The sequence below is a fragment of the Streptomyces sp. NPDC001568 genome, assembly GCF_042893755.1.
Lineage (GTDB): Bacteria > Actinomycetota > Actinomycetes > Streptomycetales > Streptomycetaceae > Streptomyces.
Genome location: NZ_JBIAVF010000009.1, coordinates 288,358 through 343,018 on the forward strand (window position 1 = coordinate 288,358; position 54,661 = coordinate 343,018).

The following is a 54,661-nucleotide window of genomic DNA, read 5'->3' on the forward strand; positions in this document are numbered from 1 at the left end:
CGCGGTGCGCGAAGGGGCGCGGAACCGAACCGGTTCCGCGCCCCTTCGGCGTGTACGCCGGGGTCGTGCGCGGGGGTCGTGCGCCGGGATGCCGGCGGCGGCCTCAGGACCAGGTGGCGACGAAGTAGCCGACCCCGTACGGGGCGTCCTCGTAGAGCAGTCGGCCGTCCAGGTCGGCGGATTCGGCGGCGCCCGCGAGGACCTGCCAGGGCGCGCGCCCGGCGGCCTGGAGCTCGTGGGCGAGTTCCGCGTCGAGGGCGGCCAGGGCGGGGGCGTCGGCCGCGCCGAGGGCCTGCGCCGCGGCCGCGTCGAAGGCGGCGGCGCGGTCGTCGAGGTAGCCGGGGGCCTTCAGCGTCCGGCAGGCGCTGCCGTCGCCCATGACCAGCAGGGCGACGCGTACGTCCCGCGCGGCGAGGGCCCGTCCGGCCTCCAGGCAGAGTTCCGGTTCCAGCCGTCCGGCCACCCCGAGGCCCTCGACGGGGGCGGCGCCCCAGCGGGCCCGTTCCAGCAGCCAGGCGCCCACGGCCAGCGAGGGGGGCAGCAGGCGCGGCCCCTCGTCGCCCTCGCCGAGTTGGACGTCGCCCGGGACGCCGAAGCCGCGGAAGGTGCCGCGGGATCCCTGCGGATAGGGCCCGAGGTGGTCCTGGTCGGCGGAGCCGACGACGATCAGCAGGTCGGGCCGGGAGGCGGCGAGCACGGCCAACGCGTCCGAGCAGGCGGTACGGGCGGCGTCCAGTTCGGCGGCGGCCCCCGCGGCGACCTCCGGCACGAGGAGCGGCGGGGCGGGGCAGACGGCGGCGGCTACGAGCATGATCCGCAGCCTAGCCGCCCTCGGCGTCCGGTGGTCAGTCGATCGCGCAGCCCGACGTGGTGACGGGCAGCGGGGCCGGGACGCCCAGGGTGGGGATCCCGAGCATCACGCCCGCCGGCTGGGCCGGGGCCGCGTTCCGCTTCTCCCAGGCGTCGCCGGCGCGGGTGCGGCGCACGGTGCCGGTCGGGCCCTCGGCCAACAGGTGGTGCGGGGCCGCGTAGGTGATGTCGACCGTGACCACGTCACCCGGGCGGACCTCCTCGGCCGGCTTGGTGAAGTGGACGAGGCGGTTGTCGGGGGCGCGTCCGGACAGGCGGTGCGTGGCGCCGTCCTTGCGGCCCTCGCCCTCGGCGACCATGACCTCCAGGGTGCGGCCGACCTGCTTCTTGTTCTCCTCCCAGGAGATCTCCTCCTGGAGGGCGACCAGGCGCATGTAGCGCTCCTGGACGACTTCCTTGGGGATCTGGCCGTCCATGTCGGCCGCGGGGGTGCCGGGGCGCTTGGAGTACTGGAAGGTGAAGGCGTTCGCGAAGCGGGCCTCGCGGACGGTGTGCATCGTCTGCTGGAAGTCCTCCTCCGTCTCACCGGGGAAGCCCACGATGATGTCGGTGGAGATCGCGGCGTGCGGGATCGAGGCGCGGACCTTCTCGATGATGCCGAGGAAGCGCTCCTGGCGGTACGAGCGGCGCATCGCCTTGAGGATCGGGTCGGATCCGGACTGCAGGGGCATGTGCAGCTGCGGCATCACGTTCGGGGTCTCGGCCATGGCCGCGATCACGTCGTCGGTGAAGTCGCGCGGGTGCGGGGAGGTGAAGCGGACCCGCTCCAGGCCCTCGATCGCTCCGCAGGCGCGCAGCAGCTTGCTGAAGGCCTCGCGGTCGCCCAGGTCGGATCCGTAGGCGTTGACGTTCTGGCCGAGCAGGGTGATCTCGGAGACGCCCTCGGCGACCAGGGCCTCGACCTCGGCGAGGATGTCGCCGGGACGGCGGTCCTCCTCCTTGCCGCGCAGCGCCGGGACGATGCAGAAGGTGCAGGTGTTGTTGCAACCGACGGAGATCGAGACCCAGGCGGCGTACGCGGACTCGCGGCGGGTCGGGAGCGTGGACGGGAAGGCCTCCAGCGACTCGGCGATCTCGATCTGCGCCTCCTCCTGGATGCGGGCGCGCTCCAGGAGGACGGGCAGCTTGCCGATGTTGTGCGTGCCGAAGACGACGTCGACCCAAGGGGCCCGCTTGACGATCGTGTCGCGGTCCTTCTGCGCGAGGCAGCCGCCGACGGCGATCTGCATGCCGGGGCGCTTGGTCTTCATCGGGGCGAGCCGACCGAGGTTGCCGTACAGCTTGTTGTCGGCGTTCTCACGGACGGCGCAGGTGTTGAAGACGACCACGTCGGCGTCGCCGTCGCAGCCCTCGGGGGCGCGCGTGTAGCCCGCGCCCTCCAGCAGACCGGACAGTCGCTCGGAGTCGTGCACGTTCATCTGGCACCCGTAGGTGCGCACCTCGTACGTTTTCAAAACTGCAGCCTCGCCCTCGACACTCACCCCACCAGGGTACGGGTTGGTCCCGGGCCGCCGGTGCGGCAGCGGTCGACGGGCCCGTGCTCCGCGCGGGCGTGCCCGGTGGGGAGGCGGCCCGCCGTGACAGGACGGCGGGTGAGTGGCAGGATCGCCGGCATGCCCCTCCTCCCGACCACCGCCGGCCGGCGCCGCGCCCTTCGGGGCCTGGTGGCGGTGCTGGCCGTGCTCGGAGCGCTGCTGTGGTGGCTGCGTCCCTTCGGCGAACCGGAGCTGAAGGGGGACCTCACCTTCAGCTCGGGCGTCCGTACCGGCGTCTACCACCGCTACGGGCAGCTACTGGAGCAGGCCCTCGCGCAGGACATGCCGGGGATGCGGGTGGCGCTGGAGACGAGCGAGGGCTCGCAGCAGAACCTTCAGCGGGTGGCCGCCGGGCAGGCCGACTTCACGGTGGCGACGGCCGACGCGGTGTCCAAGTACCGGCTCGACGGCAAGCCGGGCGCGGACGGGCTGCGCGGCTGCGCGCGGCTCTACGACGACTACGTGCAGCTGGTGGTGCCCGCCGCCTCGCCGGTCCAATCGGCCCGTGACCTGCGGGGCAAGCGGGTCGCGATCGGTCAGGACGGCTCCGGGGTGCGGCTGATCTCGGAGCGTCTGCTGACCGCGGCCAAGCTGAACCCGAAGCGGGACATCACGCCGGTGGCCATAGGGATCGACACCATGCCGGCGGAGCTGGAGGCGGGCCGGATCGACGCCTTCTTCTGGTCGGGTGGACTCCCCACCAGCGCGGTGCGGGAGCTGTCGGAACGCTTCGAGATCCGGCTGGTGCAGCTCGGAGACCTGGTGGAGCAGCTTCAGGCGGGCGGCAGCCCGGCGCGCTACTACCGGGCGGCGGTGATGCCGCAGGACGCGTACGAGTTCGCCCGCAACACCTCCGCGGTGGCGACGGTGGCCGTCCCGAACCTGCTGGTGACCCGGGAGGACACCAGTCCGGAGCTGACGGAGCAGTTCACGCGGACGGTGATCAACAGCCGGGACCGGATCGGGCACGAGGTGCACGCGGCCCAGCTGGTCGACCTGCGCACGGCGATCTACACGGACCCGCTGGACCTGCACGAAGGGGCCCGCCGGTACTACCGGTCGGTCAAGCCGTAGTCCCGCGGCCGGCGTGGTCGATCCCGTCGACCGGGCCGTAGGGGGCCGCAGCCCTCCCGTAGGACCGGGCCGCAGCCCTCTGGTGGACCGGTCGATCCCGCGGGGCGGTCGTCAGGCGGCCGGCAGCAGCATCATCGCCGCGGCGGCCGCCCCGATCAGGCCCGCGTCGGTGCCCAGGCCGGCCGGGACGACCTCCAGGTCCTGAACGAAGCCGAGGGTCGCGTACGAGGCCAGGTGCCGGCGTACCGGCTCGAAGAGGGTGTCGCCCGCGGCGGCGACCCCGCCCCCGATGACAGCGATGTCGGTCTCGACGAGCGTGGCGGTGGCCGCGATGGCTGCGGCGAGCGCACGCCCGGCCCGGTCGAAGGCGGCCCGGGCGACGGCATCGCCGGACGCGGCGGAGGCGGCGACGCCGGCGGCCGTGGGGTCGGGTCCGGTCCAGCCCTGGGCGAGGGCCCAGCGCGCGATGGCGGTGCCCGAGGCCAGGGATTCGACGCAGCCGTGGCCGCCGCAGACGCACCGCTCCCCGTCGAAGGCGACGCTGATGTGGCCGATGTGGCCCGCGTTGCCGGTGGGGCCGGGGTGGAGCTGATTGTTCAGGATCAGGCCGCCCCCGACACCGGTCGAGACGACCATGCACAGGGCGTTCGCGTGCCCCCGGGCAGCGCCCAGCCAGTGTTCCGCCGCGGTCATGGCCACGCCGTCGCCCGCCAGGACGGTCGGGATCCGGGCGCCGCGGGCAGCGAGCTCGGCGCCGACCCGGGCCTGGACGGGGAAGTCGCGCCAAGCCCCGATGTTGACCGGGCTCACGGTGCCGCGCGTGGTGTCCACGGGGCCCGCGCTGCCGATGCCGCAGCGGACCACCTGCGGCCACAGCGGGGCGTCGGAGAGGTCGGCGATGACCTCGCCGACCGCCGCCATCACCGTGTCGGCGTCCGCACCGCGCGGGGTCGGGCGGCGGGTGGCCGCCGTCATCGTGCCGTCGGGGTGGACCAGCGCACCGGCGATCTTCGTTCCGCCGATGTCGATCGCCACGGTCGGACCGGCGGCCGCGGCGGCCGCGCGGGGCACGGGGAGGGCTGGGGTGGGAGTGGTCACGGTGGCGCTCCTGGAAGGGGTCGGATTTCAGTATGCGGCTGCCGGTGGGGCCGTACTCCCGCGGGGTTCCAGCCGGGGCAGCTCGCTCTCGCGGATGCGGGGGGCCGCTCCGGCGAGGAGGGCGAGGAGTTCCTCTGCGGCGAGTCGGCCGAATCCCGCGGTGTCGCGGACGAGCGCGGTCAGCCGGGGGTGGGTGACCCGGCACAGGGCGGAGTCGTCCCAGGCCACGATCGACAGCCCGCCGGGCACGGGGATGCCGAGCTCGGCGGCGACCGCGCTGCCCGCCACCGCCATGACGTCGTTGTCGTACACCAGCGCCGTCGGCGGCAGCGGGCGCGCGAGGAGTCGCCGGGTGGCGGCCGCGCCCTCGGTGTCGGAGTAGTCGGTGGTCACCGATTCCACCTGGTCCCCGGCGAGGCCGAGGCGCAGCGCCCCGGCACGCAGCGAGGCGATGCGGCGGGCGGTGTGGGCGAGCTCGGGCAGGCCCGCGACGTGGGCGATCCGACGGTGCCCGAGGGCGTGCAGGTGACCCAGTACGTCGGCCATGGCCCGGGCGTCGTCGGCCCGGACGGAGGAGAGGCAGGGCCTTGCGGTGTCGGGCTCGCCGGCGCCGCCGTCCTGATCGACGGGAACGGTCGCGGTTCCGCCGACGAGGACGGCGGGCAGGCCGAGGGAGGCGAGCAGCTCCGGGCGGGGGTCGCGCGCACGGGGGTCGACGACGAGGACGCCGTCCACGCGGCGCTCGGCCCACCAGCGGCGGTGGACGGCGCATTCGGCGTCGATGTCCTCGACGACCTGGAAGAGGAGGGCGGTGCGGCTCGCGGAGAGCACTTCCTGGATGCCGGAGACGAGTTGGAGGAAGAAGGACTCGACGCCGAGGGTGTGCGCGGGGCGGGCCAGCACCAGCCCGACGGCCCCGGAACGTTCGCCGGAGAGAGCGCGGGCCGCGCTGTTGGGCTGCCAACCGAGTTCTTCCGCGACCTGCCGGATCCGGGTGCGGGTGCCGTCGGACACCCCGGGCCGGTCGTTGAGCGCGAAGGAGACGGCGCTCTCGGACACCCCGGCCCGGCGGGCGATGTCCTTGATGGTGGGTCTGCGGGCCATGCCTGCCTCATCCCTCGGTGACGTGGACTGCGTGGGGCGGACCGTACGCGATCCGGCCCCGGGCGGGCCCCACCTCCCGCGGTCCCCCACGGCCGCGGACCGCTCGAAAATCGACCTGTTCGCCCCTCGCCCTTTCCTCCGTTCATCCGGATCCAGCCTCACGACTAAACCGCATTAGTCCCGCCCTCATCAACCGTGCACAGCCCTTACGGCAAAGGCGCTGAAGCGCATAAGTCGCGGCGCGGTGGCGGCCGAAAATCCGCGACTCGACACCCTGTTGACTTTCTCCGCCGGCGCACGGCAGGTTGGGGCGTCCGGTGAATTCCCCGAACTCCGGGACGCTTCATGCCGCATGCCCCGCGCACCCTGCGCTTCGGCGCGAATTACACCCCGACCCGGGGATGGTTCCACCATTGGCTGGACTTCGATCTCGACGAGGTCCGCGCCGATCTCGACTCGGTGGCCGCGCTCGGCCTGGACCACGTCCGGGTGTTCCCGCTGTGGCCGCTGTTCCAGCCGAACCGCACCCTGATCCGGCCGCGCGCCGTCGAGCAACTGGTCGCGCTCGCGGACGCCGCGGCGGCTCGCGGGCTCGACGTCGCCGTGGACGGGTTGCAGGGGCACCTGTCGAGCTTCGACTTCCTGCCCTCCTGGACGGCGACCTGGCACCGGCGCGGCATCTTCGACGACCCGGACGTGATCGCCGGGCAGGCGGAATACCTGCGCACGTTGGCCGCCGCCCTGGCCGACCGCCCCCACTTCCTCGGCATGACGGTCGGCAACGAGATCAACCAGTTCGCCGACGATCCGCACCCCGACCCCGACCGCATCACCCCCGACCAGGCGCGGCGCTGGCTGGAGCGCATGTTGGCCGCCTGCGAGGAGGGCGCTCCGGGCCGTTTCCACCTGCACGCCGAGTACGACGCCGTCTGGTACCGGGACGGGCACCCCTTCACCCCCGCGCAGGCGGCGCGGCTGGGCGCGGCCACCGCCGTGCACTCCTGGGTGTTCAACGGCACCGCGCAGCGCCACGGCCCCACCGGGGCGGCGACCGAGCACCACGCCGCCTACCTGATCGAGCTGTCCAAGGCCTGGGCCTCGGATCCGCACCGCCCGGTGTGGCTCCAGGAGGTCGGGGCGCCCGCACCGCTGATCGGGCCGAAGGACGCCGCCCGGTTCGCCGAGGCCACCGTGACGAACGCGTTGGACTGCCCGGACCTGTGGGGGGTGACCTGGTGGTGCTCGCACGACGTGTCCCGGGAGCTCGCGGACTTCCCCGAGTTGGAGTACGGCCTCGGCCTGCTCACCAACGACCGACGAACCAAGCCCGTGGGCGCCGCCGTCGCCCGCGTCGCCCGGGAGTGGCGGGGCCGTACGCACCACCCCGCGCCCCGGTCCACCGCCCTCGCCCTGGACGCGGACCCGGTGGCGCGGGCCCGGGCGTGCGCCCCGGGCGGCGCGTTCTTCGAGGCCTGGGCCTCGCTGACGGCTCACGGGGCGCGCCCCGCGGTGGTCCTGTCGGAGCACGCCGCGGATCCGGCGCACCTGTCCGCACGCGGCATCACCGAGGTGCTGCGGGTCGGCGAAGTGACCTGACCCCGCACCACCCTCCGCCGCCCCGCACCACCCCCGCCCGCCCCACCCGCTCCGCCCCGCGTGAGGAGATCCGCATGTCCGCGACCGACCCGGGCGCAGTCCCCCGCACGGCCCCGGCCGACGTCGACGGCCCGCCGGCGCCACCCGCCGACGCCGACCCGGGGCCGACCCGGCGTACGGTGCTGGCCGCCGGGGCCGCCGGAGTCGCCGGGGCCGTTCCGCTGGCGGTCGGGGCCCTCACCCCGGCGCGGGCGGCCGTTCCCGTTCCCGACCCCGAACCCGCCCTCGCCCCGTACGCCTCCTACTGGTTCCCCGACTCGCTCCCGCCGGGCGAGCCGGGGCCCGGGATCAGGTGGCGCTCCTTGAGGGCGTGGAGCCCGGAGGCGGACACCGACCTGGCCCACAACGCTGCGACCGTCCCGCTCGCCCCGCGCTTCACCCCCGTTCCCCCGCACCCGGGCGCCCGGGCGGGGCAGGCCCGGATCGCCTCGCTCGTCTCGTTCGGGCCGACCGCGGGGAACCCGTCCCAGGGCTCGGCGACGGCCGACTCGTACGCGCTCACGCACTGGGCGTACATCGACGAGCTGGTCTTCTGGGGCGGTTCCGCCGGCGAGGGCATCGTGCTCGCGCCGAACGCCCCGGTGACGGACGCCGCCCACCGCAACGGCGTCCGGGTCCTGGGCAACGTGTTCCTGCCGCCCGTCCCCTACGGCGGTGACCTGCGGTGGACGCGCGAGCTGGTGCGGCGCGACGCCCTCGGCCGCTTCCCCGTGGCGGAGCAACTCGTCCGGGTCGCCCGGGCCCACGGCTTCGACGGCTGGTTCGTCAACGCCGAGACCGACGGCGGGGACAGCGCGCTGGCGTCCCGGATGCGGGAGTTCCTGCGCGCGTTGCGGGCCGCGGGCGAACCGCACGGCCTGCGCATCACCTGGTACGACGCCATGAACACCACCGGCCGGGTCGGCTGGCAGGGCGCGCTGAACGCCCTCAACCAGGAGTTCTTCGAGGATCGGACCGGGAAGGTCGCGGACACCCTGTTCGTGGACTTCCGCTGGACCGAACCGACGCTCGCGTCCTCCGGCGCCCTCGCCGACCGGCTGGGCCGTTCCCGCCACGACCTGTGGGCGGCGGTGGACGTCGAGTCCAACGGTCGTCACTCCGCCGTGCGTTGGGACGCGATCGTGCCGCGCGATCGCGACCACGTCGTCAGCTACGGCTTCTACCGGCCCGAGTGGACCCGCAACCACCTCACCGACCGCTCCCCCGGCGCGTTCCACCTCTCCGACGACCTGTTCTGGACCGGCGAGTCCCTCGATCCGTCGAGGCCGGCACCCGAATCGCGCTGGCGGGCGCCGGCCACGGTCGTCGCCGACCGTTCCACCGTGACCGGGCTGCCCTTCGCCTGCTCGTTCAACACCGGCCACGGACTGCGCTGGTACGAGGACGGCGAGGTCGGCGGCGACGCGCCCTGGAACCACCTCGCCCTCCAGGACCGGCTTCCGGGCCGCCGCTGGGTGGTGGACACGACCGGCCGACGGCCTTCCGTCACGCTCGACTTCGCCGACGCCTGGCGCGGCGGTTCCAGCCTCCTCGTGTCGGGCCGACCCGGCGCCCCGGTCGCCGTCGGCCTGCACGCCACCCGGCTCCCGCTGACCCGCACCACCGTCGCGGAGCTGGTGCACCGTACGGAGGCCGGCCCGGTCGGCGTCGAGTTCGGGGTGGCCACCCGCGAGCCGGCCGCGCCCGGCGACCCGATCCCGTACACGTGGCTGCGCGCGGCGGGCCCGAGCGGCGGCCGGGGCTGGCGCACCACCCGCGTCCCCCTCGCGACGCGGGCCGGGGGGACCGCCTACGCCCTCGCGGTACGGATCACCGGACGCGGGAACGAGCCCGTGTCCTGGCGGCTCGGGGCCCTGTCGGTACGCGACACCGCCCTTCCCCGGCACCCGGCCCCACCCACCCACCTGGAGCCGGCCGCCACGGCCCGCCGGGGGGACACCGCCGAGCTCCGCCTCACCTGGCACCGGGCGGCCGGGCCCGTCCGGCACTACGAGCTCCACCGCCTGCTCCCCGACGGCACCCGCCACTTCCTCGGCGGCACCTGCGCCGCCGCCCTGTACGTCCCCTCCGTCCCCCGGGCGGGCCGGGAGCGGGCGGCGCTCTTCGAGCTGCGGTCGGTCGGGGAGACGTACGAGACGTCCACGCCGGCCCGCACGGAACTGCCCTGGTAGGCGGCCCCGGGCGTCAGGGGTTGTGCGGGTCGGTGCGCGGGACGGCGACCGTCACGCGCAGCCCGTGCGGCGGGTTCGTCTCGTAGGAGAGGGAGCCGCCGCCACCGGCGAGCAGGGCCCGGGAGATGGACAGGCCGAGGCCGGAGCCCTTGACGTTCTGGTGCCGGCCGCTGCGCCAGAAGCGGTCACCGACCCGCAGCAGTTCCTCCTCGGTGAGGCCGGGCCCCCGGTCGGCGACGACGACGAGCGCGCTGCGCCCGGCCGCGGACACGGACACCTCGACCTCCTCTCCCTCGGGGGTGAACTTCAGGGCGTTGTCGATCACGGCGTCGAGCGCGCTGGACAGGGCGATCGGGTCGGCCCAGCCGGTGACGGCGGAGCGGCCCGTCTCGGTGAGCCGTACGCCCTTCTCCTCGGCGTACGGCCGCCAGGAGGCGACCCGCTCCGCGGTCAGCGCCCCGATGTCGGTGAGACTGATCTCGGCGGAGGCGTGTTCGGCCAGCGCGAGGTCGAGGAGGTCGTCGAGGACCTGGGTGAGGCGTTTGCCCTCGGTCCGCACGGAGGCGATCTCCTCGTTGCCCTCGGGCAGTTCGAGGGCGAGCAGCTCGATGCGCAGGAGCAGCGCGGCGAGGGGGTTGCGCAGCTGGTGGGAGGCGTCGGCGACGAACGCCCGCTGCTGTTCCAGGACCTCTTCCACGTTGTCGGCCATCTCGTTGAACGAGCGGGCGAGGCGCTGGAGTTCCGGGGGGCCGCCGGAGGCCGCGACGCGGGAGTTCATGCGGCCGGTCGCGATGCCGTGGGCGGCCGCGTCCAGTGTCTGCACGGGCTTGAGGACCCAGCTGGTGAGCCGCAGGGCGGCGCCGAACGCCAGCAGCATGGCGGCGGCGAGTCCGGCCGTGATGTACAGCCAGCCCCGCAGGATCCGGGCGCGCATCCGGTCGGTGGGCGATTCGGTGACGACGACGGCGACCACGTCCCCGTCGAGGACGACCGGGGAGGCGACGAGCAGTTTGCCGTGGGTCTGCCAGGGCCACACCTGGCCCGGGTCGTGGCTGCGCCGCCCGGCGAGCGCCTCGTCGAAGGCCCGACGGCCTTCACCGACGTCCGGGAGCTGCCACCAACCGGGCGCCCTGACCAGGGCGTTGCCGTCGCGGTAGAAGATGCCGACGCGGATGCCGTACAGCTCCTGGTAGCGGGCGAGTTCCTGCTGGAGGGTCTCCTGGCGCTCGTCGGCCCCGGTGGAGCCGGAGCCCTCGGCGTCGATGACGAACTGGGCGAGCGCGGCGAAGCGGGCGCTGTCGTCGATCCGGTCGACGACGACGTCCTGCTGTTGCCGGGCCGCCAGGCTCACGGCGAGCGGGAACCCGAGGGCGATCAGGACGCCCGCCATGAGGACGACGAGGAGCGGCAGCAGCCGGGCGCGCACGGCAGGGGCCCGCTAGGGCGCGGCCGGGGTGACGAGCCGGTAGCCCACCCCGCGGACGGTCTCGATGAGCGCGGGCAGGCCCAGCTTGGAGCGCAGCGAGGCCACGTGCACCTCGAGGGTGCGCCCGGTGCCCTCCCAGCTGGTGCGCCAGACCTCGCTGATGATCTGCTCGCGCCGGAAGACGACCCCGGGCCGCTGCGCGAGCAGGGCCAGCAGGTCGAACTCCTTGCGGGTGAGCGGTACGTCGGAGCCGTTCACGCTGACCCGGCGGGTGGGCAGCTCGATGGAGACGGGGCCGAGCCGGACCGGGGCGGAGGAGCCCGTGCCGCCGATGGCGGTTTCCTCGGAGGCGCCGGTGCGCCGGGCGACGGCGTGGATGCGGGCGAGCAGCTCGCCGGTGTCGTACGGCTTGGTGACGTAGTCGTCGGCGCCCATGTTCAGGCCGTGGATGCGGGAGCGGACGTCGGCCCGCGCGGTCACCATGATCACGGGCGTGCTGGTGCGCTTGCGGATCTTGCCGCAGACCTCGTAGCCGTCCTGGTCGGGCAGGCCGAGGTCGAGCAGGATCACCCCGTAGGGAGAGGCGCCGGGCGGGGACCCGGCCGGCAGCAGCGCCTGGAGGGCCTCCTCGCCGCTGCGGGCGTGGGTCACCCGGAAACCGTGCCGGGCGAGGATCGCGGACAGGGCGGCGGCGACGTGGTCGTCGTCCTCTACGAGCAGCAGCCTCATGACATCCCCCTTTCCTGTTCACGGCGTCCGGACGAAGAATGGCCCAACACGGGCCACCATGCATCCACGCCCATGAAGAGTCCCACGTCAAGGGGGTTCCGGTCCGGCGAGTCTTCCGTTATGCACCCGGTACGCGCACGGAGCACCCGAAGCGGGGCCACGCACGGAGCGTATCCGGGCGAGGCCGTATCGTTATGCTCAATTCTCCCTCAGATGTGATGACGCTGTGCGCGCCTCGTCACTACTGTCCTCCCAACCGACGGAGGACGGAGCAAGAAGCCGATGAGCGGAGTATCAGTGACCAAGGACGTGCAGGACGCGGCCGGTGCCGCGGACGGCCTGGTCGTACTGAGCAACGTCAACAAGCACTTCGGCGCGCTGCACGTGCTTCAGGACGTTGATCTGAGCATTGCCCGCGGTGAAGTCGTCGTGGTGATCGGTCCTTCGGGATCGGGCAAGTCCACGCTGTGCCGGACCATCAACCGGCTGGAGACGATCGACTCGGGCACCATCACGCTCGACGGGAAGCCGCTGCCGGCCGAGGGCAAGGAACTCGCCCGACTGCGCGCCGACGTGGGCATGGTGTTCCAGTCGTTCAACCTGTTCGCGCACAAGACGGTGCTGCAGAACGTCATGCTGGGCCAGGTCAAGGTCCGCAGGACTGACCAGGCGGCCGCCCGCGAGAAGGCACAGTCGCTGCTGGACCGGGTGGGCGTCGGCTCGCAGGCCGACAAGTACCCGGCGCAGCTGTCCGGAGGCCAGCAGCAGCGCGTGGCGATCGCCAGGGCGCTCGCGATGGAACCGAAGGTCATGCTCTTCGACGAGCCGACCTCGGCCCTCGACCCGGAAATGATCAACGAGGTGCTGGAGGTCATGCAGCAGCTCGCCCGGGAGGGCATGACCATGGTCGTCGTCACGCACGAGATGGGCTTCGCCCGCTCGGCCGCCAACCGGGTCGTCTTCATGGCCGACGGAAAGATCGTCGAACAGGCCACGCCCGAGCAGTTCTTCAGCAACCCGCGCAGCGACCGCGCCAAGGACTTCCTGTCGAAGATCCTGCACCACTGACGTTTCTCGTCCGGTAGTGATCCGTTCGACGGAGCACACATCTCGCTCGTCGCTCAACCACGTCTCACCCGAGGGAAGTTCACCATGAAGATCTCCAAGGTCGGTGCGGCCGCGGCCGTCGCCGTCGCCCTTGCCCTGACGGCGACCGCCTGTGGCGGCAACAGCGACAAGGCGTCCGGCGACGCCGGTTCGTCCGGTGGCACCGGCAAGGACAAGGTCGTCATCGGCATCAAGTTCGACCAGCCCGGCGTGGGCCTCAAGACCCCCGACGGCAAGTACACGGGCTTCGACGTCGATGTCGCCACCTACGTGGCCAAGGAACTCGGCTACCAGCCGGACCAGATCGAGTTCAAGCAGGCCATCAGCGCCGAGCGCGAGAACCTCATCTCGAACGGTGACGTGAAGTTCATCGTCGCCAGCTACTCGATCAACGACAAGCGCAAGGAGAAGGTGGACTTCGCGGGTCCGTACCTCCTCGCCCACCAGGACCTGCTGGTTCGCGCCGACGACACCAGCATCACCAAGCCCGAGGACCTGAACAAGAAGAAGCTCTGCTCGGTCACCGGCTCCACCTCCGCGCAGAACGTCAAGACCAAGCTGGCCCCCGAGGCCGACCTGAAGGAATCCGCCGGCTACTCCGAGTGCCTCACCGGCCTGGAGAGCAAGACGATCGACGCGCTGACGACGGACAACTCGATCCTGGCCGGCTACGCCGCGCAGGAGAAGAACAAGGGCAAGTTCAAGCTCGTCGGGCTCAACATGAGCAACGAGAACTACGGCATCGGTCTGAAGAAGGGCGACAAGGACCTTCAGACCAAGATCAACACCGCGCTGAAGAAGATGGTCTCGGACGGCTCCTGGGAAGCGGCCGTGAAGAAGAACTTCGGTCCGGCCGATTACAAGAACGAGCCTGCCCCGCAGATCACCGAAGGCAGCTGATTCCCCGGTGAGGGGCGTCGCCGCCCGCCTGCCGCGGGCGGCGGCGCCCCTCACCGGCCACTCTGGGGAGAGCGCAGGGCAACGTGTTCGACTTTCTTGATTCCGGGCAGTACGACATGCTCGGAGCCTTCTGGGTGACGGTTCAGCTCACCCTCTATTCGGCGGTCGGCTCCCTCATATGGGGAACCGTCCTGGCCGGGATGCGGGTCAGCCCGGTCCCACTGATGCGCGGCTTCGGCACCACGTACGTCAACGTGGTGCGCAACACCCCGCTGACCCTGCTGATCATCGCCTGCTCACTGGGCCTCAGCGAGACGCTGGGCATTTCACTGGGCGGCGAGACGTTCAAGGAGACCGGCTTCCGGCTCGCGGTCCTCGGACTCTCGGCCTACACCGGCACCTTCGTCTGCGAGGCACTGCGCTCGGGCATCAACACCGTGCCCGTCGGGCAGGCGGAGGCCGCCCGCGCACTGGGCCTGAGCTTCTTCCAGGTGCTCACCCTGATCGTGCTCCCCCAGGCCTTCCGGGCGGTCATCGCGCCGCTCGCCAACGTACTGATCGCACTCACCAAGAACACCACGGTGGCTGCGGCCATCGGCGTGGCCGAAGCGGCCCTGCTGATGAAGGAAATGGTCGAGAACGAGGCCCAGGCACTCTTCGCCGTCTTCGGCGTCTTCGCCCTCGGTTTCGTCCTGCTGACCCTGCCCACCGGCCTGCTGCTGGGCTGGGTGGCCAAGCGAGTGGCGGTGAAGCGATGAACTCCGTGCTGTATGACGCCCCGGGCCCGAAGGCGAAGTCCCGGAACTGGATCTACACCGTCGTCTTCGTCGTCCTGCTCGGCCTCGCCCTGTGGTGGGCGCTGGGCCTCATGTCGGAGAAGGGCCAGCTCGACGGTGAGAAGTGGTCCCCCTTCGTCACCGACAGCCAGCTCTGGACCACCTTCCTGATCCCGGGCCTGCTGGAGACCCTCAAGGCGGGCGCGCTCGCGATGGTGATCGCGCTGCCCCTGGGTGCGCTGCTCGGCATCGGTCGGCTGTCCGACCACGCCTGGGTCCGGGTCCCCGTCGGTACGTTCGTCGAGTTCTTCCGCGCCATTCCGGTCCTGATGTTGATGATCTTCGGCTCGGCCTTCTTCGTGGAGTTCACGCCGGTCTCCTCCGACATCCGCCCGCTGTACGCGGTGGTCGCCGGCCTGGTGCTCTACAACGCTTCGGTCATCGCCGAGATCGTTCGGGCGGGCGTGCAGTCCCTGCCCAGCGGCCAGTCGGACGCGGCCAAGGCGATCGGCATGCGCAAGGGCCAGACCATGGTCCACGTGCTGATCCCGCAGGCCGTCACGGCGATGCTGCCGGCGCTGGTCAGCCAGCTCGTGGTGATCCTCAAGGACACCGCGCTCGGCGGCACCCTGCTCGGCCTCACCGAGCTCCTGTCGACGGCCCGGCAGATCTCCGCGAACTACAGCAACACCATCGCGACCTTCGTGGTGATCGCGCTGATCTACATCGCGGTCAACTTCGCCCTCACGAGCTTCGCGTCCTGGCTCGAGGGCCGGCAGCGCAAGTCCACGAAGGGCACCGGCGCGGTGGTCGGCGTCGCCGACGTCGGTGACATGGCCACCGGCCGGGCGATGTGACCCGATCACCCTCCGGTCTTCCGGCCCCCAGGGTCTGACATAGAGTCAGTCATAGTGCGTAGCCCGCGTGGTGCGGCGGAAGTCTTCCGCCGCACCACGCGGCGTTGTCGCGACGGGTGTCACTTGACGCGGGCACCTTCAGTGGGTTGCATACGTTCTGTGATCACATACCGGACATCGGGAGCCGCGCCATGGACCCGGTGATCGTCGTCGGCGCGGGACCCGTCGGGCTGTCCCTCGCCCTCACCCTGGCCGGCCACGGCGTGCCGTCCGTCCTGCTCGACGAGGGACCCGGCAAGGACGAGCCCCGGCCCGCCCGTTCCGTCGTGCTGCACGCCGACACGGCGGCCATGGCGCACCGGCTGGGCTGTACGACGCTGCGCGACGAGGGCGCGCGCTTCGCGGCCTGGCGCACCATGCGGCGCCGTCAGGAATCCTCGCGGATCACCTTCGACGACGGGCCCGCCCCCCTGCACCTGCCGCAGCACGCCCTGGCCCGCGGCCTGCGCGACTCGGCCACCACCCATCCGCTGATCCAGCTGGTCACCGACTGCAAGCTGGACTCCCTGGAGCAGGACGAGCGCGGGATCACCGCGCACACCCGGGGCTCCGAGACCACCTGGTGGCGCGGCAGCCACCTGGTCGGCTGCGACGGCGCCCGCTCCACCGTGCGCAAGCTCCTCGACATCCGCTTCCCCGGCCGGACCGCCGTCGAGCGGCAGGCCGTGGCCGCGCTGCGCGCCGAACTGCCTTGGCCCGGCGAGGCGTTGCTGCACCGCAACCCGCCGGCGGGCCCCGAGGAGGTCACCGCTCGACCGCTGCCCGACGGGGTCTGGCGCCTCGACTGGCTGCTCCCGGCCCGCGGGGACCTGGTCACCCCGGACGCGCTCGTCACCCTGATCCGCGACACCCTGGCGGGATGGTGCGGGGGTACGACTCCCCCGTACGAGCTGATCGACACCGGGGTGCACACCCTGCACCACCGACTCGCCCGGCGCTGGCGCGACGGCCGGGCCTTCCTCGCCGGGGACGCCGCGCACCTGCTGGGCGCGCTCGGCACCCAGGGGGTCGAGGAGGGGCTGCGCGACGCCGAGAACCTGGCCTGGAAGCTGGCCCAGGCCTGGCACCAGGGAGCCTCCGAAGCCCTGCTCGACAGCTACGAGGACGAACGGCGCACCGCCGTCGCCGCCCGGCTGCGCGCCGCCGACCAGGCCATGCCCGCCCTGCGCGGCGGGGGCGGCCTGCGCACCCTGCTCCCCGGATCGACGCGCTCCGCGCACACCCTGCTCACCGACGGCCACCTCGGCCGGGGCCCGCTGGGCGCGGAACCCGTGTACGCCCCGCCGGTCGCCGTGCGCGAGGTGCCGACGGCGACGGAACCCGGCGGTCCGGTGGCGAACGTCCCGGTCACCGCCCCCGACGGGACCACCGTCCCGCTGCGCGACCTGCTCGGTCGGGGCCGGCTGCTGGTGCTGCTCGTCGCCCCGGGCACCGGGGTCTGGGACCGGCGGCACTGGGTGGGCGCCGGCCTGATGCCCCGGCTGGCGGCGGCGGTGAGCGCGCTGCCGGTGCGGGCCGAGCTGCTGGTGGCGGACTCCTACCCGGGCGCCCCGGCGCACACCGTGCTCCTCGTACGGCCCGACGGGCACCTGGCGGCCACCTTCGCGGGGGTCCGACCGGCGGAACTGTACGAGGCGGCGGACGCCGTGCGCGGTGGTGCGCCGGAGGCCGCGCCGACCGCCTCCACCACGCCTACAGCCGTGATCGATTGACCGTTCTCGGCACCTCGTGGTTCACTCGCGGACATGACCGGCAACGACGTACGCCTGTGGCGGAGGGTTCACATGGACCTGCTCCGCTACGCGGGCTGCGTGTGTCGCCCTTCCTGCTGATTCGCCTTCCCTCCGCGCGCCCCGTGTCCTTCCGGGCCCGCGCGCACCTTCGCGAACTCCCAGGACGGTCATCACCCCATGTCTGCGCCGACGCACGCGCCCGCCCCCACCCACGTCCCCTCGCCCTCCGTCGCCCCCGCCTCCGGTCCGACGGCAGCTGAGCTCCTCGCCTTCGCCCTGCGCACCGCCGCCGATCCCGCGGTCGTCGATTCGCTGCCGCTGGACCCGGAGGGTCGTACCTGGATCCGTCTGGAGGGTCCGGGCGGCAGCGAGGCCTGGCTGATCGGCTGGCCTCCGGGCACCGGAACCGGCTGGCACGACCACGCCGAGTCGCGCGGCGCGTTCGCCACCGCCCGGGGCAGGCTCACCGAGCACTCCCTGTCCGTACGCCTCCCCTCCGAGGGCTGGCAGAGCCTGGAGCTGGCCGATGGGGTGGACCGCACCCGCGCGCTGGCCGCCGGGGCCGGACGCGGCTTCGGCGAGCACCACGTGCACGAGGTGCTCAACGAGTCGGGCACCGAGCACGCCGTCTCCGTCCACGCGTACTACCCGCCGCTGCCGCTGATCCGTCGGTACAGCCGCAGCGGCCCGGTCCTCACCCTGGAGCAGGTCGAGCGCCCGGCGGACTGGCAGTGAGCGCCCCCGTCGGCATCGACGAGTTCCTGGAGCGGGTCCGCGAGGGCTACACCCGCGTCGACGCGCGGGCCGCCCACGAAGCCTCCCTGGCCGGAGCCCTGTTGGTGGACATCCGCTACCAGGCGCTGCGCGAGCGGGACGGACTGATCCCGGGGGCGGTGGTCATCGAGCGCAACGAGCTGGAGTGGCGCCTCGATCCGCGGGGCTCGCACCGCATCGCGCAGGCCACGGACCACGACCTCGAAGTGATCGTGATCTGCAACGAGGGCTACGCCTCCACCCTCGCCGCGGCCTCCCTCCACACGCTGGGCCTGCACCGGGCGACGGACCTGACGGGCGGGTTCCAGGCCTGGAAGTCGGCCGGCCTGCCCGTCACCGGCCCCTGACGCGCGCGTGACGCCGGCCGGTGCCCCGCTCGTCCGGGGCGCCGGTCGGCGATGCGGCACCGGCCCGGCCGTCACATCGGCCACAACAGCCTCATCCGTCACACCCGCAATACCCGTCACTCCTTGGACGTCGCCACGTCCACCGGGGCCACCCGCAGGGCGAACCGCCCCGGCACCGCGGTGGCCACCAGCGCCAACAGCCCGGCCACCCCGACGACCAGCGCGTACACCGGCGCCAGGACGGCCGGCGCGACCGAGCCGGTCATGCCCAGGCTGAAAGCGGTGAGCACGGACAGTGCGATCCCGGAGCCGAGCACCACCCCGGTCAGCACCACGGCCAGGGTTTCCGTACGGATCATCCGCAGCACCTGGCGGCGCTTGGCGCCGGCCAGCCGCAGCATCGCGAACTCCCGGAACCGTTCGGCGGTCGACATCGCCAGGGTGTTGACCACCGAGACGGCCGTGAAGGCCAGGACGAGGCCCATGGCGAGGAGGTTGATCTCGGCCCCGGCCCGCTGCTGGTCGGCCCGCGCCGCGTCGGCGTCCGCGGCGGACAGCACCGCCACCTCGGGGTGGTCCTCCAGCGCGGCGGTCAGTCGCTCCCGCCCGGTGCCCGGCTGCGTCGCCACCAGTACGGCGGAGGCCAGCGGGTTGTCCATGTGCGCGGCCAGCAGGTCGTGCGGGAGCGTCAGGTCCCCGAAGCCGAGCCCCCGCGCGTACACGGCGCGGACCGTGAGGGTCACGGGCGTGCCGTCCCCGAGGGTCAGTTCCAGCGGGCTGCCCGGCCTGAGCCCCAGCTCGTCGGCGGCCAGTTCGCTCACGGCCGCGCCGTCCTCGCCGAACCCGTCCAGGCTCCCGCTGGTGACGGCCGGGTCCCAGGTCCGGGTCAGCCCGGCCGGGGTCAGGCCCTGCGCCCCGTACTTGGCCAGACCGACCCGCACCGACGTACGCACGACTTCGGTGGCCGCCGTGACCCCGGGCGTGTGACGGATCCGCTCGGCGGCGGCCGGCGTCACACCGGGTCCCCGCGCGGCGAGCACCCACGGGGCCCGGGTGCCTTCCCGTGCCTGGGCGCGGGCGGCGTCGCCGAGGGTGGGGGTGACGAAGAGCACGGTGCAGGTCATCCCGACGAGCAGCGCGAGGGGGGTGACGGCGGCGGCCATGCGGGTGGCGTTGCCGCGCAGGTTCGCGGTGGCCAGGTGGCCGCCGGCGCCGGTCAGCCGCAGCGGTCCGGCCAGCAGCGCCGCGGTCGCCCGCACCAGCCAGGGCCCGAGCAGCGAGACCGCTCCGGCCAGCACCACCACGGTCAGGAAGGTCACCGGCGTCGACGCGGGCTCCGTGCGCAGCGATCCGAGTACGACGACCAGGACCGCTCCGCCGGCGAGCAGCAGCAGCCCGGCCAGGGTGCGGATCCAGGCGGGGCGTCCGCGCTCGACGGCGGCTTCGGCCAGCGCCTCGGCGGGACGGATCCGGGCGATGCGCCGGCCGGTGATCCGAGCGGCGGCCCAGGCGCCGAGCAGGCTCGCCCCGAGCGCGACGCACATCGGGAGGATCCCCGCGGTGCGCTCCAGGGTCGCCGGAACGACCCCGGTTTCGACGAAGCGGCCGTACAGCCAGGCGGCGAGGGGCAGCCCGGCCACCGCGCCGACGACCCCGGCGGCCAGTCCGACGATCAGCGCCTCGCGGCCGATCATGCTCCGCAGTTGGCGCGGGGTGGCGGCGATGGCCCGCAGCAGGGCGAGCTCGCGGTGGCGTTGCTGGACGGAGAGGGCGAACGTGCCGACGACCACGAGGACCGCGACGAGCAGGGAGGTGCCGCCCATGGCACCGCCCATGGAGACCAGTTTGATCCTGGCGCCGGCGGCGTCCGGGAACTCCACCGGCCCCCGGGCGTCCCCGACGGCGACCTGTGCGGTGGCGGTCCGCGGGGTGGCCCTCAGGGCCTGCGCGACCCTGCCGGCGAGCTCCGTGGGCGTCACTCCGGGCGCCGGCACCACCGCGATGGCGGCGACCCGGCCGGCCCGGTCGGCGAGCCGCTCGGCCTCGGCGTCGCTGAAGAACAGGGCTTCCTGCCGGGTGAGGTCGCCGCCGGCCGGCCGCGCCACCCCGCTGACCGTGTACGTCTTCGGTTCCCCGGTGGCCTGCACGGTGAGTCGGGCTCCGGCCTTCAGTCCGGCCCGGGCGGCCAGTGCCCCGTCGATGACGACGTCGTCGCCGCTCTGCGGGGCGCTGCCCTCGGTGAGCGCGAAGGGGGTGAGGACGGCGGAGGTCCAGGCGTGTCCGTACGAGGGCGCGCCGCCGGACGCGGCCGAGCCGACGGGTACGGCCTGGAAGGTCAGCTCGGGTACGACGCGCAGGGCTCCGGGGACGGCACGGACGGTGTCGACGGCCCCGATCGGCAGCCAGGCCCGCTCGGCGACGGGCTTGGCCTTGTGCTTCGTCTTGGTCTTGCCCTTCTTCTCCGTGACCGTGGTCCGGTGGACGTTCCGGTCGGCGGAGACGACCACCGGCGCGGCCGCGTACCGCTCGGTGGCGATCCGGCCGCGGAGTCCGGTTTCCAGCAGCGTGCCGCAGGCGGTGATCAGGGCCGCGGCGCACACGAGGGCGACGAAGGCGCCGAGGAAGCCGGCCATGCGGTCCCGGACGGTCTGGAGGGCGTAACGCAGCATCATGCGGGCAACTCTGCCGCCGGGTCGGCGCCCTGGCATTGGAGCGTTCCGGCGTCCCCGCCCGGGGGCTACCCCCACCCCGGCCCGCCGTCGCGCCTCAGCCCGTCGAGAACCCGGCGTCGGTGTGGTCGTCCTCGTCGACCTCCGCCTCCAGTGCGCGGCGGACCACCCGCAGGGCCATGCCCTCCGGGTACCCCTTGCGGGCGAGCATGCCCGCGAGGCGCCGGATCCGCTTGTCCCGGTCCAGGCCGCGGGTCGCGCGGAGCTTGCGCTCCACGAGTTCCCGGGCCGTCCGTTCCTCCTGCTCGGAGTCCAGCTGTTCCAGTGCCTCCTGCACCAGGGTGGTGTGCACCCCCTTGGTGCGCAGTTCCTGGGCGAGGGCCCGGCGGGCCAGGCCCCGGCCGCGGTGGCGGGACTCGACCCAGGCCCCGGCGAAGGCGGCGTCGTCGATCAGGCCGACCTCCTCGTACCGCGAGAGGACCTCCTGCGACACCTCCTCGGGGATGCCCCGCTTCTCCAGGGCGTCCGCGAGCTGCCGCCGGGTGCGCGGCATCCCGGTGAGCAGGCGCAGACAGATCGCCCGCGCCTGCTCCTCGGGACTCTGGGGCGGCAGTTCCTGACCACGGCCTTCACGACCGCCTCCGGCGCCCCTTTCCTGCTCCCGCACGGGTCAGCTCTTGGCGACGGCGGCCTTGGCCGTCGTCTTGGCCTTCGACGCCGGGGCGGGCACGGCCGCTGCGGCATCCGCCGGTGCGGCACCGGCCTCCTCGGCGGCGGGGTCGACCTTGCGCACGCCCACGCCCAGCTTCTCCTTGATCTTCCGCTCGATCTCGTTGGCGAGGTCGGGGTTGTCCTTCAGGAAGTTGCGGGCGTTCTCCTTGCCCTGACCGAGCTGGTCGCCCTCGTACGTGTACCAGGCACCGGCCTTGCGGACGAAGCCGTGCTCCACGCCCATGTCGATCAGGCCGCCCTCGCGGCTGATGCCGTGGCCGTAGAGGATGTCGAACTCGGCCTGCTTGAAGGGCGGCGCGACCTTGTTCTTGACGACCTTGACGCGGGTGCGGTTGCCGACCGCGTCCGTACCGTCCTTGAGGGTCTCGATGCGGCGGATGTCCAGACGCACGGAGGCGTAGAACTTCAGCGCGCGGCCACCGGTGGTGGTTTCCGGCGAGCCGAACATCACACCGATCTTCTCGCGGAGCTGGTTGATGAAGATGGCGGTGGTCTTGGACTGGTTGAGCGCACCCGTGATCTTGCGCAGGGCCTGGCTCATCAGACGGGCCTGGAGACCCACGTGCGAGTCACCCATCTCGCCCTCGATCTCCGCACGGGGCACGAGCGCCGCCACGGAGTCGATGACGATGAGGTCGAGGGCGCCGGAGCGGACCAGCATGTCCACGATCTCCAGCGCCTGCTCGCCGGTGTCCGGCTGGGAGAGGATGAGGTTGTCGGTGTCGACGCCCAGGGCCTTCGCGTACTCGGGGTCGAGCGCGTGCTCGGCGTCCACGAAGGCGACGGTGCCGCCGGCCTTCTGCGCGTTGGCCACGGCGTGCAGGGTCAGTGTGGTCTTACCGGAGGACTCCGGCCCGTACACCTCGATCACGCGGCCGCGGGGCAGCCCGCCCACGCCGAGGGCGATGTCCAGCGCGGTCGACCCGGTGGGGATGACCTCGATGGGGTCGTTCGGCTTGTCGCCGAGGCGCATGACCGCACCCTTGCCGAATTGCCGTTCAATCTGTGCGAGCGCGGCGTCGAGAGCCTTCTCGCGGTCGGTGCCTGCCATGGGTTCCACCCGGTTTGCTTGAGTCGATCGCTTCACGCCATTGACGCTAACGCCTGCCACTGACAATGCGCTCCCACGCCAGGTTCAGCTGTGGATAACTCTCATCAGAATGGATGTTCGATTTCCCTGTCAAGCGCGCCACGCCCGCCCCACCCGCCACGGGCGGCAAGCCGTTCCGCCGCTCGCTCCGCCAGGACCGCGCCCCCGGGAGCCGCCTGCGTCCGGCGCCGTCGCGCGTAGGCGATCGCGACGACGGCGACCATCGGCACCGCGGCTGCCGACACCCCCGTGTCCGGCAGCCGCACCACCCACCCGGGACCGCGGCCGGGACCTACAGCGGAGCCGTACCGTCCGCCGGGAAGGCTCCGCCGTGGCCGGGGACGATCACGTCCGCGGCGCCCAGGACGCGGAGCCGGGAGGCGCGCAGGAGCCCGTGGTCCGGGGCCACCGGGTCCTCGACGGGTCCGTTGGGTCGCCACCAGAGGTCGCCCACGAAGGCGACGACGCCCTCGCCCGTGCCCGCCAGCAGCGTGATGTCCTCGCGGCTGTGGCCCGGGGTGCGGATCAGGCGCAGGGCGGGGGTGAGTTCGTACCCCTCGGCGTCCCGGTCCGTCCACTGGTCGTGCCGGTAGACGGCCTTGTGGTCGTGCACGCGGGCCTCGCCGAAGAGACCGACGTTCATGGTGTTGTCCGGGTGGTGGTGGCTGAGCACCACATCGGTGATGTCGTCGGGGCCGAGCCCCAGTGCGGCGAGCGGGCCGAGGATGCGGTCGCGACCGGCCACCATGCCCGGGTCGACGATCACGTGGCGGTCCCCGTCGTGGACGTAGGAGACGGTGGCGGCGACACCGGGCCCCGTCGAGAGGGTGTAACCGGTGGTCAGGATCGTGTACGTGGCGCTGCGGGCCAGCGGTGCGTCTGTCATGCACACCATGCTCCCGGCCGGGCCGGACGCCCACGAGTGGCAGCGTTGCCAGTGATCGCGGGAATCGTGCCAACCCCCTTTCCGGCTGCGATACTTCGGGCGTGCCGCCCTTCGAGACCGTCGCCGCCTACGTCCCCGCGGGGGCCGGCATGCTCGCCGTCGGCATCGTCACCGAGGTGTTCGGCCCGCACGGGCAGGGGCTGCCCGGCTTCGACTTCGCCCTGTGCGCCGACCGCCCGGGGCCGGTCCCCACCGATCTGGGCGTGCCGTTGACGGTGTCGCACGGCCTGGACCGGTTGGCCGCCGCCGACCTGGTGATCGCGCTGCCCGGAGCGGATTTCCGTACGCCGCCGGGCCCCGGCGTGCGCGACGCGCTGTCGGCGGCGCACGGGCGGGGGGCGCTGGTCGCGGCCCACTGCGTCGGTACGTTCGCGCTCGCCGCCGCCGGACTGCTCGACGGCTTGCGGGCCACCACGCACTGGAGGTTCGCCGCGCTGCTGGCGGAGCGCCACCCCGAGGTGTCCGTCGAACCGGACGCCCTGTACGTGGACGAGGGCCGGATCGTCACGGGCGCGGGCGCGGCGGCCGGCTTCGACCTGTGCCTGCACCTGCTGCGGCGGGAGCACGGCGCCGCGACGGCGAACGCCGTGGCGCGGGACATGGTGCTGCCCTCGCACCGCGACGGCGGACAGGCCCAGTACCTGGCGGCGCCCGCCCCGCAGGACTGCCAGGACGAGCGGCTCGCCGAGGTCCTGACCTGGGCCCGGGAGAACCTGCACGAGCCGTTGCCGGTGGCGGAACTCGCCCGGCGCGCCATGATGAGCAAACGTTCCTTCGCCCGCCGGTTCACCGCCGCGACGGGCACCACCCCGCACGCCTGGTTGCGGAGCCTGCGGCTGAGCGGGGCCGAGGAGCTGCTGGAGACCACGGACCTGCCGGTGGAGGAGATCGCCCGTCGGGTCGGGTACGGGAGCGCGGCCGTCCTGCGCGAGCAGTTCGTGCGCCGCCGGGGCGTGCCGCCGCGCTCGTACCGCCGCTCTTTCTCCCGTACGCCGTAAGCCCGATCCCGTACGCCGCGGGCGCGCCCGACTGACAACCGAAGGTTGACACCCCCAGGGTGTCAACCTAGGGTTGCGCTCATGACGAACCCTTCCGTGGAACCTGTTCGCATGACCAATCCGGTGCGCCTGGACGACCTCATCGAGGCCATCAAGAAGGTCCACACCGACACCCTGGAGCAGCTCAGCGGCGCCGTCGTCGCCGCCGAGGCCCTCGGTGACGTGGCCGACCACCTCATCGGCCACTTCGTCGACCAGGCCCGGCGCTCCGGCGCCTCCTGGACCGACATCGGCCGCAGCATGGGCGTCACCCGCCAGGCCGCCCAGAAGCGCTTCGTCCCCAAGCCCGACAAGGAGGGCGAGCCCGGTCTCGACCCCAACGAGGGCTTCGGCCGCTTCACCCCCCGCGCCCGCAACGTCGTCGTGACCGCGCAGAACGAGGCCCGCGCAGCCGGCAACACCGAGATCCGCACCGAGCACCTGCTCCTCGGCCTGCTGTCCGAGCCCGACGGCCTCGCGGTGCACGCCCTGACCGCCCAGGGCGTCACGGCCGACGCCGTACGCGCGGCGGCCGCCGCCGGCCTGCCCGCCGCCGCGGAGTCCGTCCCCGACCTCGTCCCCTTCGACGCCTCCGCGAAGAAGGCCCTGGAGCTCACCTTCCGCGAGGCCCTGCGCCTGGGCCACCACTACGTGGGCACCGAGCACGTCCTGCTCGCGCTCCTGGAACTGGAGCACGGCACGGGCCCGTTGAGCGGCCTCGGCGTCACCAAGGACGCCGTCGAGGGCTGGGTCAGCGACGCCTTGGCAGCCGTACTCGCCGCCCCGGAAGAGAACGGGCGGTAGAGACGTCCGCGTGTTCCGTCAGCGCGTACCGCTTCACGTACGCGCCGAGGAACGCCTGCGACGTGGCGACGGCCGGGATCGCGATGAGCGCCCCGACCGCGCCCAGCAGGGCGGTGCCCGCGATGACCGAGCCGAACGCCACCGCCGGGTGGATGTCGACGGTCTTCGAGGTCAGCTTCGGCTGCAGCACGTAGTTCTCGAACTGCTGGTAGACCACCACGAACCCGAGCACGTACAGCGCGTACCAGGGATTGACGGTGAAGGCGATCAGCATCGGCAGCGCGCCCGCCAGGTAAGTGCCGATGGTGGGGATGAACTGGGAGACCAGCCCCACCCAGACCGCGAGCGCGGGCGCGTACGGCACGTCCAGGAACGCGAACAGCACGTAGTGCGCGACGCCGGAGATCAGCGCCATCAGCCCGCGCGAGTAGAGGTAGCCGCCCGTCTTGGCGACGGCGATCTCCCAGGCCCGCAGCACCTCCGCCTGCTTGGCCGGCGGCAGTACGGAGCACAGCGCGCGCCGCAGCCTCGGCCCGTCGGCGGCGAAGTAGAAGGAGAACAGGCCGACCGTCAGCAGCCGGAAGAGTCCGCCGAGCACGGTCGTGGACACGTCCAGCACGCCGGTCGCGCTGTTCTGCACGTACTTCTGCAGCCAGTCGGAGTGGAGCAGGCTGTCCTGGATCTCCAGCCGGGACAGCTCGGTGTGGAAGGTGTCGTTGATCGACTTGATCACCGAGTCGAGGTAGCGGGGGAAGCCCTCCACCATGTCGACGATCTGCCCGGCGAGCATCGAGCCGAGCAGGGCGAGGAAGCCCGCCGCGAAGACGAACACCCCGAGGAAGACCAGGAAGGTGGCGAGCCCGCGGCGCACGCCGCGCGCCGCCATCCTGGCCACGGCCGGCTCGATCGCCAGCGCGAGGAAGAACGCGATCAGGACGTTGATCAGCAGGCCGATCAGCTGGTGGAAGGCCCAGCTGCCGAGCTGGAAGCAGGCGATGAGCGCCAGTACGAGGACCACCGCGCGCGGCAGCCACCGCGGCATCCGCGCGTCCGCCCCGGCGGGGGCGGCGTCGGTGGGCGGCCCGCCCGGCCGACCCGGGTCGGCCGGCAATCGCCGCTCGCCGGACGGACCGGCGGCCGTCGCACCCGTCGGGGGCGCCGTGCCGGGGGCGTCCGCGGGCGGGTCGGTCGTCTCATATGTCGCTGCCACGCGGCCCAGTCTCGCCCACCGGCCCGCCGTACCGCGAAGCGGTGCCCCGGCCCCCGGCCCTCAGCGCAGCGTGGCCGGCACGTCCATCGCCGAACACACCGCGCGCCACACGTCCTTGGCCTCCCAGCCCGCGTCCAACGCCTGGTGGACGGTGCGCCCGCCCAACTCCGTCATGACGTGGTCCCGTGCGAAGGAGTCGGCGTAGCCGGCGCCGAAGTGCTCGGCCATCCGTTCCCAAAAAGTCGTCAACCGCATGCCTCCAGTATCCCGCCCCGGAGAGTGCACCCGCCCCGTTCGGGCCGTGCGGGGCGGCCCCCGCGCCCTACGGTGTCACGCATGCCTGGAGACGAAGCTTCCACGCCGGCCCCATCGGGCCCACCCGCCCCACAGGCCGCGCTGGCCCCACAGGCCGCAGCGGCCCCGGCGGGTCCGGCGACCCCGCTGGTCCGCGCCGAGCAGTTCATCTGGCTCACGGCCCGCGTCCTTGAGCAGCGCCGGTTCGCGTTCCACTTCCTCGGCGGTGAGGCCGACCCGGTGGACGCCGCCCTCGGCGCCTACCTCGGCGCCGACGGCGGCTACGGGCACGCCCTCGACCCCGACCTGCGCGGCCCGCTGAGCCAGCCGCTGCACACCGCGCACGCCCTGCGCGTCCTCGACGGCCTCGGTCGCTGCGCCGGGCAGCGCATCGAGCGGCTCTGCCGCCACCTGACCGGCGTCTCCACCCCGGACGGGGCGCTCCCGCTGGTCTTCCCGCCGCCGCGCCACCACCCGACCGCCCCCTACCACCCCGTGTGCGACGACCCGCCGGGCGAGTTGGTGACCACGGGGCCGGTCGTCGGGCTGCTGCACCGCAACCGCATCTGGCACGCGTGGCTGTTCCGGGCGACCGACTTCTGCTGGGAGCGGGTGGAGAACCTGCGCCGGTCGCACCCGTACGAGGTCCGCGGCGCGGTGGCCTTCCTCGACGGCGTTCCCGACCGAGCCCGCGCGGCGGCGGCCGCGGACCGGCTCGGCCGGCTCGTGCGCGAGCAGCGGCTGGTGGTGCTCGACCCGGGCCGGCGCGGCCAGTACCCGCTGTCGGCCGGGTACGCGCCGGGCGAGGTGCTGTTCCCGTACGACTACGCGCAGCGCCCGGAGTCGCTGGCCCGGAGCTGGTTCACGGACGAGGAGATGCGGCGCTCGCTGGACTTCCTCGCGACGGAGCAGCGGCCGGACGGCGGCTGGCCGGTGCGGCGCCCGGACTGGGCGCCGGGCAGCTCGCTGGAGCGGCGGCCCATCGCCACCCTGGAGGCCCTGCTGACGCTCCGGGCGTACGGGCGTCCGCTGACGGGGGTCAGCCTGCCAGGGCCCGCACACCCGCGGTGACCACGACCGCCGCGCCGACCACGACGAGGAAGGGGGCCCGCAGCAGCAGCGCGGCTCCGGCGGCGGCGAGCCCGGCGGCCCGGGCGTCGAGGACGAGCTCGTGGCCGGTGCTGAAGGTCTGTTGCGCGGTGAGCGCGGCGAGCAGCGCGACCGGCAGCAGCGCGGCGAGCCGTTGGACCAGCGGCCGCTCCAGCGCCCCGGCGGGGACCAGCAGCCCGACGAGCTTGAGGGCGTAGCAGCCGACGACGGTGATCCCGATGGCGATCCAGATGTTCACGAGCGGCGTCCCTTCAGCCACAGGACGGCGGGGGCGGCCAGCGCGGCGATCAGTACGGGCACCCCGGCGGGAAGGAAGGGCAGGAAGCCCAGCCCCAGGACGACGGCGAGCGCGGCGACGGCGCGCTCGGTGGCCGTCCTGAGCATCGGCGCGAGAAGGGCGAGGAACACGGCGGGCCCGGCGGCGTCCAGCCCCCACGCGGCGGTGTCCCCGATGGCCTCGGCGCCCAGCGCCCCGAGGAGGGTGGTGAGGTTCCACAGGAGGTACAGGCTGAGGCCGGTGACGGTGAACCCGAGCCGGGCGGACTTGCGGTCGGGCTGCGCGAGCGCCACGGCGGTGGTCTCGTCGATCACCCAGTGCGCGGCGAGGGGCCGCAGGAACCGGGGCAGCGCGAGGAGCTGCGACAGCCGCAACCCGTAGAAGGCGTTCCGGGTCCCGAGGAAGAAGGCACCGGCGGCGGCGGTGAACGGGTTGCCGCCCGAGGCCAGGGCTCCGACCAGCGCGAACTGCGAGGCGCCGGTGAAGACGAGCAGGCTCAGCACGCAGGCCTGGAGCACGCTGATGCCGGCTCCCGCGGCGGTCACGCCGAACGCGAACCCGGACAGCCCGACGGCCACCCCCACCCCGAGCGCGTCCCGCACGACAGCGGCGCGGGGCCGCCCGTCGTCGACCCTCTCGGGGGTCTCCCGCATCACCATCCGATGTTCTCCCACGCCCCGAAGGTACGCAGGCCGGGCCGGCCCCGTCTTGTACGTTCTTGCACGTCCGCCCCGCTACGGGGCCCGCCGGCCCGCGCGGTCAGCCGGCCGCCCGTTCCCGCCGGTAGGCGCCGGGCGGGACTCCGACGATGCGGGTGAAGTGCCGGTTCAGGTGGGGCTGGTCGGTGAAGCCGACGGTGACGGCCGCCTCCGCCGGCGTCGTCCCCCCGTCCAGCAACTGGCGCGCCCTGCGGACCCGGGCGTCGGTCAGCCAGGTGTGCGGCGGCATGCCGTAGCGGGCGCGGAAGGCCCGCAGCAGGGCGAAGGGGCTGGTGCCCAGCTCGGCCGCGAGCTGCTCCAACGAGGGCGGCCGGGCCATCCGCTCCGCCAGGACGGCCCGGGCCCGCTCGGCGTCGGCGGCGCCCGCGCGGCGCGGGGTGCGGGTGGGCAGCGGGCCCGCGTGCCTTGTGAGCATCCGGGCCACGACGCCCCTCAGGAGGGTGTCGGCGGCCAGCGCGTTGCCCTCCTCGGCGGCCCGGTGCACCTCGGTGATCGCCCGGGAGCCCGGGAGGTCGGTGATCAGCTCGGGGGTGAAGCCGGGCGTCCCCCGCAGGGTGCCGATCTCGGCGGCGACGTCGGTGATCAGAGCGCGGGAGGGGTAGAGGGTGGCGTACGCCCAGCCCTCGGGCACGCCCGCGCGCGCGGTGTGCGCGACCTCGGGGTTGATCAGCACGACGCTGCCGGGCCCGGCCCGTACGGTGCCGCCGGGCAGGCCGATCTCCTCGACGCCCCCGGTGACGGCGGCGATGACGTAGCCGTCGTGGGCGTGGCGCGGGAAGGTGTGGCGCACGTAGCGGGCGCGCAGCAGGTCCAGGCCGGGCAGTTCCGCGTACTGCCAGTGCCGGGCCCACTCCCCGTGTTCCGCGTCCGTCCCCATGCCCCCATTCTGCGCCCGACCGGGTGGGGGCGTTCTCGCAGGTCGGGCCGTATGTCAGTGCCGGGGTGCACGATGGGGGCATGTCCGGCTCAGCGCTCGCCTCGTTCTCGCCCGCGACCCGCTCGTGGTTCACGGGTGCCTTCCGTACGCCCACCCCCGCGCAGGAGGGTGCCTGGCGGGCGATCGGGGAGGGCTCGGACGTGCTGGTGGTGGCGCCGACCGGCTCCGGCAAGACCCTCGCCGCCTTCCTCGCCGCCCTCGACCAACTGGCTTCGGCCCCTCCGCCCGCCGAGGCCAAGAAGCGCTGCCGCGTCCTGTACGTGTCCCCGCTGAAGGCCCTCGCCGTCGACGTGGAGCGCAACCTGCGCAGCCCGCTGACCGGGATCCGGCAGGAATCGGCCCGCCTCGGCCTGCCCGAGCCGGACATCCGGGTGGGCATCCGGTCGGGGGACACCCCGCCGGCCGAGCGGCGGGCCCTGGCCACGCGGCCCCCGGACATCCTGATCACCACGCCCGAGTCGCTGTTCCTGATGCTGACCTCGGCCGCGCGCGACGCGCTGTCCGGGATCGAGACGGTGATCCTGGACGAGGTGCACGCCGTGGCCGGGACCAAGCGCGGCGCCCACCTGGCGCTGTCGCTGGAGCGGCTGGACGAGCTGCTGCCGCGGCCCGCGCGCCGGATCGGGCTGTCGGCCACGGTCCGCCCGGTGGACGAGGTGGCCCGGTACCTCGCGCCGCGCGGCCGGGTCGAGATCGTGCAGCCGCCGTCCGGCAAGGAGTTCGACCTGTCGGTGGTCGTCCCCGTGCAGGACATGGGCGAGCTGGGCGGCTCCCCCGCCACCGAGGGCAAGGAGGGCGGCGACAGGCCGTCGATCTGGCCGCATGTGGAGGAGCGCATCGCGGACCTGGTGCAGGCCCACCGCTCGACGATCGTGTTCGCCAACTCCCGCCGGCTCGCGGAGCGGCTCTGCAACCGGCTCAACGAGATCGCCCACGAGCGCGCCACCGGCGCCCCCCTGCCGGAGGGCGCTCCCCCGGCCGAGGTCATGGCCCAGTCGGGCGCGGCCCTCGGCGCCCCGCCGCTGCTGGCCCGCGCCCACCACGGTTCGGTGTCCAAGGAGCAGCGGGCCCTGGTCGAGGAGGACCTGAAGGCGGGCCGGCTGCCCGCCGTGGTCGCCACGTCCAGCCTCGAACTGGGCATCGACATGGGCGCGGTGGACCTGGTGATCCAGGTGGAGTCACCGCCGTCGGTGGCCTCCGGGCTCCAGCGCGTGGGCCGCGCCGGCCACCAGGTGGGGGCCGTCTCCACGGGTGTGGTCTTCCCCAAGTACCGGGGCGACCTGGTCCAGGCAGCCGTGGTGACCGAGCGGATGCGCACCGGCTCGATCGAATCGCTGCGGATCCCCTCCAACCCGTTGGACGTCCTCGCCCAGCAGGTGGTCGCGATGACCGCTATGGACACCTGGCAACTGGACGAACTGCTGGCCCTGGTGCGCCGCGCCGCGCCCTTCGCCGCCCTGCCGGAGTCGGCGTTCACGGCGGTGCTGGACATGCTGGCGGGCCGCTACCCGTCGGACGCGTTCGCCGAGCTGCGCCCCCGGGTGGTGTGGGACCGCGTCGCGGGGACGATCACGGGCCGACCGGGCGCCCAGCGCCTGGCCGTCACCTCCGGCGGCACCATCCCGGACCGCGGGCTGTTCGGCGTCTTCCTCGCGGGCAGCGCCGCGGCCGACACGAAGAAGGGCGGCAGGGGCGGCGGCCGGGTCGGTGAGCTCGACGAGGAGATGGTCTACGAGTCCCGCGTGGGTGACGTGTTCACCCTGGGCACCACCTCCTGGCGCATCGAGGACATCACCCGCGACCAGGTCCTGGTCACCCCCGCGCCCGGGGTACCGGGCCGGCTGCCGTTCTGGAAGGGCGACCAGCTGGGCCGCCCCCTCGAACTGGGCCGCGCGGTCGGCGCGTTCCTGCGCGAGCTCGGTGGCCTCACCGACGAGGACGCCCGGCTGCGGCTGCTCGCGGCGGGCCTCGACGCCTGGGCCGCCGACAACGTCCTCGCCTACCTCGCCGAGCAGCGCGAGGCCTGCGGCCACGTACCGGACGACCGGACCATCGTCGTCGAGCGGTTCCGTGACGAACTGGGGGACTGGCGGGTCGTGGTCCACTCGCCGTTCGGCGCCCAGGTGCACGCCCCCTGGGCGCTGGCCCTCGGCGCCCGCCTGGCCGAGAAGTACGGCATGGACGCGCAGGTCATGCACGCCGACGACGGCATCGTGCTGCGCCTGCCGGACGCCGACCTGCTGTCCATGGACCTCCTCGACCACGACCCCGCGCACGTCCCCACCCACGGTTTCGACGACGACCAGCCCCCGCTGGGCGCGGCCGACGTCATCTTCGACCGGGGCGACGTCAACGGGATCGTCACCGACCAGGTCGGCGGTTCGGCCCTGTTCGCCTCCCGCTTCCGCGAGTGTGCGGCCCGCGCGCTGCTGCTGCCGCGGCGCAGCCCGGGCAAGCGCACCCCGTTGTGGCAGCAGCGCCAGCGGGCCTCGCAACTGCTCCAGGTCGCTTCGGAGTTCGGCTCCTTCCCGATCGTCCTGGAAGCCGTGCGCGAATGCCTCCAGGACGTGTTCGACGTACCGGGCCTGACCGAGCTGATGGGGGACATCGAGGCGCGCCGGGTCCGGCTGGTCGAGGTCACCACGCCCGAACCCTCGCCGTTCGCGCGTTCCCTGCTGTTCGGTTACGTCGCCCAGTTCCTGTACGAGGGCGACTCGCCGCTGGCCGAGCGCAGGGCGGCGGCGCTGTCGCTGGACTCCCGCCTGCTGGCGGAGCTCCTCGGCCAGGCGGAGCTGCGCGAACTGCTGGACGCGCAGGTACTGGAGGACCTGGAGCGGGAGCTCCAGTGGCTGACCCCGGACCGGCGGGCCAAGGACGCCGAATCGGTGGCCGACCTGCTGCGCCTGCTGGGCCCGCTGACCGACGCGGAGCTGACCGAGCGCGGCGCGGACCCGGCGTGGGTCCGCGAACTCGGCGCCGCCCGCCGCGTCGTCGACGTGCGGATCGGGGGCGTGGAGCACTGGGCGGCCATCGAGGACGCGGGCCGGCTGCGGGACGCGCTGGGCACGGCCCTCCCGGTCGGGGTTCCCGAGGCGTTCACGGAACCGGTGAAGGACCCCCTCGGCGACCTCCTCGCCCGGTACGCCCGCACCCACGGCCCGTTCACGACGGCCGTCGTCGCGGCCCGGCTGGGTCTGGGCACGGCGGTGACCGAGGGCGCCCTGCACCGCCTCGCCGCGGCGGGCCGGCTGGTCCAGGGCGAGTTCCATCCGGCGGGCAGCGGCCAGGAGTGGTGCGACGCGGCCGTGCTGCGCCGGTTGCGGCGCCGCTCGCTGGCGGCGCTGCGCCAGGAACTGGAGCCGGTCCCGCCGACCTCGCTGGCCACCTTCCTGCCCCAGTGGCAGCACCTGGGCGGCGGCCTGCGGGGCATCGACGGCCTTGCCCGCGCCGTCGAACAGCTCCAGGGGGCGGCGGTCCCCGCCTCCGCCCTGGAGCGGCTGGTCCTGCCGTCGCGGGTGACCGGGTACTCCCCGGCCATGTTGGACGAGCTGACCTCGACGGGCGAGGTGGTGTGGGCGGGCGCGGGAGCCCTGCCCGGCAAGGACGGCTGGGTCTCGCTCTACCTGGCGGACGCCGCGCCGCTGCTGCTTCCCGAGCCGCACCCGCTGGAGCTCGGCGAGCTCCACAAGGCCGTCCTCGACGCCCTGTCGGGGGGCTTCGGCCTGTTCTTCCGCCAGCTCACCCAGTCCGTCCGCACCCGGCACCCGGAGGTCTCCGACCTGGAGCTGGCCTCGGTCGTCTGGGACCTGGCCTGGTCGGGCCGCCTGACGAACGACACCCTGGCCCCGCTGCGTTCCCTGTTGGGCTCCGGCCGGACGGCGGGCGCGACGGCGCACCGGGCCCGCCGCACCGTCCCGCGCGGGCGCTACGGCACGCTCGGCGCGAGCGTGTCCCGTACGGGCCCGCCGACGGTCTCGGGCCGCTGGTCGCTGCTGCCCGCCGCCGCTCCCGACCCGACGCACCGGGCCCACGCCCTGGCCCGCACCCTGCTGGACCGGCACGGGGTGGTCACCCGGGGCGCGGTGGCGGCCGAGGGCGTGGCGGGCGGTTTCAGCGCCGTCTACCGGGTGCTGTCCGCGTTCGAGGACAGCGGACAGGCCCGCCGGGGGTACGTGGTGGAGGGCCTGGGCGCGGCCCAGTTCGCGATGGACGGCGCCGTGGACCGGCTCCGGGCGGCCGAACGCACCCCGCCCCCACTGGCGGCGGTCGTCCTGGCCGCCGCCGACCCGGCGAACGCGTACGGGGCGGCCCTGCCGTGGCCCGATCCCCCCGGCGACGCGACGCACAAGCCGGGCCGCAAGGCGGGCTCCCTGGTGGTCCTGGTCGACGGGGAGCTCACCCTGTACCTGGAGCGCGGCGGCAAGACCCTGCTGGCCTGGCCGGAGGCCGGGGACCCCCGACTCCTGGCGGCCACGACGGCCCTGGTCACGGCGTCCCGTACGGGCACCCTCCCGGCGCTCACGGTGGAGCGGGTCAACGCCGCCCCGGCCCTGACCTCGCCCCTGGGCGCCGACCTGGAGGCGGCCGGTTTCCACGCGACCCCGAGGGGCCTGCGCCTGCGCAGCTGAGTGGCGCTCCCACCCGCGGGTGCGAGGGCGGCGAGGACTCGGTCTGGTCTCGACTGTGCCGCGCCTGTTCTGGCCATGTCACGAAACTGTTCCCGGCCGCCCCTGGGCTCGCCCGGACCCTTATCCATGCCTTATCAAGATGATCACAGCACCGCACGGGCGGTGCACCACCATGGGGGAACCAAGAGTGAGCACCATCAGCATGCGCGGAACCACCCTGGGCGCGGTCGGCCTGGCGGTCTCCGCCACCCTGGCCCTCACGGGCTGCAAGAACGGCAACGAGGAGCTCCCCGCGGCGCAGCCCAGCAGCTCGGCGAGCGGACCCTCGCAGCCCGCGTCGCCCTCGGCCCAGCCCAGCACCCCGGCCGCCCCGAGCTCCTCGTCGAGCGCGAGCGCCGACGCCGGCGCGTCGCCCGTGCCCGGGGCGAACGGCACGGCCACGTCGGGCCAGGTCTTCAAGATCGGCGAGGCCGCGCAGATACCGTTCGACTACGGCAGCACCAAGGGCGGACGGATCGCCCTCACCGTCACCGCGATCGAGCAGGGCAACCCGGCCGACCTGGACGCCCTCAAGCTCGGCGACAAGGTCAAGGGGATGATCCCCTACTACGTCCGCTACTCGGTGCAGAACACCGGCACGGTCGACCTCTCGCACACCTCCGTGGGCCACATCAAGGGCCTCCTCCCGGACGGCAGCGAGGCCCAGGGCGTGTCGATCATCGGCAAGTTCGAGAAGTGCCCGAACGAGTCCCTGCCGAAGGGCTTCACCAACGGCAAGACGCAGGCCGGCTGCGCCCTGGCCCTGGCCCCGTCGGCCCAGACGAAGGTGACCGGCGCCCAGTACTGGGGCGAGCCGTACAACATCCTGAGCAAGAACAAGGAACTCGTCTGGAAGTAGCCGGCGGCCCCCGGGCCCACCGACGACGGAACCCCCGCCGGCACCTGCCGGCGGGGGTTCCGTCGTCCATCACCGCCCCGACCCACCCCCGGCGGCCCCCCATCGGCGGCTGCCGGGCGCGACAATGGCTCCATGCCCGAAGGAGACAGCGTCCACCGCGCGGCGAGCCGCCTGCACTCCGCCCTCGCCGGCAAGCCGCTGACCCTCAGCGACCTGCGCGTCCCGCGCTTCGCCCTCGCCGACCTCACCGGCCGCACCACCCTGGACGTCACCCCGCGCGGCAAGCACCTCCTCGCCCGTTTCGAAGGCGGCCTCACCCTCCACAGCCACCTGCGCATGGACGGCGCCTGGCACGTCTTCGCACCGGGCGAGAAGTGGCGCGGCGGCCCCGACTACGAGATCCGCGCCGTGCTCGGCACCGCCGACACCACCGCCGTCGGCTACCGGCTGCCCGTCCTGGAGCTGCTCCGCACCGCCGAGGAGGAACGGGTCGTCGGCCACCTCGGCCCCGACCTGCTCGGCCCCGACTGGGATCCCGCCCGGGCCGCCGCCAACCTGCTCCGCGACCCCGACCGCCCGCTCGGCGAGGCCCTGCTCGACCAGCGCAACCTGGCGGGCATCGGCAACATCTACAAGTCCGAGGCCTGCTTCCTGGTCCAGGCGACCCCTTGGACCCCGGTCGGCGACCTCCCCGATCCCGAGGCCACCCTCCCCCGCCTCGCGGCCGCGGCCCAGCGCCTGCTGGCCGCCAACATCGGCGAGCACGGACGCCGCTCCACCACCGGCAGCCGCCTCCCCGGCCGGGAGCTGTTCGTCTACGGCCGCGCCCACCGCCCCTGCCTGCGCTGCGGCACCACCGTTCTCGAGGCCCCGCAGGACGACCGCCCGACGTACTGGTGCCCGCGCTGCCAGTCCGGGCCCGCCCCCGCTCCCACCGGGCGCCGCCGCACCGGTTGACGGGTCGTCAGATCCACTCGTACCGTCCCTGCATGCCCACACCCGCCATCGCGTACGACCTCACCGGCCGCACCGCCTTCGTCACCGGGGCCGCCAGCGGCATCGGCCGCGCCACCGCCGCGCTCCTGGCCCGGGCGGGGGCGAGCGTGCACTGCGCGGACCGCGACGAGATCGGCCTCGCCGGGACGACGTCCCTCATCGCCGGGGCGGGCGGGGTCGCCACCGGCCACCCCCTCGACGTCACCGACCGGGCCGCCCTGCGGGCCGCCGTCGCCGCGGCCGGGCCGCTCGACGTCGTCGCCGCGATCGCCGGGGTCATGCACACCAGCAGCGTCCTGGAGACCACCGACGAGGACCTCGACCGGATCCTGGACGTGAACTTCAAGGGAGTGCTGCGCACCTGCCAGGAAGGAGTGCGGGCCATGATCGCGGCGGGCCGCCCCGGTTCGGTGATCACCATGGCCTCCGGCGCCGTGGACGCCGCCCAGCCCGGCCTGCTCTGCTACAGCGCCGCCAAGGCCGCCGTGGTCCAGCTGACGAAGACCCTCGCCACCGAGAGCGGCCCGCACGGCATCCGCGTCAACGCGGTCGCCCCGGGCTGGATCCGCACCCCGATGACCGGCCGGCACAGCGCCGAGGTCCTGGAGCGCACCGAGGCAACGATGGTGCGGATGTCCCCGCTGGGTCGGGTCGGCGAGCCCGAGGACATCGCCCAGGCCGTGCTCTACCTCGCCTGCGACGCCTCGTCCTTCATGACGGGCCAGATCCTTCGCCCGAACGGTGGAGTGTCGATGCCCTGGTGACCCCGGCCGCGCCCTCCGCGGTGACCCCGGCCGCGGGCTCCATCGCACCGGCCCGTCCCCGTCGTCCCGTGTCCGCCCGCCGCGCGCAGTGCACCGGCAGCAGCCCCAGCCCCCAGCCACCGACCGCCACCGCACCCTCCACGGGCCCGGACTCGGCCGGTGCCAGCGTCAGCCGCAGGACGGCCCACCACCACAGCACGCCCATCGCGAGGGCGAGGGGTATGAGCAACCGCCGCACGGCCACCTCCCAACGGGCCCGATCCCGTACGGGCCCATCCTCCCGCACCACCCCGTCCCCCGCACCCAGAACGCCCGCCACGACGCCCCGACGGCCCCCGCACGGCAAGGAGCCCCGGGCCGGTGCTCGACGCACCACCCGGGGCTCCCGCCACACTCACATGCTCACGTGCACTCAAGCGGCTACGACGTTCACCGCTTCCACGGGTGCCTTGATGGTCACCCGCTCCGGTCCCGTGACCGAGGCCACGGAGACGGAATTGAGCATCGGGCGCACCGGTGCCGGCACCGGTTCGCTTGCAGCCGCCGACTGCGCAAGCTCGGCCAGCGACAGCTCGTCGCTGACTTCGCGCATCAGCTCGGACATCCGTACGTCCAGCGCGTCGCAGATCGCGGAGAGCAGCTCGGAGGATGCCTCCTTCTGCCCCCGCTCCACCTCGGAGAGATAGCCGAGCGAAACTCGGGCGGACGAGGAGACTTCGCGCAGAGTACGGCCCTGGCGCTGGCGCTGCCGACGCAGCACGTCACCCAGCAGGCGACGGAGCAGAATCATCGGTGGCTCCCTCCTCTGACCGTGTAGCCGTAACCTTCACGCCCCACCGTACCGCCTCGCGCCGCGGCCGTGCGGGGAGCGATGTCGTGTTCACTCAGGGCTGCAAACATCAAATCCCCCCGTTCTGTTCCGTATCCTGCCCCCGCAGATTCTCGCGGAGTTCGCTCGACAACAGTTCGAGCACAGTCCGTGCACTCTCCCTACGAATTTCCGTACGGGAGCCGTTCAACCGCAGCCGGGCCGTTTTCCTGCCCCCCGGACCTGCCACGGCAATGAAAACCGTGCCCACCGGCTGCCCGTCCTGAGGGTCCGGGCCGGCCACTCCGGTGGTCGCGATTCCCCACGAAGCGCCCATCACGCGCCGTACCCCGTCGGCCATCTCCTGCGCGACCTGCGCGTTCACCGCGCCTTCGGCCGCCAGGAGCCCCGCGTCCACCCCGAGGACGCGGTGCTTGAGCTCCGTGGCGTACGCCGTGACCGAGCCGCGGAAGGAGCGGGAGGCGCCCGGCACCGCCGTGAGCTCGGCCGCGACCATGCCTCCGGTCAGCGACTCCGCCACGGCGACCGTCTGGTCACTCTCCGCGAGCAGCCGCAGCACGTCCTCGGCCGGCCCCGCGGCGCCCTCCGCCGCCCGCGCGGCCTCCGGCGCGTCCCCCGACCCGTACGTCACTTCGAGGCCCGCTCCGCGGCAAGTCCAGCCCGACGCATGCCGACGGCCTGTCGGATGTAATCCAAACCGGTGACGACGGTCAGCACGACGGCGACGGCCATCACCCAGAACCGCAGGGTCGCGAGCGGTCCGGTGAGCGCGAGGACGTACATGCCCACCGCCGTGCCCTGGGCGAGGGTCTTCAGCTTGCCGCCCCGGCTGGCCGGGATCACTCCGTAGCGGATGACCCAGAAGCGCATCAGCGTGATCCCGAGCTCGCGCCCGAGGATCACTCCGGTCACCCACCAGGGCAGGTCACCCAGCCAGGAGAGACAGATGAGCGCCGAGCCCATGATCGCCTTGTCGGCGATGGGGTCGGCGATCTTCCCGAAGTCGGTGACCAGGTTGTAGGTCCGCGCGAGGTGCCCGTCGAAGATGTCCGTGATCATGGCGACGGCGAAAGCCGCCCACGCCCACGCCCGCCAAACGGGGTCGTAGCCCCCGTCGGCGAGCAGCAGCATGACGAATCCCGGCACCAGGACGAGCCGGATCATCGTCAGGATGTTGGCGATGTTCCACAGGCTGGCCTGGTTGACGGCCGCAGTCCCGAGCTTGGTGCCGGGCGCGGGCCGGCGGCCGGTCCCGCCCGCCGCCGATGCCGGGACTCCGGTCATCCGGCCGCCTCCTCAAATTCCATGCCCAGGGGCTCGGCCACCAGGTCGACGCCGAGGCTGCCGACCACCTTTGCCGTGACGATACGCCCGGGAACCAGTCCCGTGCCGTCGGTGAAGACGACCTGGCCGTCGGTCTCGGGAGCCTGGTGGGCGGCGCGCCCGTAGGCGCCCTCGCCCTCCTCGGCCTCGTCCAGCGGTACGACCGTCTCGACGAGCACCTCCAGGGTCTCCCCGATCCGCTCCTCCGCGCGCTGCGAGGTGAGCTCCTCGGCGAGGCGCTGCATGTGGGCGAGGCGCTCGGCGATGGTCTCCGCGTCCAGCTTCCCGTCGTACGTGACGGCCTCGGTGCCGTCCTCGTCCGAGTAGCCGAAGACGCCGATGGCGTCGAGGCGGGCGTTGGTGAGGAAACGCTCCAGCTCGGCGAAGTCCGATTCCTTCTCGCCGGGGAAGCCGACGATGAAGTTGGACCGCACACCGGCCTGCGGGGCCTTGGAGCGGATGGTGTCCAGCAGCTCCAGGAAGCGGTCGGTGTCCCCGAAGCGGCGCATGGCGCGCAGCACGTCGGGGGCCGAGTGCTGGAAGGACAGGTCGAAGTACGGGACGACCTTGGGGGTCGAGGTGAGTACGTCGATCAGGCCGGGCCGCATCTCGGCCGGCTGGAGGTAGCTGACGCGGACGCGCTCGATGCCGTCGACGGCGGCGAGTTCCGGCAGCAGGGTCTCCAGCAGTCGGATGTCGCCGAGGTCCTTGCCGTACGAGGTGTTGTTCTCGGAGACCAGCATGACCTCCTTGACGCCCTGCTCGGCCAGCCAGCGCGTCTCGCCGAGCACGTCGCTGGGGCGGCGGGAGATGAAGGAGCCGCGGAAGGACGGGATGGCGCAGAAGGAGCAGCGGCGGTCGCAGCCGGAGGCCAGCTTCACCGAGGCCACCGGGCTCTTGTCGAGCCGGCGGCGCAGGGGCGCGCGCGGACCGGAGGCGGGGGCGAGGCCGTCGGGCAGGTCGGCCGGGGCGGCCTCGGGCTCCTGCGCGTGCCCGGGCAGGGCCACGGCGGCGTCCTGGCGCTCCGCCGGGCTGATCGGCAGCAGCTTGCGCCGGTCGCGCGGGGTGTGGGAGGCGTGGACGCCACCGTTGAGGATGGTCTGGAGGCGGTCGGAGATGTCGGCGTAGTCGTCGAAGCCGAGGACTCCGTCGGCCTCGGGGAGCGCTTCGGCGAGTTCCTTGCCGTAGCGCTCGGCCATACAGCCGACGGCGACCACGGCCTGGGTCCTGCCGTGGTCCTTCAGATCGTTCGCTTCGAGCAGGGCGTCTACGGAGTCCTTCTTCGCGGCTTCGACGAAGCCGCAGGTGTTGACGACGGCTACGTCCGCGTCGGCGGCGTCCTGGACGAGCTCCCAGCCATCCGCCGCCAAGCGGCCTGCGAGCTCCTCCGAGTCCACCTCGTTACGGGCGCAGCCAAGAGTGACAAGGGCGACGGTACGGCGTTCGGGCATGGACTCAAGACTACTTCGTCCCGACCCCGGCCCCCGCCCCACGTCCCGCCACGACAAGATCCCCGGGGCCGGCGGCGGCTGCCGCGCGACGTCCCGGGGATCTGGAATTTCTTGTTCCGCGCTGGTCAGCCCGCCTGGGCCTGGCCCTGACGCGGATCTTCCTTGGTGTAGGTGAGACGTTCCACCTGACCCGGCTGGAAGCTGTCCTTGATCTCCTTGCCGTTCACGAACAGGTTCACGGCCCCGGCGTCACCGAGCACGAGGTCGATCGACTCCTTGTCCGTGAAGGTCTTCGACTCGCCCTGCGTGAGGGTTCCGTCGAACAGCAGTCGCCCGCTGTGGTCCTTCGCGGAGATCCAGCTCTCGCCCTCGCTGGCCGTCAGGACCACGGTGACGAGGTCCTTGGGGGCAGCGGCGATCGCGCTGTCCGACGGTGACGGCTTGGGCGCCGGCGGGGTCTGCTGGGGCTGGACGGCGGGCTTGCCCGCCGTCTGCTTGGGTGCGGGCTGCGGGGAGGCGGAACCTTCCGCCTGCGGCCGCTTGCTCTGGGCGTCGCCACCGCTGAAGGCGGTGAAGCCGACGAAGCCGATCACGGCGACGATGGCGGCGACCATGGCGGCGGTCCAATTGGGCCGCTGCCGCTCGGGACGGATCCGCTCGGCCTCGAACATGGGCGCGGCGGGGGTGGGTGCCGGCCGACCGCCGTGGGCCGCGTCGTAGCTGTCGATCAGGGGTGCCGGATCGAGGTGCACGGCGCGGGCGAGCGTACGGATGTGGCCGCGGGCGTAGACGTCGCCGCCGCAGCGCGTGAAGTCGTCCTCCTCGATCGCGTGCACGATCGGGATGCGCACGCGGGTGGTGGAGCTGACCTCGTCGACGGTGAGCCCGGCGGCGATCCGGGCCTTCTTGAGGGCCGTCCCGATGGACGGCTCTTCGACGGAACGTTCGACGATGCGGTCCTCGGACCGGTCGTCGGTCGAAGGACGCTCTTCTTCGGGGGAGTTGGAGTTGCCGATGGACACGAGGGCGCCTTTCGAGCGTGTAGCCACCTGCTGGCTTACCAGTCTAGGGGGGTGACGAAAGGGTGGGGCAACCGGAGGGTCCTCTTCCTACGCCATCCGAATGGCTTCGGGAGGACCCCCGTCGTCTCCTCAACTTGACGCACGCCCAAGGGAAACGGTTGCCCGCCGATCCCATACGGTCGAGTGAGCCGGACGGACCCCGTTCTACGGCGTGTCCTGCCCCCGGATCACGGCGAGTACGCCGTCCAGCTCATCCGGTTTGAGCAGGACGTCGCGCGCCTTGGACCCCTCGCTCGGGCCGACGATCCCCCGCGACTCCATCAGGTCCATGAGCCGCCCCGCCTTGGCGAAGCCGACGCGCAGCTTGCGCTGGAGCATCGAGGTGGAGCCGAACTGGGTGGAGACGACGAGTTCCGCGGCCTGGCACAGCAGGTCGAGGTCGTCGCCGATCTCCTCGTCGATCTCCTTCTTCTGCTTCTGCCCGACGGTCACGTCGTCCCGGAAGACGGGCGCCATCTGGTCCTTGCAGTGCTGGACGATCCCGGCGATCTCGTCCTCGGTGACGAACGCGCCCTGGAGGCGGACCGGCTTGTTCGCGCCCATCGGCAGGAACAGTCCGTCACCCTTGCCGATCAACTTCTCGGCGCCCGGCTGGTCCAGGATGACGCGGCTGTCGGCGAGCGAGGACGTGGCGAAGGCGAGTCGGGACGGCACGTTGGCCTTGATCAGACCCGTCACCACGTCCACGGAGGGCCGCTGCGTGGCGAGCACCAGGTGGATGCCCGCCGCGCGGGCGAGCTGGGTGATGCGGACGATCGAGTCCTCCACGTCGCGCGGGGCCACCATCATCAGGTCGGCGAGCTCGTCGACGATCACCAGCAGGTACGGGTACGGGCTGAGCTCGCGCTCGCTGCCCGGCGGCAATTTGATCTTGCCGTCCCGGATCGCCTGGTTGAAGTCGTCGATGTGCCGGTAACCGAAGGCGGCCAGGTCGTCGTAGCGCAGGTCCATCTCGCGCACCACCCACTGCAGGGCCTCGGCGGCCCGCTTCGGGTTGGTGATGATCGGCGTGATCAGGTGCGGGATGCCCTCGTACGCGGTCAGCTCGACGCGCTTGGGGTCGACGAGCACCATCCGGACGTCCTCCGGGGTGGCCCGCACCATCACCGAGGTGATCAGGCAGTTGATGCAGGACGACTTGCCGGAGCCCGTGGCGCCGGCGACCAGTACGTGCGGCATCTTCGCGAGGTTGGCCATGACGTAGCCGCCCTCGACGTCCTTGCCGAGCGCGACCAGCATCGGGTGGTCGTCCTCGGCGGCGTCCGCGAGGCGCAGCACGTCCCCCAGGTTCACCATCTCGCGGTCGGTGTTCGGGATCTCGATGCCGACCGCCGACTTGCCGGGGATCGGGCTGATGATCCGTACGTCCGGGGAGGCCACGGCGTAGGCGATGTTCTTCGCCAGGGCCGTGATCCGCTCCACCTTCACCGCGGCGCCGAGGGTGACCTCGTAGCGGGTGACCGTCGGGCCCCGGGTGAAGCCGGTGACCTTGGCGTCGACCTTGAACTCGGTGAACACGTTGGACAGCGAGGCCACGACCGCGTCGTTCGCGGCGCTGCGGGTCTTGCCCGGGCCGCCCCGCTCCAGCAGGTCCAGCGAGGGCAGCGCGTACGTGATGTCCCCGCGCAGCTGGAGCTGCTCGGCGCGCGACGGCAGCGGCTGGGCCTCGGGCGCGGCCTTCGTCAGGTCCGGCACGGACAGCGTCCCGGAAGCGGCGGCGGTGCGCTCGTTCGGCGGATCGGCGGCGACGGGCGCGGCCTGGGGCGGCGTGGACGGCGGCGGCGTGGACGGGGCGGGCGGCGCGACGACGGTCCGCTCGTCCCGGGCGGGCGGCACCGGGGCGGTGATCTCCGCGCCCTCCGGCCCGGCGGAGATGCCCTGCGTGAGGTCGGCGACGAGTGGGGACGGGGGCAGCCCCCCGTAGACGACCCCGTCCAGCGCGGCGGCGGCCGCCGCCGCCACGTCGACGGCGTCCATCTCCCGCTCCCCCGGCCGGCCGGCGCTGCGCCGCGGCCGGCGCCGGCGGGCCAACGCGGCCTCCTCGGCGGCGTCCGCCGGGTCCCCGTGACCTGCGGGGTCCCCGGCGCGGGCCCGCCACTGCTCGGCGTCGTGCCGGTCGCGCCCGCCCTGCGGAGCTGCCCCCTCCGCCTCCCCGTACCCCTCGTCGTACTCGTTCGGCGCGATGATGCCGAGCCGGATGCCGAGGCGGCGCAGCCGCTGCGGAATCGCGTTGACCGGTGTCGCGGTGACCACGAGCAGCCCGAAGACGGTGAGCAGCACCAGCATGGGGACGGCCAGCGGCGCGCCCATGGTGAAGATGAGCGGCTTGGACGCGGCCCAGCCGACGAGCCCGCCCGCGTTCTGCATCGCGGTCGTGCCCTCGTCGCGGCCGGGCGCCCCGCAGGCGATGTGCACCAGCCCGAGCACGCCGACGACGAGCGCCGTCAGGCCGACGCCGATGCGCCCGTTGGCATCGGTCTGTTCCGGATGGCGGATGAAACGTACCGCCATGACGCCGAGCAGGATCGGCACGAGCAGGTCCAGACGTCCGAAGGCCCCGGTGACCAGCATGGTGACCAGGTCCCCGACGGGTCCGCTCAGGTTCGACCAGGTCCCCGCGGCCACGATCAGCGCCAAGCCCAGCAGCAGCAGCGCGAGCCCGTCCTTGCGGTGGGCCGGGTCGAGGTTCTTGGCGCCGCGACCGACCCCGCGGAAGACCGCGCCGACCGCGTGCGCCAGACCGAGCCAGCATGCGCGCACCAGGCGCAGCACGCCCCCGGTCGGGGACGGCGCCGGCTTGGCGGCGACCTTCCTCACCGGGGCGCGCCTGGCCGCAGCGGCCTTCTTCGCGGGGGGCTTGCGCGCGGGCGCGGACTTCTTCGCCGGCGCCGTCGTACGGCCGGTGCGGCCCTTCGCGGTGCCCGCACTGCTCGGGGAACCCTTGCCGGACGTACTTGAGGCCATGGGCCGAGGTTACCGGTGCGCACGCCGGTGGACACGCGTGCCCACCCCTTCACCCGTTCGTGTCGCCGGGTCCGTACGCACTTTGACGCTCCGACAGACCTGACGGCCGCCCAGCGCACGTGCCGAAGAACATCGTTGCGCGAAGCCGCCCGCGCTCGGGGCGGTGGACGGCCGCCCCGACCGGGGCGGCTCCGTCCGCTCAGCCCTGGGCGGGGAGCACGGCGGTCGGCCCGCCGGTGCCCGGCTCCAGCGCGTCGAGCGCGCGCCGCAGTCCGGTCAGCTTTCGTTCCAGATGGGCGGCGGTCGCCACGACCGCGCCGTCGGCCGAATCCTCGCCGAGTTGCTTGGTCAGCGCCTCCGCCTGTTCCTCGACCGCCGCGAGCCGCGCGGAGAGCTCGGCCAGCAGGCCCGCCGTCTCCTTGCTGCCGTCCGCACCGTTGGAGCCGCCGCCCTCCAGTTGGAGCCGCAGCAGCGCCGCCTGCTCCCTCAGCTGGCAGTTCTTGGTGTAGAGCTCCACGAACACCGAGACCTTGGCGCGCAGCACCCACGGGTCGAACGGCTTCGAGATGTAGTCGACCGCACCCGCCGCGTAACCGCGGAACGTGTGGTGCGGACCGTGGTTGATCGCGGTCAGGAAGATGATCGGGATGTCCCGGGTCCGCTCCCGCCGCTTGATGTGCGCGGCGGTTTCGAATCCGTCCATGCCCGGCATCTGCACATCCAGCAGGATGACCGCGAAATCGTCCGTCAGCAGCGCCTTGAGCGCTTCCTCCCCCGACGACGCCCGGACCAGTGTCTGATCGAGCGCGGAGAGGATGGCCTCCAGCGCCAGCAGATTCTCCGGCCGGTCGTCGACCAGGAGGATCTTGGCCTTCTGCACCATGCCCTGTCCTCCTCGCCCCGGCATGGGGCCTCCCCGGCTCCGGGCGCCGGCCTGTGTGCCGGGCCCCGCCCCAGAGAACGGCATCCCTGAGCCGTCCGTCCTTGTGCCGGTCATCGTAGCCCCAGTCCCGAGATCGCCACACCCTGTCACCAAGATGTCACTGTGCACGAAGCGGAAACGTGAGGGGAGGGGAGAAGGTTCCCCTTCGCCCCGCCCGGCACGCGTCCGCCTGAAGGTCGGTGATCACTCGTCGCGCATGTGCTGCTCCATCACCGACAACAGGTAATCGGGCTCGACGGGCTTGGTGACGTAGTCGGACGCCCCGGAGTCGATGGCCTTCTCCCGATCGCCCTTCATCGCCTTCGCCGTCAGCGCGATGATCGGGAGCCCCGCGAACTGCGGCATCCTGCGGATCGCCGACGTCGTCGCGTACCCGTCCATCTCCGGCATCATGATGTCCATCAACACGAGCGCCACGTCGTCGTGCTGCTCCAGGACCTCGATCCCCTCCCGCCCGTTCTCGGCGTAGAGCACCGCCAGCCCGTGCTGCTCCAGCACGCTGGTCAACGCGAAGACGTTGCGCACGTCGTCATCGACGATGAGCACCCGCTCGCCGTGGAAGTCGTACGTCCGCGGCGGCGTCGGCAGCGGCTCCTCCACGTCCCACGCGCCCCCGTCCGCCTGCCCGGGCACCTCGCCGCGCGCCGGCGCCTCCGGCTGCGCCTTGCGACGCCGCCGGAACAGCGCCGACGACCCCTGACCGGCCGGCTCCGGCGCGGGCAGCGCGGCCCGCACGGGAGCGGCGGACAGCGGCGTCGGCGCGTACGGCACCGGCTCGGGCCGCGCCTCCTCGACCGCCCTGCGGTACTCCCCGCGAGCGCCGCCCGGCGTGGGCGGGGCGTACCCCTGCGGGGGCAGCTCGCTCGGGTGGAGCGGCAGGTACAGGGTGAAGGTCGATCCCCGGCCGGGCTCGCTGGCCGCGTGGATCTCCCCGCCCAGCAGTCGGGCGATCTCCCGACTGATGGACAGCCCGAGGCCCGTGCCGCCGTACTTGCGGCTCGTCGTACCGTCCGCCTGCTTGAACGCCTCGAAGATCACCAGCATCTTGCTCGCCGCGATCCCGATCCCGGTGTCGGTCACCGAGAAGGCGATGAGGTCGGCGTCCGCCTCGCGCAGCGATCCGGCTTCCAGCAACTGTTCGCGGATCGCGGTCGGCACGTCGCCGCCGGCCGGTCGGATGACCAGCTCCACCGCCCCGGTGTCGGTGAACTTCACCGCGTTCGACAGCAGGTTGCGCAGCACCTGCAGGAGCCGCTGCTCGTCGGTGTGCAGGGTCGCCGGCAGCTCCGGGGACACCCGTACCGAGAAGTCCAGGCCCTTCTCCGCGGTCAGCGGCCGGAAGGTGGCCTCCACGTAGTCCACGAGCTGGACCAGCGCGATCCGCGTCGGCGAGACGTCCATCTTGCCCGCCTCCACCTTCGACAGGTCGAGGATGTCGTTGATCAGCTGGAGCAGGTCCGAACCCGCCCCGTGGATGGTCTCCGCGAACTCCACCTGCTTCGGGGAGAGGTTCTCGTCCGCGTTGTCGGCGAGCAGCTTGGCCAGGATCAGCAGCGAGTTGAGCGGGGTCCGCAGCTCGTGGGACATGTTCGCCAGGAACTCGCTCTTGTAGCGCATCGAGACCGCGAGCTGCTCGGCGCGCTCCTCCAGGACCTGCCGGGCCTCCTCGATCTCGGTGTTCTTCACCTCGATGTCCCGGTTCTGCTGTGCCAACAGCTCGGCCTTCTCCTCCAGTTCCGCGTTCGCGGCCTGGAGGGCCTTCTGCCGGTTCTCCAACTCGTCGGAGCGCTCCCGCAGCTGCTCGGTCATCTCCTGCGACTGCTTGAGCAGCATCTCCGTCTTGGAGTTGACGGAGATGGTGTTGACGCTCGTGCCGATCATCTCGGCGATCTGGCTGAGGAAGTCCTTCTGGATCTGCGTGAACGGCTGGAAGGCGGCCAGCTCGATGACGCCGAGCACCTTCCCCTCGAAGAGCACCGGCAGCACGATCACGTGCGCCGGAGGTGCCTCGCCGAGCCCCGAGGAGATCTTGAGGTATCCCGGCGGGGTGTTCTCGACGAGGATCGTCCGCTTCTCCTCGGCGACCGCCCCGATCAGCCCCTCCCCGGGCCGGAACGAGATGGGCATCTGACCACCGGCGTACGCGTAACTCCCGCGCATCCGCAGCTCGTACGAGCCCTCCGCGCCGCCGTCCGTCCCGATCTCGGTGGTGCCGCCGGTCGGCAGCGCCAGGAAGAAGGCACCGTGCTGGGCGGAAACCACCGGGGTCAGCTCGCTCATGATCAGCGAGGCCACGTCGTCCAGTTCCCGGCGACCCTGCATAAGGGCCGAAATCCGGGCCAGATTGCCCTTGAGCCAGTCCTGCTCCTTGTTGGCCAAGGTGGTGTCGCGGAGATTCACGATCATCGTGTTGATGTTGTCCTGGAGGACCTGGATCTCCCCCGCCGCGTCCACGTCGACCTTCAGGCTCAGGTCGCCACGGGTCACCGCGGTGGCGACGGCCGCGATGGCGCGCACCTGCCGGGTCAGGTTCCCGGCCATCTCGTTCACGGACTCGGTGAGGTCGCGCCAGGTGCCGTCCACGTCCCGCACCCGGGCCTGACCGCCCAGGATGCCCTCGGTACCCACCTCGCGGGCGACCCGGGTCACCTGGTCGGCGAAGGAGGACAGCTGGTCGACCATCGTGTTGATCGTGGTCTTGAGCTCCAGGATCTCGCCGCGCGCGTCGATGTCGATCTTCTTGGTCATGTCGCCCTTGGCGATGGCGGTCGTGACCATGGCGATCTGCCGCACCTGCCCGGTGAGGTTGGAGGCCATGAAGTTCACCGAGTCGGTGAGGTCCTTCCACGTCCCCGAGACCCCGGGCACGTGCGCCTGCCCGCCGAGCCGGCCCTCCGTACCCACCTCGCGGGCCACCCGCGTGACCTCGTCCGCGAACGAGGACAAGGTCTTCACCATCGTGTTCACGGTGTCGGCGAGCTGCGCGACCTCGCCGCGCGCCTCGACGGTGACCTTCTTCGTCAGATCGCCGTTGGCGACCGCCGCCGAGACCTGCGCGATCCCCCGCACCTGCGCCGTCAGGTTCCCGGCCATGGTGTTGACGTTGTCGCTGAGGTCCTTCCAGATGCCGGTCACCCCGCGGACCCGGGCCTGACCGCCGAGGATGCCCTCGGTACCCACCTCACGGGCCACCCGGGTCACCTGCTCCGCGAAGGAGGACAGCTGGTCCACCATCGTGTTCACGGTGGTGACGAGTTCGAGGATCTCGCCCTTGGCGTCGACCGTGATCTTCTTCGAGAGGTCGCCCATGGCCACCGCCGTGGTCACCTCGGCGATGTTGCGCACCTGCGACGTCAGGTTGTTGGCCATGAAGTTGACGGACTGCGTGAGGTCCTTCCAGGTTCCGGAGACCCCCTTCACCTCAGCCTGACCGCCGAGAATGCCCTCCGTACCCACCTCGCGGGCCACGCGGGTCACCTGCTCGGCGAAGTTCGAGAGCTGGTCGACCATCGTGTTGAGGGTGTTCTTCAGCTCCAGGATCTCGCCCCGGGCGTCCACGTCGATCTTCTGCGACAGATCACCGCGCGCCACCGCAGTCGCGACCTGGGCGATGTTGCGCACCTGCGAGGTCAGGTTCCCGGCCATGCCGTTCACCGAATCGGTCAGATCGCGCCAGACCCCGGCCACCCCGGGCACCTGCGCCTGCCCGCCGAGCCGGCCGTCCGTACCCACCTCGCGGGCCACCCGCGTCACCTGCTCGGCGAACGCCGAGAGCTGGTCGACCATCGTGTTGATGGTGTTCTTCAGCTCCAGGATCTCGCCCCGGGCGTCCACGTCGATCTTCTGCGACAGGTCGCCCCGCGCGACCGCCGTCGTCACCTGCGCGATCTGGCGCACCTGCGACGTCAGGTTCCCGGCCATGAAGTTGACCGAGTCGGTGAGTTCCTTCCAGGTTCCGGAGACCCCCTCGACCCGCGCCTGACCGCCGAGTCGACCCTCCGTACCCACGTCCCGCGCCATCCGCGTCACCTGGTCGGCGAAGGACGACAGCTGGTCGACCATCGTGTTCACGGTGTTCTTCAGCTGGAGCATCTCGCCGGAGACGTCCACGGTGACCTTCTGCGACAGATCGCCGTTCGCCACCGCGGTCGTCACCTGCGCGATGTTGCGGACCTGCCCGGTCAGGTTGCGGAAGGCGGTGTTCACCGAATCGGTGAGGTCCTTCCACGTCCCCGCCGCACCCGGCACCTGCGCCTGACCGCCCAGCTCACCCTCGACGCCGACCTCACGGGCCACACGCGTCACTTCGGCACCGAAGGACTGGAGCTGGTCGACCATCGTGTTGACGGTGTTCTTCAGCTCCAGCATCTCGCCGGCCACGTTGACGGTGACCTTCTGCGACAGATCGCCGTTCGCCACCGCGGTCGTCACCTGCGCGATGTCCCGCACCTGCGTGGTCAGGTTCCGGAAGACCGTGTTCACCGAATCGGTGAGGTCCTTCCACGTCCCCGCCGCACCCGGCACCTGCGCCTGACCACCGAGCAGCCCCTTGGCGCCGACCTCGCTGGCCACGCGCGTGACCTCGTCCGCGAACGTACGCAGCGTCTCGGTCATCTGGTTGATCGTTTCGGCCAGCTGCGCCACCTCGCCGCGCGCGCTGACCCGCACCTTCTGCGACAGGTCACCGTTCGCGACGGCCGTCGTGACCTGCGCGATCCCGCGCACCTGGGCCGTCAGGTTGCCCGCCATGGTGTTGACGGAGTCGGTCAGGTCCTTCCACACGCCCGCGACGCCGGGCACCTTCGCCTGACCGCCGAGCTCGCCCTCCGTGCCCACCTCGCGGGCCACCCGGGTCACCTCGGACGAGAACGACGACAGCTGGTCCACCATCGTGTTCACGGTGTTCTTCAGCTGGAGCATCTCGCCGGCCACGTGCACCGTGACCTTGCGCGACAGATCGCCCTTGGCCACCGCCGTCGTCACGAGAGCAATGTCACGCACCTGGGCGGTGAGCCGGTACGCCATCGTGTTGACGGAGTCGGTCAGGTCCTTCCAAGAACCGGACATTCCGCGCACCTGCGCCTGCCCGCCGAGCTTGCCCTCGGTACCCACCTCCAGCGCCACGCGCGTCACCTCGTCGGTGAACGCGGACAGCTGGTCGACGAGGTTGTTGACCGTACGACCGACCTTGAGGAACTCCCCGCGCAGCGGGTGCCCGGCCCCCTCCGAGGCCTGCGTGCGCAAGTCCATCCGCTGGTCCAGATCGCCCTCGGCGACCGCGGACAGCACCCGACCCACTTCGGAAACCGGCCGGGCGAGATCGTCCACCAACTGGTTGGAGGCATCGATCGCGGCCGCCCACGAACCCTCGCAGGCACCTGTTTCCAGCCGTTCGCTCAGCTTGCCCTCACGGCCCACCATCCGCCGGACCCTGGACAGTTCACCGGTCAGGTGGAGGTTGCGGTCGGCAACCTCGTTGTAGACGGCGGCGATCTCCGCCATCACACCGTCGCCGGAAACCGTCAGCCGCTTGCGGAAGTTTCCGTCCCGCATCGACACCAGGGCCGTGAGCAGCCGGTTCAGAGCGGCGGTATCGACTTCCGTCGTACCTCCGCGCCGGGACCGGCCCCCCTTGGGGCGCGTTCCCGCACGCCGCACCGCTGCTCCAGACTCCACCGTGTCCCTCCCGAAAGGGTCGACCACTGTTCCACCGGACATCCGACTATCCAAAATCCGGCTCTCCAAGCCTGCCCAGTGTTTCACCCCGGCCGAACCCGGCCATAACACTCCGGCACCATCGCACACCGGCCGTACCCTGCGGGTGGAATCCCCCACGACGGCCTCCTTGCCACCGCGAAGGTAAGTAACCTGGCATCCGATGTCCCACCGCGTCGAAGGAGACTTGTGATCACGGCACGGGCGGCTGCCAGTTTCGACCCCCAAGGGCGCTCGGTCGCCGCTGCCCGCGCGTTCGTCCGCGACACCCTGCAGGGCTGGGGATTCGCGGACATCGTCGACGACGCCGTGGTCCTCACGAGCGAGCTCGTCACCAACGCCGTCGTCCACGCGGGGACCCGGGCCGAGGTCCTGTGCCTGCGCGCCGACGACGGCGTACGCGTCGAGGTCGCCGACCGGTATCCGGAGCGCGAGCTGCCGCTCTCCCACCCCGGGGAACGCCCCTACGCCGATCCCGACCGCGAGAGCGGCCGCGGCCTGATGTTGTGCGCCGCCCTCGCCACCCGCTGGGGCGTCGAGTACACGGCCACCCACAAGCACGTCTGGTTCCGTCTGGACCTGCCGGACCGTCCGGTCGGTACCCGCTCCGCGGGACCCGTCGTACCGGACCAGTTCCTGCCTCTGGCCGACAGCCGGGTCCGCGTCGCCGTCATCCAGGTCGACGCCTCGGACTCCGTCGCTGCCTGGAACGAGGACGCCGAGCACATCTTCGGGCACCCCGCCGAGAAGGCCGTGGGCCGCCCGCTCGCCGAACTCGCCGCCTGGCCGCAGACCCCCGGCACCGGCACCGGCATCGCCGAGGCCCTGCGCCTGTCCCGCTGGGAGGGCAGCTACGGCGTCCGCGGCGCCGACGGCCGGGTCATCCCCGTGTACGCCTCCCACCTGCGGGTCCGCGACGCCCACGGCGAACCCTCCATCGTCTGCCTCCTCGTCCACGACGACGAGCGCGCCCTGCTCCAGACCCCCGTACGCGTCCCCACCGACGGGGGCCACCCCGGCGAGGGCCGCCCGGTCGACCCCTTCGAGGTCTTCATCGGCTCCCCCGCCCCGGACGACCTGGAGAGCCTGCTCCAACGCACCGTGGAGCGGGCCCGCGACATGCTCGACGCCGACGCCGCCTTCCTGTTGCTGGCCACGGACGACGAGACGGAGCTGGAGGTCCGCGCGACCACCGGACTGCCCTCGACCCGCCAGCGGTTCGCCCGGGTTCCCGTCGAAGCGGGCACCAACCGGTACGGCTCGGCCCGCATGCCCGCCGTCCACGACGACCTCGCGGCCGTCCCCGGAGCCGTACCGCTCCTGGAGTCGACGGGCATGCGCTCGGCCGTCACGGTCCCCCTCAAGGTCGAGGGCCGTCTCACCGGCTCCCTCGGCATCGCCGCCGAGAGCCCCGGCCGCTACACCAACGAGGAGGCCCTGCGCCTCCAGTTCGCCGCCGATCGCATCGCGCTCGCCGTGGAGTCCGCCCGCCTCGGCGAGCTGGAGCGCCTGCGCCGCGGCTCCCTGTCCTTCCTCGTGGAGGCCTCCGACCTGCTCGCCGGCACCCTCGACCGGGACCAGACGCTGGCCCTCATGGCCCAGATGACCGTCCCGACCCTCGCCACCTGGTGCGCCGTCTACACGATCGCCGACCAGGCCTCGGACCCGTACCTCGCCTACGTCCTCCACGAGGACGAGGACAACATCGACGGCCTGAAGGCCCTGCTGTCGCGGGTCAGCCCGCCCGAACCGGTCCGCGAGGCCGGCGCCCGCCCGTGGGCGGCGGCGGCCACCGCGGTCGGCGGCGATTCCGTCGTCCTGCCCCTGCTGGCACGCAACCGCGTCATCGGCATGCTCACCCTGGGCAAGCCCCGCGAGGAGCACTTCCGCCAGGAGATCCTCGAACTGGCCGACGACCTCTCCCGCAGGGCGGCACTGGCCCTGGACAACGCCCGGCTGTACTCCGAGCGCACCGCCATCAGCCGTTCCCTCCAGCGCAGCCTCCTGCCGCCCGGCTCCCCGGCCATCCCGGGGATGGAGGTGGAGGTCATCTACCGCGCCGCCGGCGAGGGCAACGAGGTCGGCGGCGACTTCTACGACGTCTTCCCGATCCGCGACGGCGTGTACGGCTTCGCCATCGGGGACGTCTGCGGTACGGGCCCGGAGGCGGCGGCCGTCACCGGCCTGGCCCGGCACGCCCTGCGTCTGCTGGCCCGCGAGGGCCTCGGCGGCCCGGCCGTCCTGGAGCGCCTCAACGCGGCCATCCTCGACGAGGGCGCCCGCAGCCGGTTCCTCACCCTCCTCTACGGCGAGCTCCACCCCCAGCCGGACGGCGGCGCCCTGATGAAGGTCGTCTGCGCCGGCCACCCGCTCCCGCTGCGCCTGCGCCCGGACGGCGAGGTCACCTCGGCCGCGGAACCGCAGCCACTGCTGGGCGTCATCGAGGAATTGGACCTCTACGAGCAGACGCTGACCCTGGAGCCGGGCGACGTCCTTCTCTGCGTCACTGACGGCGTGACGGAACGCCGCGAGGGCAGCCGCATGCTCGGCGACGACGGCCTCGCCGAGGTCCTGACCACCTGTACGGGCCTCACGGCCGGCGCGGTCGCCTCCCGCGTCCTGCGCGCGGTGGAACGCTTCGCGGCGGAACCCGCCTCCGACGACATGGCCATCCTCGCCTTCCGCGTCCCCCACCAGCGCGAAGGCGCCTGACCACACCCTTGACGCCCTGCCCGGAGACCGTGATCAGCGAACTCCGAGCAGGGCATCGGCACAACCCTCGACTCCGCATCAAAAAGCACCCGGAACGCAAAAAAGGCCCCCGCCTGAGGCGGGAGCCTATTTTGTCTTACCTGAGCCCTTTAACGGAATCGAACCGTTGACCTTCTCCTTACCATGGAGACGCTCTACCGACTGAGCTAAAAGGGCGGGTTGTTCGGCGGCGTCCTACTCTCCCACAGGGTCCCCCCTGCAGTACCATCGGCGCTGAAAGGCTTAGCTTCCGGGTTCGGAATGTAAACCGGGCG

At 72.7% G+C, this 54,661-nt stretch carries 43 protein-coding genes, 1 tRNA gene and 1 rRNA gene; 19 read left to right on the forward strand and 26 right to left on the reverse strand.

Annotation, left to right across the window (positions count from 1 at the left end; all coding sequences use genetic code 11):
• Nucleotides 1-103: 103 nt before the first annotated feature.
• Nucleotides 104-811, reverse strand: coding sequence for a hypothetical protein (locus ACFY0I_RS18955; protein ID WP_388896781.1), 708 nt, complete (start codon nucleotides 809-811; stop codon nucleotides 104-106).
• Nucleotides 812-845: 34 nt separating this feature from the next.
• Nucleotides 846-2,324 (reverse strand): tRNA (N6-isopentenyl adenosine(37)-C2)-methylthiotransferase MiaB, encoded by a 1,479-nt coding sequence (gene miaB / locus ACFY0I_RS18960; RefSeq protein ID WP_388896783.1) that lies wholly within the window; start codon nucleotides 2,322-2,324, stop codon nucleotides 846-848.
• A gap of 159 nt (nucleotides 2,325-2,483) precedes the next feature.
• Here miaB and ACFY0I_RS18965 point away from each other — a divergent pair, with 159 nt between their 5' ends.
• Complete coding sequence (locus ACFY0I_RS18965; RefSeq protein WP_388896785.1) at nucleotides 2,484-3,479, forward strand: TAXI family TRAP transporter solute-binding subunit; 996 nt, start codon at nucleotides 2,484-2,486, stop codon at nucleotides 3,477-3,479.
• Nucleotides 3,480-3,590: 111 nt separating this feature from the next.
• Here the strand turns inward: ACFY0I_RS18965 and ACFY0I_RS18970 are convergent, their stop codons facing one another.
• Together ACFY0I_RS18970 and ACFY0I_RS18975 are read right to left on the reverse strand one after the other, a co-directional pair.
• On the reverse strand, nucleotides 3,591-4,514 hold the full coding sequence (locus ACFY0I_RS18970) for an ROK family protein (RefSeq protein ID WP_388896899.1): 924 nt from the start codon (nucleotides 4,512-4,514) through the stop codon (nucleotides 3,591-3,593).
• A gap of 90 nt (nucleotides 4,515-4,604) precedes the next feature.
• The gene (locus ACFY0I_RS18975) at nucleotides 4,605-5,681 is read right to left on the reverse strand and encodes a LacI family DNA-binding transcriptional regulator (RefSeq protein ID WP_388896787.1); all 1,077 of its coding nucleotides are present in this window, start codon (nucleotides 5,679-5,681) and stop codon (nucleotides 4,605-4,607) included.
• A 345-nt stretch (nucleotides 5,682-6,026) separates the two neighbouring features.
• On the opposite strand from ACFY0I_RS18975, the gene ACFY0I_RS18980 reads away from it, so the two are divergent.
• Both ACFY0I_RS18980 and ACFY0I_RS18985 read left to right on the forward strand, forming a co-directional pair.
• Nucleotides 6,027-7,277, forward strand: coding sequence for a glycosyl hydrolase (locus tag ACFY0I_RS18980; protein WP_388896789.1), 1,251 nt, complete (start codon nucleotides 6,027-6,029; stop codon nucleotides 7,275-7,277).
• 74 nt (nucleotides 7,278-7,351) lie between these two features.
• Nucleotides 7,352-9,508 carry an endo-beta-N-acetylglucosaminidase gene (locus ACFY0I_RS18985; protein WP_388896791.1) on the forward strand — a complete coding sequence of 719 codons (2,157 nt, stop codon included), beginning with the start codon at nucleotides 7,352-7,354 and terminating at the stop codon, nucleotides 9,506-9,508.
• Between the two features lie 13 nt (nucleotides 9,509-9,521).
• Here ACFY0I_RS18985 and ACFY0I_RS18990 read toward each other — a convergent pair whose 3' ends face one another.
• Both ACFY0I_RS18990 and ACFY0I_RS18995 read right to left on the reverse strand, forming a co-directional pair.
• Nucleotides 9,522-10,934: an ATP-binding protein gene (locus ACFY0I_RS18990; RefSeq protein ID WP_388896793.1), complete on the reverse strand. Its 1,413-nt coding sequence runs from the start codon at nucleotides 10,932-10,934 to the stop codon at nucleotides 9,522-9,524.
• Between the two features lie 12 nt (nucleotides 10,935-10,946).
• Entirely contained in the window at nucleotides 10,947-11,663 is a 717-nt protein-coding gene (locus ACFY0I_RS18995; RefSeq protein WP_388896795.1) for a response regulator transcription factor, read from the reverse strand.
• Between the two features lie 282 nt (nucleotides 11,664-11,945).
• On the opposite strand from ACFY0I_RS18995, the gene ACFY0I_RS19000 reads away from it, so the two are divergent.
• The 8 genes from ACFY0I_RS19000 to ACFY0I_RS19035 all read left to right on the forward strand — a co-directional run bounded on the left by ACFY0I_RS19000 (nucleotide 11,946) and on the right by ACFY0I_RS19035 (nucleotide 18,217).
• Nucleotides 11,946-12,731, forward strand: a complete 786-nt coding sequence (locus tag ACFY0I_RS19000; protein ID WP_388896797.1) for an amino acid ABC transporter ATP-binding protein — start codon at nucleotides 11,946-11,948, stop codon at nucleotides 12,729-12,731.
• 84 nt (nucleotides 12,732-12,815) lie between these two features.
• A complete protein-coding gene (locus ACFY0I_RS19005) occupies nucleotides 12,816-13,670 on the forward strand; it encodes a glutamate ABC transporter substrate-binding protein (protein ID WP_388896799.1) in 855 nt (284 codons plus the stop codon).
• A gap of 83 nt (nucleotides 13,671-13,753) precedes the next feature.
• Complete coding sequence (locus tag ACFY0I_RS19010; protein ID WP_388896801.1) at nucleotides 13,754-14,428, forward strand: amino acid ABC transporter permease; 675 nt, start codon at nucleotides 13,754-13,756, stop codon at nucleotides 14,426-14,428.
• Complete coding sequence (locus ACFY0I_RS19015) at nucleotides 14,425-15,303, forward strand: amino acid ABC transporter permease (RefSeq protein WP_388896804.1); 879 nt, start codon at nucleotides 14,425-14,427, stop codon at nucleotides 15,301-15,303. The genes ACFY0I_RS19010 and ACFY0I_RS19015 overlap by 4 nt, the downstream gene beginning before the upstream one ends.
• A 191-nt stretch (nucleotides 15,304-15,494) precedes the next feature.
• Nucleotides 15,495-17,075 carry an FAD-dependent monooxygenase gene (locus tag ACFY0I_RS19020; protein ID WP_388896807.1) on the forward strand — a complete coding sequence of 527 codons (1,581 nt, stop codon included), beginning with the start codon at nucleotides 15,495-15,497 and terminating at the stop codon, nucleotides 17,073-17,075.
• A gap of 33 nt (nucleotides 17,076-17,108) precedes the next feature.
• Nucleotides 17,109-17,195: a putative leader peptide gene (locus tag ACFY0I_RS19025; RefSeq protein ID WP_311318651.1), complete on the forward strand. Its 87-nt coding sequence runs from the start codon at nucleotides 17,109-17,111 to the stop codon at nucleotides 17,193-17,195.
• A 78-nt stretch (nucleotides 17,196-17,273) separates the two neighbouring features.
• A complete protein-coding gene (locus ACFY0I_RS19030; protein WP_388896810.1) occupies nucleotides 17,274-17,831 on the forward strand; it encodes a cysteine dioxygenase in 558 nt (185 codons plus the stop codon).
• Nucleotides 17,828-18,217 carry a rhodanese-like domain-containing protein gene (locus ACFY0I_RS19035; protein WP_388896812.1) on the forward strand — a complete coding sequence of 130 codons (390 nt, stop codon included), beginning with the start codon at nucleotides 17,828-17,830 and terminating at the stop codon, nucleotides 18,215-18,217. The genes ACFY0I_RS19030 and ACFY0I_RS19035 overlap by 4 nt, the downstream gene beginning before the upstream one ends.
• A gap of 116 nt (nucleotides 18,218-18,333) precedes the next feature.
• Here ACFY0I_RS19035 and ACFY0I_RS19040 read toward each other — a convergent pair whose 3' ends face one another.
• From ACFY0I_RS19040 to ACFY0I_RS19055, 4 genes are all read right to left on the reverse strand, one after another.
• Nucleotides 18,334-20,889 (reverse strand): ABC transporter permease, encoded by a 2,556-nt coding sequence (locus ACFY0I_RS19040; protein ID WP_388896815.1) that lies wholly within the window; start codon nucleotides 20,887-20,889, stop codon nucleotides 18,334-18,336.
• Nucleotides 20,890-20,983: 94 nt separating this feature from the next.
• Complete coding sequence (recX, locus tag ACFY0I_RS19045; protein WP_388896818.1) at nucleotides 20,984-21,553, reverse strand: recombination regulator RecX; 570 nt, start codon at nucleotides 21,551-21,553, stop codon at nucleotides 20,984-20,986.
• A 3-nt stretch (nucleotides 21,554-21,556) separates the two neighbouring features.
• Complete coding sequence (gene recA / locus ACFY0I_RS19050; RefSeq protein WP_362879330.1) at nucleotides 21,557-22,669, reverse strand: recombinase RecA; 1,113 nt, start codon at nucleotides 22,667-22,669, stop codon at nucleotides 21,557-21,559.
• A 331-nt stretch (nucleotides 22,670-23,000) separates the two neighbouring features.
• Nucleotides 23,001-23,594: an MBL fold metallo-hydrolase gene (locus ACFY0I_RS19055; RefSeq protein ID WP_388896822.1), complete on the reverse strand. Its 594-nt coding sequence runs from the start codon at nucleotides 23,592-23,594 to the stop codon at nucleotides 23,001-23,003.
• Nucleotides 23,595-23,743: 149 nt separating this feature from the next.
• Here ACFY0I_RS19055 and ACFY0I_RS19060 point away from each other — a divergent pair, with 149 nt between their 5' ends.
• Together ACFY0I_RS19060 and ACFY0I_RS19065 are read left to right on the forward strand one after the other, a co-directional pair.
• Nucleotides 23,744-24,652 (forward strand): GlxA family transcriptional regulator, encoded by a 909-nt coding sequence (locus tag ACFY0I_RS19060; RefSeq protein WP_388896902.1) that lies wholly within the window; start codon nucleotides 23,744-23,746, stop codon nucleotides 24,650-24,652.
• 81 nt (nucleotides 24,653-24,733) lie between these two features.
• Nucleotides 24,734-25,495, forward strand: a complete 762-nt coding sequence (locus ACFY0I_RS19065) for a Clp protease N-terminal domain-containing protein (RefSeq protein WP_388896825.1) — start codon at nucleotides 24,734-24,736, stop codon at nucleotides 25,493-25,495.
• On the opposite strand, the gene ACFY0I_RS19070 is transcribed toward ACFY0I_RS19065, so the two are convergent.
• Nucleotides 25,443-26,537, reverse strand: coding sequence for an AI-2E family transporter (locus ACFY0I_RS19070; RefSeq protein ID WP_388896905.1), 1,095 nt, complete (start codon nucleotides 26,535-26,537; stop codon nucleotides 25,443-25,445). The genes ACFY0I_RS19065 and ACFY0I_RS19070 overlap by 53 nt on opposite strands.
• 228 nt (nucleotides 26,538-26,765) lie before the next feature.
• Entirely contained in the window at nucleotides 26,766-26,960 is a 195-nt protein-coding gene (locus ACFY0I_RS19075) for a DUF3046 domain-containing protein (protein ID WP_388896828.1), read from the reverse strand.
• An 81-nt stretch (nucleotides 26,961-27,041) separates the two neighbouring features.
• Between ACFY0I_RS19075 and ACFY0I_RS19080 the strand changes: the two genes are divergently transcribed.
• The gene (locus ACFY0I_RS19080; RefSeq protein ID WP_388896831.1) at nucleotides 27,042-28,070 is read left to right on the forward strand and encodes a hypothetical protein; all 1,029 of its coding nucleotides are present in this window, start codon (nucleotides 27,042-27,044) and stop codon (nucleotides 28,068-28,070) included.
• Here ACFY0I_RS19080 and ACFY0I_RS19085 read toward each other — a convergent pair.
• From ACFY0I_RS19085 to ACFY0I_RS19095, 3 genes are all read right to left on the reverse strand, one after another.
• Nucleotides 28,039-28,347, reverse strand: coding sequence for an AzlD domain-containing protein (locus ACFY0I_RS19085; protein ID WP_388896834.1), 309 nt, complete (start codon nucleotides 28,345-28,347; stop codon nucleotides 28,039-28,041). The genes ACFY0I_RS19080 and ACFY0I_RS19085 overlap by 32 nt on opposite strands.
• The gene (locus ACFY0I_RS19090; RefSeq protein ID WP_388896907.1) at nucleotides 28,344-29,045 is read right to left on the reverse strand and encodes an AzlC family ABC transporter permease; all 702 of its coding nucleotides are present in this window, start codon (nucleotides 29,043-29,045) and stop codon (nucleotides 28,344-28,346) included. The genes ACFY0I_RS19085 and ACFY0I_RS19090 overlap by 4 nt, the downstream gene beginning before the upstream one ends.
• Nucleotides 29,046-29,145: 100 nt before the next feature.
• A complete protein-coding gene (locus tag ACFY0I_RS19095; RefSeq protein WP_388896837.1) occupies nucleotides 29,146-29,982 on the reverse strand; it encodes an AraC family transcriptional regulator in 837 nt (278 codons plus the stop codon).
• An 80-nt stretch (nucleotides 29,983-30,062) separates the two neighbouring features.
• Between ACFY0I_RS19095 and ACFY0I_RS19100 the strand changes: the two genes are divergently transcribed.
• The 4 genes from ACFY0I_RS19100 (at nucleotide 30,063) to ACFY0I_RS19115 (ending at nucleotide 37,328) form a co-directional block, all read left to right on the forward strand.
• Complete coding sequence (locus ACFY0I_RS19100) at nucleotides 30,063-34,670, forward strand: ATP-dependent helicase (protein ID WP_388896840.1); 4,608 nt, start codon at nucleotides 30,063-30,065, stop codon at nucleotides 34,668-34,670.
• Between the two features lie 187 nt (nucleotides 34,671-34,857).
• The gene (locus tag ACFY0I_RS19105) at nucleotides 34,858-35,568 is read left to right on the forward strand and encodes a hypothetical protein (protein WP_388896844.1); all 711 of its coding nucleotides are present in this window, start codon (nucleotides 34,858-34,860) and stop codon (nucleotides 35,566-35,568) included.
• A gap of 132 nt (nucleotides 35,569-35,700) precedes the next feature.
• The gene (locus tag ACFY0I_RS19110; protein ID WP_388896847.1) at nucleotides 35,701-36,525 is read left to right on the forward strand and encodes an Fpg/Nei family DNA glycosylase; all 825 of its coding nucleotides are present in this window, start codon (nucleotides 35,701-35,703) and stop codon (nucleotides 36,523-36,525) included.
• A 32-nt stretch (nucleotides 36,526-36,557) separates the two neighbouring features.
• Nucleotides 36,558-37,328 carry an SDR family NAD(P)-dependent oxidoreductase gene (locus ACFY0I_RS19115; protein WP_388896849.1) on the forward strand — a complete coding sequence of 257 codons (771 nt, stop codon included), beginning with the start codon at nucleotides 36,558-36,560 and terminating at the stop codon, nucleotides 37,326-37,328.
• Here ACFY0I_RS19115 and ACFY0I_RS19120 read toward each other — a convergent pair.
• From ACFY0I_RS19120 to ACFY0I_RS19160, 9 genes are all read right to left on the reverse strand, one after another.
• Nucleotides 37,276-37,533, reverse strand: a complete 258-nt coding sequence (locus ACFY0I_RS19120; protein WP_388896910.1) for a hypothetical protein — start codon at nucleotides 37,531-37,533, stop codon at nucleotides 37,276-37,278. The two genes, ACFY0I_RS19115 and ACFY0I_RS19120, sit on opposite strands and share 53 nt — an antisense overlap.
• A 207-nt stretch (nucleotides 37,534-37,740) precedes the next feature.
• The gene (locus tag ACFY0I_RS19125; protein WP_281208997.1) at nucleotides 37,741-38,118 is read right to left on the reverse strand and encodes a helix-turn-helix domain-containing protein; all 378 of its coding nucleotides are present in this window, start codon (nucleotides 38,116-38,118) and stop codon (nucleotides 37,741-37,743) included.
• Nucleotides 38,119-38,227: 109 nt separating this feature from the next.
• The gene (locus tag ACFY0I_RS19130) at nucleotides 38,228-38,716 is read right to left on the reverse strand and encodes a CinA family protein (protein WP_388896853.1); all 489 of its coding nucleotides are present in this window, start codon (nucleotides 38,714-38,716) and stop codon (nucleotides 38,228-38,230) included.
• A gap of 68 nt (nucleotides 38,717-38,784) precedes the next feature.
• Nucleotides 38,785-39,441, reverse strand: coding sequence for a CDP-diacylglycerol--glycerol-3-phosphate 3-phosphatidyltransferase (gene pgsA, locus ACFY0I_RS19135; protein WP_388896855.1), 657 nt, complete (start codon nucleotides 39,439-39,441; stop codon nucleotides 38,785-38,787).
• On the reverse strand, nucleotides 39,438-40,931 hold the full coding sequence (gene rimO, locus ACFY0I_RS19140; RefSeq protein ID WP_388896858.1) for a 30S ribosomal protein S12 methylthiotransferase RimO: 1,494 nt from the start codon (nucleotides 40,929-40,931) through the stop codon (nucleotides 39,438-39,440). The genes pgsA and rimO overlap by 4 nt, the downstream gene beginning before the upstream one ends.
• A 125-nt stretch (nucleotides 40,932-41,056) precedes the next feature.
• The gene (locus ACFY0I_RS19145; RefSeq protein ID WP_388896861.1) at nucleotides 41,057-41,953 is read right to left on the reverse strand and encodes a helix-turn-helix domain-containing protein; all 897 of its coding nucleotides are present in this window, start codon (nucleotides 41,951-41,953) and stop codon (nucleotides 41,057-41,059) included.
• A gap of 204 nt (nucleotides 41,954-42,157) precedes the next feature.
• Nucleotides 42,158-44,977 carry a DNA translocase FtsK gene (locus tag ACFY0I_RS19150; RefSeq protein ID WP_388896864.1) on the reverse strand — a complete coding sequence of 940 codons (2,820 nt, stop codon included), beginning with the start codon at nucleotides 44,975-44,977 and terminating at the stop codon, nucleotides 42,158-42,160.
• A gap of 199 nt (nucleotides 44,978-45,176) precedes the next feature.
• On the reverse strand, nucleotides 45,177-45,860 hold the full coding sequence (locus ACFY0I_RS19155; protein WP_388896867.1) for a two-component system response regulator: 684 nt from the start codon (nucleotides 45,858-45,860) through the stop codon (nucleotides 45,177-45,179).
• 243 nt (nucleotides 45,861-46,103) lie between these two features.
• Nucleotides 46,104-51,638, reverse strand: coding sequence for a HAMP domain-containing protein (locus tag ACFY0I_RS19160; protein WP_388896870.1), 5,535 nt, complete (start codon nucleotides 51,636-51,638; stop codon nucleotides 46,104-46,106).
• A 186-nt stretch (nucleotides 51,639-51,824) separates the two neighbouring features.
• On the opposite strand from ACFY0I_RS19160, the gene ACFY0I_RS19165 reads away from it, so the two are divergent.
• Nucleotides 51,825-54,347, forward strand: a complete 2,523-nt coding sequence (locus tag ACFY0I_RS19165; protein ID WP_388896873.1) for a SpoIIE family protein phosphatase — start codon at nucleotides 51,825-51,827, stop codon at nucleotides 54,345-54,347.
• Nucleotides 54,348-54,490: 143 nt separating this feature from the next.
• On the opposite strand, the gene ACFY0I_RS19170 is transcribed toward ACFY0I_RS19165, so the two are convergent.
• Nucleotides 54,491-54,563 (reverse strand) — tRNA-Thr (locus ACFY0I_RS19170).
• A gap of 5 nt (nucleotides 54,564-54,568) precedes the next feature.
• A 5S ribosomal RNA gene (gene rrf / locus ACFY0I_RS19175) occupies nucleotides 54,569-54,661 on the reverse strand; the annotation flags it as partial.

What these genes read in the sequence shown, in the direction of transcription:
- rimO (WP_388896858.1), bottom strand. Translation starts at nt 40,931, where the DNA reads ATGCCCGAACGCCGTACCGTCGCCCTTGTCACTCTTGGCTGCGCCCGT.
- ACFY0I_RS19150 (WP_388896864.1), bottom strand. Translation starts at nt 44,977, where the DNA reads ATGGCCTCAAGTACGTCCGGCAAGGGTTCCCCGAGCAGTGCGGGCACC.
- ACFY0I_RS19040 (WP_388896815.1), bottom strand. Translation starts at nt 20,889, where the DNA reads ATGATGCTGCGTTACGCCCTCCAGACCGTCCGGGACCGCATGGCCGGC.
- ACFY0I_RS19155 (WP_388896867.1), bottom strand. Translation starts at nt 45,860, where the DNA reads ATGGTGCAGAAGGCCAAGATCCTCCTGGTCGACGACCGGCCGGAGAAT.
- ACFY0I_RS19115 (WP_388896849.1), top strand. Translation starts at nt 36,558, where the DNA reads ATGCCCACACCCGCCATCGCGTACGACCTCACCGGCCGCACCGCCTTC.
- ACFY0I_RS19030 (WP_388896810.1), top strand. Translation starts at nt 17,274, where the DNA reads ATGTCTGCGCCGACGCACGCGCCCGCCCCCACCCACGTCCCCTCGCCC.
- ACFY0I_RS18975 (WP_388896787.1), bottom strand. Translation starts at nt 5,681, where the DNA reads ATGGCCCGCAGACCCACCATCAAGGACATCGCCCGCCGGGCCGGGGTG.
- ACFY0I_RS18965 (WP_388896785.1), top strand. Translation starts at nt 2,484, where the DNA reads ATGCCCCTCCTCCCGACCACCGCCGGCCGGCGCCGCGCCCTTCGGGGC.
- ACFY0I_RS18980 (WP_388896789.1), top strand. Translation starts at nt 6,027, where the DNA reads ATGCCGCATGCCCCGCGCACCCTGCGCTTCGGCGCGAATTACACCCCG.
- ACFY0I_RS19060 (WP_388896902.1), top strand. Translation starts at nt 23,744, where the DNA reads ATGCTCGCCGTCGGCATCGTCACCGAGGTGTTCGGCCCGCACGGGCAG.
- recA (WP_362879330.1), bottom strand. Translation starts at nt 22,669, where the DNA reads ATGGCAGGCACCGACCGCGAGAAGGCTCTCGACGCCGCGCTCGCACAG.
- ACFY0I_RS19090 (WP_388896907.1), bottom strand. Translation starts at nt 29,045, where the DNA reads ATGGTGATGCGGGAGACCCCCGAGAGGGTCGACGACGGGCGGCCCCGC.
- ACFY0I_RS18985 (WP_388896791.1), top strand. Translation starts at nt 7,352, where the DNA reads ATGTCCGCGACCGACCCGGGCGCAGTCCCCCGCACGGCCCCGGCCGAC.
- ACFY0I_RS19065 (WP_388896825.1), top strand. Translation starts at nt 24,734, where the DNA reads ATGACGAACCCTTCCGTGGAACCTGTTCGCATGACCAATCCGGTGCGC.
- ACFY0I_RS18955 (WP_388896781.1), bottom strand. Translation starts at nt 811, where the DNA reads ATGCTCGTAGCCGCCGCCGTCTGCCCCGCCCCGCCGCTCCTCGTGCCG.
- ACFY0I_RS19025 (WP_311318651.1), top strand. Translation starts at nt 17,109, where the DNA reads ATGACCGGCAACGACGTACGCCTGTGGCGGAGGGTTCACATGGACCTG.
- ACFY0I_RS19075 (WP_388896828.1), bottom strand. Translation starts at nt 26,960, where the DNA reads ATGCGGTTGACGACTTTTTGGGAACGGATGGCCGAGCACTTCGGCGCC.
- ACFY0I_RS19160 (WP_388896870.1), bottom strand. Translation starts at nt 51,638, where the DNA reads ATGTCCGGTGGAACAGTGGTCGACCCTTTCGGGAGGGACACGGTGGAG.
- ACFY0I_RS19055 (WP_388896822.1), bottom strand. Translation starts at nt 23,594, where the DNA reads ATGACAGACGCACCGCTGGCCCGCAGCGCCACGTACACGATCCTGACC.
- ACFY0I_RS19020 (WP_388896807.1), top strand. Translation starts at nt 15,495, where the DNA reads ATGGACCCGGTGATCGTCGTCGGCGCGGGACCCGTCGGGCTGTCCCTC.
- ACFY0I_RS19125 (WP_281208997.1), bottom strand. Translation starts at nt 38,118, where the DNA reads ATGATTCTGCTCCGTCGCCTGCTGGGTGACGTGCTGCGTCGGCAGCGC.
- ACFY0I_RS19095 (WP_388896837.1), bottom strand. Translation starts at nt 29,982, where the DNA reads ATGGGGACGGACGCGGAACACGGGGAGTGGGCCCGGCACTGGCAGTAC.
- pgsA (WP_388896855.1), bottom strand. Translation starts at nt 39,441, where the DNA reads ATGACCGGAGTCCCGGCATCGGCGGCGGGCGGGACCGGCCGCCGGCCC.
- ACFY0I_RS19015 (WP_388896804.1), top strand. Translation starts at nt 14,425, where the DNA reads ATGAACTCCGTGCTGTATGACGCCCCGGGCCCGAAGGCGAAGTCCCGG.
- ACFY0I_RS19100 (WP_388896840.1), top strand. Translation starts at nt 30,063, where the DNA reads ATGTCCGGCTCAGCGCTCGCCTCGTTCTCGCCCGCGACCCGCTCGTGG.
- ACFY0I_RS19005 (WP_388896799.1), top strand. Translation starts at nt 12,816, where the DNA reads ATGAAGATCTCCAAGGTCGGTGCGGCCGCGGCCGTCGCCGTCGCCCTT.
- ACFY0I_RS18995 (WP_388896795.1), bottom strand. Translation starts at nt 11,663, where the DNA reads ATGAGGCTGCTGCTCGTAGAGGACGACGACCACGTCGCCGCCGCCCTG.
- ACFY0I_RS19080 (WP_388896831.1), top strand. Translation starts at nt 27,042, where the DNA reads ATGCCTGGAGACGAAGCTTCCACGCCGGCCCCATCGGGCCCACCCGCC.
- ACFY0I_RS19110 (WP_388896847.1), top strand. Translation starts at nt 35,701, where the DNA reads ATGCCCGAAGGAGACAGCGTCCACCGCGCGGCGAGCCGCCTGCACTCC.
- ACFY0I_RS19120 (WP_388896910.1), bottom strand. Translation starts at nt 37,533, where the DNA reads ATGGGCGTGCTGTGGTGGTGGGCCGTCCTGCGGCTGACGCTGGCACCG.
- ACFY0I_RS19070 (WP_388896905.1), bottom strand. Translation starts at nt 26,537, where the DNA reads ATGCCGCGGTGGCTGCCGCGCGCGGTGGTCCTCGTACTGGCGCTCATC.
- ACFY0I_RS19000 (WP_388896797.1), top strand. Translation starts at nt 11,946, where the DNA reads ATGAGCGGAGTATCAGTGACCAAGGACGTGCAGGACGCGGCCGGTGCC.